This is a genomic window from ANME-2 cluster archaeon (genome assembly GCA_019429385.1).
Lineage (GTDB): Archaea > Halobacteriota > Methanosarcinia > Methanosarcinales > Methanocomedenaceae > Methanocomedens_B.
Genome location: JAHYIS010000001.1, coordinates 1 through 56,689, shown reverse-complemented (window position 1 = coordinate 56,689; position 56,689 = coordinate 1). Strand labels below are relative to the sequence as shown.

65 protein-coding genes and 1 tRNA gene are annotated in these 56,689 nt (G+C 46.2%); 39 read left to right on the top strand and 27 right to left on the bottom strand.

Annotated features, from left to right (window positions below):
- Positions 1-145 precede the first annotated feature (145 nt).
- Positions 146-556 carry an IS200/IS605 family transposase gene (gene tnpA, locus K0A89_00330; protein ID MBW6516939.1) on the top strand — a complete coding sequence of 137 codons (411 nt, stop codon included), beginning with the start codon at positions 146-148 and terminating at the stop codon, positions 554-556.
- Positions 557-711: 155 nt separating this feature from the next.
- On the opposite strand, the gene K0A89_00325 is transcribed toward tnpA, so the two are convergent.
- Positions 712-870: a hypothetical protein gene (locus K0A89_00325; GenBank protein ID MBW6516938.1), complete on the bottom strand. Its 159-nt coding sequence runs from the start codon at positions 868-870 to the stop codon at positions 712-714.
- 386 nt (positions 871-1,256) lie between these two features.
- On the opposite strand from K0A89_00325, the gene K0A89_00320 reads away from it, so the two are divergent.
- Both K0A89_00320 and K0A89_00315 read left to right on the top strand, forming a co-directional pair.
- Positions 1,257-1,475 (top strand): type II toxin-antitoxin system HicB family antitoxin, encoded by a 219-nt coding sequence (locus K0A89_00320; protein ID MBW6516937.1) that lies wholly within the window; start codon positions 1,257-1,259, stop codon positions 1,473-1,475.
- 2 nt (positions 1,476-1,477) lie between these two features.
- The gene (locus K0A89_00315; GenBank protein MBW6516936.1) at positions 1,478-1,702 is read left to right on the top strand and encodes a type II toxin-antitoxin system HicA family toxin; all 225 of its coding nucleotides are present in this window, start codon (positions 1,478-1,480) and stop codon (positions 1,700-1,702) included.
- A gap of 175 nt (positions 1,703-1,877) precedes the next feature.
- Here the strand turns inward: K0A89_00315 and K0A89_00310 are convergent, their stop codons facing one another.
- The 3 genes from K0A89_00310 to K0A89_00300 all read right to left on the bottom strand — a co-directional run bounded on the left by K0A89_00310 (position 1,878) and on the right by K0A89_00300 (position 3,030).
- Positions 1,878-2,024, bottom strand: a complete 147-nt coding sequence (locus tag K0A89_00310; GenBank protein ID MBW6516935.1) for a hypothetical protein — start codon at positions 2,022-2,024, stop codon at positions 1,878-1,880.
- 274 nt (positions 2,025-2,298) lie between these two features.
- Positions 2,299-2,565 (bottom strand): hypothetical protein, encoded by a 267-nt coding sequence (locus tag K0A89_00305; GenBank protein ID MBW6516934.1) that lies wholly within the window; start codon positions 2,563-2,565, stop codon positions 2,299-2,301.
- A 15-nt stretch (positions 2,566-2,580) separates the two neighbouring features.
- Positions 2,581-3,030 (bottom strand): hypothetical protein, encoded by a 450-nt coding sequence (locus K0A89_00300; GenBank protein ID MBW6516933.1) that lies wholly within the window; start codon positions 3,028-3,030, stop codon positions 2,581-2,583.
- Between the two features lie 385 nt (positions 3,031-3,415).
- Between K0A89_00300 and pgk the strand changes: the two genes are divergently transcribed.
- On the top strand, positions 3,416-4,654 hold the full coding sequence (gene pgk / locus K0A89_00295; GenBank protein ID MBW6516932.1) for a phosphoglycerate kinase: 1,239 nt from the start codon (positions 3,416-3,418) through the stop codon (positions 4,652-4,654).
- Between the two features lie 26 nt (positions 4,655-4,680).
- Here pgk and K0A89_00290 read toward each other — a convergent pair whose 3' ends face one another.
- The gene (locus K0A89_00290; GenBank protein ID MBW6516931.1) at positions 4,681-6,297 is read right to left on the bottom strand and encodes an ATP-binding protein; all 1,617 of its coding nucleotides are present in this window, start codon (positions 6,295-6,297) and stop codon (positions 4,681-4,683) included.
- Positions 6,298-6,573: 276 nt separating this feature from the next.
- Here K0A89_00290 and K0A89_00285 point away from each other — a divergent pair, with 276 nt between their 5' ends.
- The 5 genes from K0A89_00285 to K0A89_00265 all read left to right on the top strand — a co-directional run bounded on the left by K0A89_00285 (position 6,574) and on the right by K0A89_00265 (position 10,310).
- A complete protein-coding gene (locus K0A89_00285) occupies positions 6,574-6,897 on the top strand; it encodes a roadblock/LC7 domain-containing protein (GenBank protein ID MBW6516930.1) in 324 nt (107 codons plus the stop codon).
- Between the two features lie 69 nt (positions 6,898-6,966).
- Positions 6,967-7,335, top strand: a complete 369-nt coding sequence (locus tag K0A89_00280; GenBank protein MBW6516929.1) for a metalloregulator ArsR/SmtB family transcription factor — start codon at positions 6,967-6,969, stop codon at positions 7,333-7,335.
- Between the two features lie 488 nt (positions 7,336-7,823).
- Positions 7,824-8,087: a hypothetical protein gene (locus K0A89_00275; protein ID MBW6516928.1), complete on the top strand. Its 264-nt coding sequence runs from the start codon at positions 7,824-7,826 to the stop codon at positions 8,085-8,087.
- A gap of 1 nt (position 8,088) precedes the next feature.
- Positions 8,089-8,436, top strand: coding sequence for a hypothetical protein (locus K0A89_00270; protein MBW6516927.1), 348 nt, complete (start codon positions 8,089-8,091; stop codon positions 8,434-8,436).
- 233 nt (positions 8,437-8,669) lie between these two features.
- Positions 8,670-10,310 carry a phosphoenolpyruvate carboxykinase gene (locus K0A89_00265; protein MBW6516926.1) on the top strand — a complete coding sequence of 547 codons (1,641 nt, stop codon included), beginning with the start codon at positions 8,670-8,672 and terminating at the stop codon, positions 10,308-10,310.
- 17 nt (positions 10,311-10,327) lie between these two features.
- Here K0A89_00265 and K0A89_00260 read toward each other — a convergent pair whose 3' ends face one another.
- On the bottom strand, positions 10,328-11,335 hold the full coding sequence (locus tag K0A89_00260; GenBank protein ID MBW6516925.1) for an ROK family protein: 1,008 nt from the start codon (positions 11,333-11,335) through the stop codon (positions 10,328-10,330).
- A gap of 32 nt (positions 11,336-11,367) precedes the next feature.
- Complete coding sequence (locus K0A89_00255) at positions 11,368-11,778, bottom strand: universal stress protein (GenBank protein ID MBW6516924.1); 411 nt, start codon at positions 11,776-11,778, stop codon at positions 11,368-11,370.
- A 91-nt stretch (positions 11,779-11,869) separates the two neighbouring features.
- Here K0A89_00255 and K0A89_00250 point away from each other — a divergent pair, with 91 nt between their 5' ends.
- Entirely contained in the window at positions 11,870-12,328 is a 459-nt protein-coding gene (locus K0A89_00250; protein MBW6516923.1) for a hypothetical protein, read from the top strand.
- Here K0A89_00250 and K0A89_00245 read toward each other — a convergent pair.
- Positions 12,306-12,731: an NUDIX hydrolase gene (locus K0A89_00245; GenBank protein MBW6516922.1), complete on the bottom strand. Its 426-nt coding sequence runs from the start codon at positions 12,729-12,731 to the stop codon at positions 12,306-12,308. The two genes, K0A89_00250 and K0A89_00245, sit on opposite strands and share 23 nt — an antisense overlap.
- Positions 12,724-13,368 carry an HD domain-containing protein gene (locus K0A89_00240; protein MBW6516921.1) on the bottom strand — a complete coding sequence of 215 codons (645 nt, stop codon included), beginning with the start codon at positions 13,366-13,368 and terminating at the stop codon, positions 12,724-12,726. Before K0A89_00240 ends, K0A89_00245 begins: the two co-directional genes overlap by 8 nt.
- Before the next feature lie 473 nt (positions 13,369-13,841).
- Between K0A89_00240 and K0A89_00235 the strand changes: the two genes are divergently transcribed.
- Together K0A89_00235 and K0A89_00230 are read left to right on the top strand one after the other, a co-directional pair.
- A complete protein-coding gene (locus K0A89_00235) occupies positions 13,842-14,336 on the top strand; it encodes a hypothetical protein (GenBank protein MBW6516920.1) in 495 nt (164 codons plus the stop codon).
- A gap of 9 nt (positions 14,337-14,345) precedes the next feature.
- A complete protein-coding gene (locus K0A89_00230) occupies positions 14,346-14,942 on the top strand; it encodes a hypothetical protein (GenBank protein ID MBW6516919.1) in 597 nt (198 codons plus the stop codon).
- A gap of 245 nt (positions 14,943-15,187) precedes the next feature.
- Here K0A89_00230 and K0A89_00225 read toward each other — a convergent pair whose 3' ends face one another.
- The 6 genes from K0A89_00225 to K0A89_00200 form a co-directional block, all read right to left on the bottom strand.
- A complete protein-coding gene (locus K0A89_00225) occupies positions 15,188-15,610 on the bottom strand; it encodes a PIN domain-containing protein (protein MBW6516918.1) in 423 nt (140 codons plus the stop codon).
- Positions 15,607-15,828, bottom strand: coding sequence for a hypothetical protein (locus K0A89_00220; protein ID MBW6516917.1), 222 nt, complete (start codon positions 15,826-15,828; stop codon positions 15,607-15,609). The genes K0A89_00225 and K0A89_00220 overlap by 4 nt, the downstream gene beginning before the upstream one ends.
- 61 nt (positions 15,829-15,889) lie before the next feature.
- Positions 15,890-17,398: a serine--tRNA ligase gene (locus K0A89_00215; GenBank protein ID MBW6516916.1), complete on the bottom strand. Its 1,509-nt coding sequence runs from the start codon at positions 17,396-17,398 to the stop codon at positions 15,890-15,892.
- Positions 17,398-17,661 (bottom strand): hypothetical protein, encoded by a 264-nt coding sequence (locus tag K0A89_00210; GenBank protein ID MBW6516915.1) that lies wholly within the window; start codon positions 17,659-17,661, stop codon positions 17,398-17,400. Before K0A89_00210 ends, K0A89_00215 begins: the two co-directional genes overlap by 1 nt.
- Positions 17,658-18,965, bottom strand: coding sequence for a DHH family phosphoesterase (locus tag K0A89_00205; GenBank protein MBW6516914.1), 1,308 nt, complete (start codon positions 18,963-18,965; stop codon positions 17,658-17,660). The genes K0A89_00210 and K0A89_00205 overlap by 4 nt, the downstream gene beginning before the upstream one ends.
- Before the next feature lie 56 nt (positions 18,966-19,021).
- Complete coding sequence (locus K0A89_00200) at positions 19,022-19,480, bottom strand: 30S ribosomal protein S15 (GenBank protein MBW6516913.1); 459 nt, start codon at positions 19,478-19,480, stop codon at positions 19,022-19,024.
- A 254-nt stretch (positions 19,481-19,734) separates the two neighbouring features.
- Here K0A89_00200 and K0A89_00195 point away from each other — a divergent pair, with 254 nt between their 5' ends.
- The 3 genes from K0A89_00195 to K0A89_00185 are packed head-to-tail and all read left to right on the top strand — an operon-like array spanning position 19,735 to position 23,109.
- On the top strand, positions 19,735-20,652 hold the full coding sequence (locus K0A89_00195; GenBank protein MBW6516912.1) for a hypothetical protein: 918 nt from the start codon (positions 19,735-19,737) through the stop codon (positions 20,650-20,652).
- A gap of 55 nt (positions 20,653-20,707) precedes the next feature.
- A complete protein-coding gene (gene glyS, locus K0A89_00190; protein MBW6516911.1) occupies positions 20,708-22,447 on the top strand; it encodes a glycine--tRNA ligase in 1,740 nt (579 codons plus the stop codon).
- Positions 22,448-22,497: 50 nt separating this feature from the next.
- Positions 22,498-23,109, top strand: a complete 612-nt coding sequence (locus K0A89_00185; GenBank protein ID MBW6516910.1) for a hypothetical protein — start codon at positions 22,498-22,500, stop codon at positions 23,107-23,109.
- Here K0A89_00185 and K0A89_00180 read toward each other — a convergent pair.
- Both K0A89_00180 and K0A89_00175 read right to left on the bottom strand, forming a co-directional pair.
- Positions 23,106-24,353, bottom strand: coding sequence for an NAD(P)/FAD-dependent oxidoreductase (locus K0A89_00180; protein MBW6516909.1), 1,248 nt, complete (start codon positions 24,351-24,353; stop codon positions 23,106-23,108). The genes K0A89_00185 and K0A89_00180 overlap by 4 nt on opposite strands.
- A complete protein-coding gene (locus K0A89_00175; GenBank protein MBW6516908.1) occupies positions 24,350-24,514 on the bottom strand; it encodes a 4Fe-4S binding protein in 165 nt (54 codons plus the stop codon). The genes K0A89_00180 and K0A89_00175 overlap by 4 nt, the downstream gene beginning before the upstream one ends.
- A gap of 153 nt (positions 24,515-24,667) precedes the next feature.
- On the opposite strand from K0A89_00175, the gene K0A89_00170 reads away from it, so the two are divergent.
- A tRNA-Cys gene (locus K0A89_00170) sits at positions 24,668-24,767 on the top strand.
- 144 nt (positions 24,768-24,911) lie between these two features.
- On the opposite strand, the gene K0A89_00165 is transcribed toward K0A89_00170, so the two are convergent.
- Positions 24,912-25,235, bottom strand: a complete 324-nt coding sequence (locus K0A89_00165) for a hypothetical protein (protein ID MBW6516907.1) — start codon at positions 25,233-25,235, stop codon at positions 24,912-24,914.
- Positions 25,236-25,467: 232 nt separating this feature from the next.
- Between K0A89_00165 and K0A89_00160 the strand changes: the two genes are divergently transcribed.
- From K0A89_00160 to K0A89_00140, 5 genes are all read left to right on the top strand, one after another.
- A complete protein-coding gene (locus K0A89_00160; protein ID MBW6516906.1) occupies positions 25,468-27,735 on the top strand; it encodes a type II/IV secretion system ATPase subunit in 2,268 nt (755 codons plus the stop codon).
- Between the two features lie 312 nt (positions 27,736-28,047).
- Complete coding sequence (locus K0A89_00155) at positions 28,048-28,299, top strand: type II toxin-antitoxin system HicB family antitoxin (GenBank protein MBW6516905.1); 252 nt, start codon at positions 28,048-28,050, stop codon at positions 28,297-28,299.
- A gap of 4 nt (positions 28,300-28,303) precedes the next feature.
- On the top strand, positions 28,304-28,510 hold the full coding sequence (locus tag K0A89_00150; GenBank protein ID MBW6516904.1) for a type II toxin-antitoxin system HicA family toxin: 207 nt from the start codon (positions 28,304-28,306) through the stop codon (positions 28,508-28,510).
- Between the two features lie 138 nt (positions 28,511-28,648).
- Positions 28,649-28,915 carry a hypothetical protein gene (locus K0A89_00145; GenBank protein MBW6516903.1) on the top strand — a complete coding sequence of 89 codons (267 nt, stop codon included), beginning with the start codon at positions 28,649-28,651 and terminating at the stop codon, positions 28,913-28,915.
- 272 nt (positions 28,916-29,187) lie between these two features.
- Positions 29,188-29,355: a hypothetical protein gene (locus K0A89_00140; GenBank protein MBW6516902.1), complete on the top strand. Its 168-nt coding sequence runs from the start codon at positions 29,188-29,190 to the stop codon at positions 29,353-29,355.
- Between the two features lie 489 nt (positions 29,356-29,844).
- On the opposite strand, the gene K0A89_00135 is transcribed toward K0A89_00140, so the two are convergent.
- Together K0A89_00135 and K0A89_00130 are read right to left on the bottom strand one after the other, a co-directional pair.
- Positions 29,845-30,225: an ArsR family transcriptional regulator gene (locus K0A89_00135; GenBank protein ID MBW6516901.1), complete on the bottom strand. Its 381-nt coding sequence runs from the start codon at positions 30,223-30,225 to the stop codon at positions 29,845-29,847.
- Positions 30,206-30,535: a hypothetical protein gene (locus tag K0A89_00130; protein MBW6516900.1), complete on the bottom strand. Its 330-nt coding sequence runs from the start codon at positions 30,533-30,535 to the stop codon at positions 30,206-30,208. Before K0A89_00130 ends, K0A89_00135 begins: the two co-directional genes overlap by 20 nt.
- 371 nt (positions 30,536-30,906) lie before the next feature.
- Between K0A89_00130 and K0A89_00125 the strand changes: the two genes are divergently transcribed.
- The 4 genes from K0A89_00125 (at position 30,907) to K0A89_00110 (ending at position 33,354) form a co-directional block, all read left to right on the top strand.
- Complete coding sequence (locus tag K0A89_00125) at positions 30,907-31,131, top strand: hypothetical protein (GenBank protein MBW6516899.1); 225 nt, start codon at positions 30,907-30,909, stop codon at positions 31,129-31,131.
- Between the two features lie 9 nt (positions 31,132-31,140).
- Entirely contained in the window at positions 31,141-31,551 is a 411-nt protein-coding gene (locus K0A89_00120; protein MBW6516898.1) for a putative toxin-antitoxin system toxin component, PIN family, read from the top strand.
- 303 nt (positions 31,552-31,854) lie between these two features.
- Positions 31,855-32,154, top strand: coding sequence for a hypothetical protein (locus K0A89_00115; protein MBW6516897.1), 300 nt, complete (start codon positions 31,855-31,857; stop codon positions 32,152-32,154).
- A 300-nt stretch (positions 32,155-32,454) separates the two neighbouring features.
- Positions 32,455-33,354 (top strand): medium chain dehydrogenase/reductase family protein, encoded by a 900-nt coding sequence (locus K0A89_00110; GenBank protein ID MBW6516896.1) that lies wholly within the window; start codon positions 32,455-32,457, stop codon positions 33,352-33,354.
- Between the two features lie 234 nt (positions 33,355-33,588).
- Here K0A89_00110 and K0A89_00105 read toward each other — a convergent pair whose 3' ends face one another.
- Positions 33,589-34,128, bottom strand: coding sequence for a YfcE family phosphodiesterase (locus K0A89_00105; GenBank protein ID MBW6516895.1), 540 nt, complete (start codon positions 34,126-34,128; stop codon positions 33,589-33,591).
- 226 nt (positions 34,129-34,354) lie between these two features.
- On the opposite strand from K0A89_00105, the gene K0A89_00100 reads away from it, so the two are divergent.
- Entirely contained in the window at positions 34,355-35,437 is a 1,083-nt protein-coding gene (locus tag K0A89_00100; protein MBW6516894.1) for an MBL fold metallo-hydrolase, read from the top strand.
- Positions 35,438-35,462: 25 nt separating this feature from the next.
- On the opposite strand, the gene K0A89_00095 is transcribed toward K0A89_00100, so the two are convergent.
- From K0A89_00095 to K0A89_00085, 3 genes are read right to left on the bottom strand one after another with little or no spacing between them, the layout of a single operon-like run.
- The gene (locus K0A89_00095) at positions 35,463-35,873 is read right to left on the bottom strand and encodes a GNAT family N-acetyltransferase (GenBank protein ID MBW6516893.1); all 411 of its coding nucleotides are present in this window, start codon (positions 35,871-35,873) and stop codon (positions 35,463-35,465) included.
- Between the two features lie 28 nt (positions 35,874-35,901).
- Complete coding sequence (gene msrA / locus K0A89_00090) at positions 35,902-36,444, bottom strand: peptide-methionine (S)-S-oxide reductase MsrA (protein ID MBW6516892.1); 543 nt, start codon at positions 36,442-36,444, stop codon at positions 35,902-35,904.
- A 28-nt stretch (positions 36,445-36,472) separates the two neighbouring features.
- A complete protein-coding gene (locus tag K0A89_00085; protein MBW6516891.1) occupies positions 36,473-37,258 on the bottom strand; it encodes a methyltransferase domain-containing protein in 786 nt (261 codons plus the stop codon).
- Positions 37,259-37,373: 115 nt separating this feature from the next.
- On the opposite strand from K0A89_00085, the gene K0A89_00080 reads away from it, so the two are divergent.
- The 3 genes from K0A89_00080 to K0A89_00070 all read left to right on the top strand — a co-directional run bounded on the left by K0A89_00080 (position 37,374) and on the right by K0A89_00070 (position 39,923).
- Positions 37,374-37,706 carry a hypothetical protein gene (locus tag K0A89_00080; protein ID MBW6516890.1) on the top strand — a complete coding sequence of 111 codons (333 nt, stop codon included), beginning with the start codon at positions 37,374-37,376 and terminating at the stop codon, positions 37,704-37,706.
- 1 nt (position 37,707) lies between these two features.
- The gene (locus K0A89_00075; protein MBW6516889.1) at positions 37,708-38,559 is read left to right on the top strand and encodes a DUF2099 family protein; all 852 of its coding nucleotides are present in this window, start codon (positions 37,708-37,710) and stop codon (positions 38,557-38,559) included.
- A 311-nt stretch (positions 38,560-38,870) separates the two neighbouring features.
- Positions 38,871-39,923, top strand: a complete 1,053-nt coding sequence (locus K0A89_00070) for a hypothetical protein (GenBank protein MBW6516888.1) — start codon at positions 38,871-38,873, stop codon at positions 39,921-39,923.
- On the opposite strand, the gene K0A89_00065 is transcribed toward K0A89_00070, so the two are convergent.
- Together K0A89_00065 and K0A89_00060 are read right to left on the bottom strand one after the other, a co-directional pair.
- Positions 39,920-40,732, bottom strand: coding sequence for a matrixin family metalloprotease (locus tag K0A89_00065; GenBank protein MBW6516887.1), 813 nt, complete (start codon positions 40,730-40,732; stop codon positions 39,920-39,922). The two genes, K0A89_00070 and K0A89_00065, sit on opposite strands and share 4 nt — an antisense overlap.
- Positions 40,729-41,178 (bottom strand): hypothetical protein, encoded by a 450-nt coding sequence (locus K0A89_00060; GenBank protein ID MBW6516886.1) that lies wholly within the window; start codon positions 41,176-41,178, stop codon positions 40,729-40,731. The genes K0A89_00065 and K0A89_00060 overlap by 4 nt, the downstream gene beginning before the upstream one ends.
- Positions 41,179-41,366: 188 nt before the next feature.
- Here K0A89_00060 and K0A89_00055 point away from each other — a divergent pair, with 188 nt between their 5' ends.
- The 5 genes from K0A89_00055 to purL all read left to right on the top strand — a co-directional run bounded on the left by K0A89_00055 (position 41,367) and on the right by purL (position 47,417).
- Positions 41,367-43,013 (top strand): TCP-1/cpn60 chaperonin family protein, encoded by a 1,647-nt coding sequence (locus tag K0A89_00055; protein ID MBW6516885.1) that lies wholly within the window; start codon positions 41,367-41,369, stop codon positions 43,011-43,013.
- Between the two features lie 115 nt (positions 43,014-43,128).
- Entirely contained in the window at positions 43,129-44,304 is a 1,176-nt protein-coding gene (locus K0A89_00050; protein MBW6516884.1) for a hypothetical protein, read from the top strand.
- Between the two features lie 17 nt (positions 44,305-44,321).
- A complete protein-coding gene (locus K0A89_00045) occupies positions 44,322-44,576 on the top strand; it encodes a hypothetical protein (protein ID MBW6516883.1) in 255 nt (84 codons plus the stop codon).
- A gap of 105 nt (positions 44,577-44,681) precedes the next feature.
- Positions 44,682-45,248, top strand: a complete 567-nt coding sequence (locus tag K0A89_00040; protein ID MBW6516882.1) for a CBS domain-containing protein — start codon at positions 44,682-44,684, stop codon at positions 45,246-45,248.
- Positions 45,249-45,272: 24 nt separating this feature from the next.
- Positions 45,273-47,417 (top strand): phosphoribosylformylglycinamidine synthase subunit PurL, encoded by a 2,145-nt coding sequence (purL, locus tag K0A89_00035; protein MBW6516881.1) that lies wholly within the window; start codon positions 45,273-45,275, stop codon positions 47,415-47,417.
- An 11-nt stretch (positions 47,418-47,428) separates the two neighbouring features.
- Here purL and K0A89_00030 read toward each other — a convergent pair whose 3' ends face one another.
- Complete coding sequence (locus K0A89_00030; GenBank protein MBW6516880.1) at positions 47,429-48,460, bottom strand: DPP IV N-terminal domain-containing protein; 1,032 nt, start codon at positions 48,458-48,460, stop codon at positions 47,429-47,431.
- Positions 48,461-48,606: 146 nt separating this feature from the next.
- On the opposite strand from K0A89_00030, the gene purB reads away from it, so the two are divergent.
- The 5 genes from purB to K0A89_00005 form a co-directional block, all read left to right on the top strand.
- On the top strand, positions 48,607-49,944 hold the full coding sequence (gene purB, locus K0A89_00025) for an adenylosuccinate lyase (GenBank protein ID MBW6516879.1): 1,338 nt from the start codon (positions 48,607-48,609) through the stop codon (positions 49,942-49,944).
- 516 nt (positions 49,945-50,460) lie between these two features.
- Positions 50,461-50,679: a hypothetical protein gene (locus K0A89_00020; protein ID MBW6516878.1), complete on the top strand. Its 219-nt coding sequence runs from the start codon at positions 50,461-50,463 to the stop codon at positions 50,677-50,679.
- A gap of 3 nt (positions 50,680-50,682) precedes the next feature.
- Positions 50,683-51,819 (top strand): hypothetical protein, encoded by a 1,137-nt coding sequence (locus K0A89_00015; protein MBW6516877.1) that lies wholly within the window; start codon positions 50,683-50,685, stop codon positions 51,817-51,819.
- Between the two features lie 28 nt (positions 51,820-51,847).
- Complete coding sequence (locus K0A89_00010) at positions 51,848-52,060, top strand: hypothetical protein (protein ID MBW6516876.1); 213 nt, start codon at positions 51,848-51,850, stop codon at positions 52,058-52,060.
- Positions 52,057-56,689 (top strand): cadherin-like domain-containing protein (locus K0A89_00005; protein ID MBW6516875.1); only part of this gene is annotated, 4,633 nt, incomplete at its 3' end. The genes K0A89_00010 and K0A89_00005, both read left to right, overlap by 4 nt.

Here is a 56,689-nt window from a genome sequence, read left to right as displayed (position 1 = left end):
CAGGGTGCATGGATGTACCCGGATAGATATTCCGACTTTCAAACGAGTTATTCCGGGTGTATCTGTAATTCATTTAAACATCACATAATACTTTCACTGAGCTCTCGCCGATTATTTACTATTGCTTACTATAAAATGCCAAACCATGAAAAAAGAATTGAGACTTGACAGACATACTGTTTCGTTACTCACCGACCACATGGTAATTACCCCGAAATATCGGGGGAAGATCCTTGTTGGAGAAGTTGGCCTGGTGACAGAAGCTATAATCAGAAAACCGTGTAAAGAAATGGATATCAAGATCATAGATATTTCCGTGAATATTGATCATGTCCATTTATTTATTCAATACCCACCAAAATATTCCGTACGTTTTATTGCAAAGAAGATCAAAGGACGTTCGAGCAGAATATTGAGACAGAACGTTCCACATCTCAAAGAATGGTGTGAAGATCATCTGTGGTCACCAGGGTGTTATCACGGGTCTGTTTGGCAGGGATGGGAGGTAGTTGAGAAATATATTTCAACTCAAGACTGTTCAGTTAAGGATAAATAGAAACGTTCATATGCCAAAAAACGTTAACAAGCCCCGGATCCTTCAAGTACGGGGTATAGTGACTCCTCTCAATCCTCCTGCCACTACCAAAAACCTGCCATCCAATAGTCGAATCCCCAAATTCGGCCACAGCGTTCTTCACTCTCCCGGCCCCCTCAGCCACAGCATAGACCGTCGGCCCGAACGAACTCAATGCCTGCTCCATAGGCACCCTGCTCTCTCATACTATCCATACAGCACCTGATCTCATCAGACTGCAGGCCCACTCCCCGCTCCTTGAATCTCACTTCCTGGATGCGGTTCATCGCAATCAAAAAACAAAACACGAGCATCCAATCTGACGCCTGTCGGATTTACGATTCGGGGTCGTTGACTGGCGTGCCTTGAAGCGTAAAAGAGAATGATGAACAACCAGGACATTGGAGAAAAGAAAGTATGTCCCACTGCGGGTTAAAATCCCGCCGTCTGTGTCTGCCCCTGGACGAAGAGGACGGGAAGTGCAGCATCGTGATGTGCTGTGCGGAGTTCGGTAGCGAAGGGGTTCTAGCTTTGGAAAGAGTCGGAAAGTTTAGCACAATAACACCAATCGGATAAAAAAATGCCAGAAAGGTAATTCATGATTTATTGTTTTTATCGATAGGTTCTTAATGTTGATAACAAACTAATATAATAATAAATCTGGAAAGTGTAAAAAGATATGATCAAACAATTCACAATAGTCATTGAACAGGATGAAGATGGCATATATGTTGCATCCGTTCCAGAGCTTGAAGGGTGCCATACACAGGCAAAAACTCTTGACGAATTAAAAGAAAGAATGAAAGAAGCTATTGAGCTTTATCTCGAAGTTGAATCAGACCTCGTTGATGAAGTGCCATTAGAATTCGTAGGCATCCAGAAGGTCGAAGTAGTTGTATAAAGATGGATAAAATCAAACCTCTTCCTGCCAGTAAAGTCATCAAGGCTCTTGAGAAGATAGGGTTCCAACAGATAAGACAAAAGGGAAGCCATCTGTTTTTACGTCATCCTGATGGACGGACCACCATTGTTACTGTTCATCCAGGTGAAGAAATTAGCAAAGGGATGATTAGAAAGATTATTAAAGATGCTAAGATCACGCGAGATGAATGGCATAGCATAATTTGAAAATTGTCTCATTAATGTGTGCCCTTTCTTTTGATTACAATTTTTGAAAATAACTATTTCAATCCAATCCTATGTAACCACTTTATGCCCCGTTTTTCCAAAAAGAGGTCGTTGACAAAGAGGGACAATCTTTATCTTAGTTAACGGGTGGAATGCGGATGACATTTCACCCTATTTAACAACTATTTCCGCCCCCCCTATTCCTCGCCTCAATATCAAAAACCTGCCCTCCGATAGTTGAACCCAAAAATTCGGCCACAGCTTTCTTCACTCCCCCAGCCCCCTCAGCCACAGCATAGACCGCCCGCCCGAACGAACTCATGCCTGTTCCATAAGCACCCTGCTCCCATTTTGGGATTTCGCTTCTTAAGATTCCTTATTATTATCTAATCTTCCATTCAGATCACCCCAAAATCCTCCTGCTATTAAATGGGAAGATTTTTAGTAAATAGGGTGGGTCAATTTTCAATGGGAAAAGTGGGTCAATTTTAGGTGGGAATTTTCAGAACCGTTATCACAAGAAATTATTGATTTTCTGTAGATACCTGCGGAAAGTGAGATAAATTACCATTTTGTCAGATCGAGACATCGTATTGTCAAAGGTGCTCCATAATTTTATTAAGTTCTCCCTGTTCCAGTATTTTTCTATCCACAAATACCCTCACATCCTCTTCACCCACATTGTTAAACCATTTGACCAATCGGATACAATTACCCTCAATCTCAATTCCGGTTATGCATCGAGGATGAACACAACTTCCGTCATTAAAATAATAAGGCTTTTCTTCTTTTTTATGTATCCTGCCCTCTTTAGATAGAGAGTTGAACATTGGCCGATGTGTATGACCGGCAATAACAAGCAAATGATGTTCTTTAGCCTAATTGAAAATTTTATCCTCTACTTTATTTCGAGTTCCGAAATTCTTAGCAGGACTGGTGGGGTCATTATACCCGAACACATTTTGCAGCAATTTCCAGATATGTTTCAATATGAACCGTGAGACATTTCTTCCCAGCCAATGTTCAAATAAGAACTCTACTTGATGGCCATGGACTACGAATATTTTATCCCCTATTGTAATTCCTTCATATACCTTCGTTATTCCAACAAGTTCTTCGAGCTCTTTTTGAACATTTTCATCGTTATTCCAGTAACTATTATGATTACCCCAGATCAAAGTCAGCCTGTCTTTTTTGGCAAATTGAACCATTAATCCGAACATATCATAATATTCTGTCTTGATGTCACTGAAATAGTTATTCTCCCAGAGTTCATCACCATCCCCAATTTCTACATAGGAGTAATCTCTATGAAAATAATGGTTCAAGGTATGAGAAAAAAGTAACTTATTATTTGCAAAATCATCTGACCAATCCCCTACTCCACGATGAATATCACTGAATAGAATTATTTTTGTAGAATCATTTAATTCTATTCTTTTCTGTGTAGAATTAAATACCCTGGTTAAACCTCAGGTAGTAACCATACGATTTCCCCCTTCATACGTTTAATGAACCAACTTCAACGTATAAATTGTGTAAACACTTATGCATTGATATATTTTTCCCTGAAAATGTTGGGAGGTAAGATGATTTAAATGAGTTCAATCTTTTTACCATAACACAAAACCAACCATTACAAAAAGGTTAAATTACCCCCACACCATAATTCAGAGCAGATATTTTAGGAAAATAGGACCGAGGTACATACACTTGTCAACCAGAGACTATCTTACCATTGACGATTTTAACTTATCAGGTAAAACGATTCTATGCAGGCTTGACCTGAACTCACCCATGACCCCTGACCAGGGTATCCTTGACGACAAGCGGTTCAGGAGTTCACTGACCACGCTGAATGAACTGGAAGATTCGCGCCTGGTCCTCATGAGCCATCAGAGCCGGCCCGGCAAACAGGATTTTACCACCATGGAGCCCCATGCAAAGCAATTATCCAAACTACTCGGCAGGAAAGTGAAGTACATTGACGATATCTTCGGCTCCCGTGCCGTCTCAGAGATAAAGAAACTCAAGGACGGCGACGTCCTTATGCTGGAAAATGTCAGGTTCTTTTCAGAAGAAAGCATGATACGCTCTGCCCAGGAACATGCCAGGTCAGTCATGGTACAGCGTTTGTCCCCATTAATGGACTTCTATATGAACGATGCCTTTGCGGTATCCCACCGCTCGCACCTGTCCATCATGGGATTCACCCCCCTACTCACCAGCATAGCAGGCAGGCTGATGGAAAAAGAAATTACTTCTCTGAGCCGGGGGTGTGAAGACAACACCCGTCCTTGTGTGTATGTGCTGGGCGGGGCCAAAGTAGACGACTCGCTCAAAGTGACCGAGCACGTACTGGCAAATAAAAAAGCTGACAGGGTACTGCTAACAGGTGTGGTGGCGAACATCTTCCTGGCTGCAAAAGGAGTCGACATAGGCAAACCCAACATGGAATTCATCAGGTCACAGGGATATGCAGACCTCATACCAGAGGCAAAACAACTGCTGGACAGGTTCAATAATCATATAGGGCTGCCCATAGATGTTGCCCTGAACAAGGATGGGGGACGGGTGGAAGAATCCATTGAACTTTTGAACACGAACCATAACTCAAACCTGCCTATCCATGATATAGGACTGGAGACCATTGTGTCGTTCTCAAAGGAAATACAAAATGCCCAGACCGTGATCATGAACGGGCCTGCCGGTGTGTTCGAGAATGAGATATTCTCCCTGGGTACCATGGAACTTATTGAAGCTGCTACAAAATCAGGTTTCAGTGTCATTGGCGGAGGTCACATTGCAGCCGCCCTGTACAAGCTGGGTATAGAAGCCAGAATTGACCACGTAAGTACCGGTGGAGGGGCATGTCTGGATTTCCTGGCCGGTGAGAAATTGCCTGGTATCGAGGGGCTCAAAGAGTCAGCCTCACGGTATCGCGCAAAGTAGCGCCCCGAAACCCTGATAATATTAATTCATTTATTTGACCCGAAGACCTTTTTGAACAAACCCCCACCCTGAGGCTTTGGAGGCGATTCCTTGCGTGGCGGTTGCGCAGGTGGTGCCCGACTTTCAGCAGGTAATTTTACTTCTTTTGGTACCGTCTTTCGCTGGCCTGTAGGTTTTGCGATATTTACCGACTCGCCGCCATGCCTGCTCTTGCGCACCCTGATATCCACCAATATCGGCTGCTCAATGTCATTGGATACCAGCATAGCAACACCGGGCGGTAGCCTCTTTAATTCCTCTTCCACCTCGCTGCTCACACCTTCCAGCCCCTTGCTGATAGCCTTCAGGTCATTGGGATTGGTCATCTTCATGATTATCTGGGTATTGCACTGGCTCAGCACGTTCTTGTCAACCCGGGCCGGACGCTGGCTGATAACCATCATACCCAGCCCGAACTTGCGCCCCTCGGAAGCAATGGTACGCAATATCTCAGTACTCTGGGTCTTGTCAAATCCTCGCTCGGGACAGAAATTATGGGCTTCCTCAACCACCAGCATACCGGGCGGCACAATCCCCATCTTCCTTGCTTCGAACAGGTCACCACACAGCTTTGCAACGATCATGGACTGTAACTGGGGAGCTACACCTTTCATGTCTATGATAGCAGCCCTGCCCCGGCTGAACAGTTCATCCAGGGTGGTGGGTTTATCAGACAGTATGTTCACATCCCGGATCGATTCCAGGGATGCAATGACGTTCCATTTCAGTTTACTCTTGCTATTCCCCACTTCGAATATGATATCATCAAGGCTGTAATGCTCCATCTCGGCCCGTATCTTGCTAATAGCCTCGAACAGGATACCCTGCATGTTACTGGATTTTTCATCAGGGAGTATCTGTATCAGGTTCTGGGGAGACAGGTTCATGCCGTCCAGCCGAAAAACATCATCCGCGTCAGGATTCAGCACTTTGTTGGCAGGCGTGTACACCGTTATCTTTGAGGCATACCCTCTGGGCGATACGCCGAATTTAGTGTACAAACCTTCCTGGCTTCCGGCCCCCGGTTCTTTGAGCGAACTGTATTCCCCGTGAGGGTCAATGATAAGAAGCGGTACATCCTGTTCCAGTATCTCTTCAAGGATAACAGCCGCAGTGTATGATTTCCCGCTGCCCGTCTTGGCAAGGATGCTGCAATGCTTCTGGATGAGACTGTTCATATCAAGGGTGACTTTGATGTCGTGTCCTTCAAGCAGGCCCATATATACATCACCATGGGACAGTCCCAGGGTCGAACGTATCAGTTGATGGTCCGCAGCGAATACTTTATCTCCCGGAATAAATGGGGTTCTGGGCGACCTGAGCAATCCATCATCGCCCCTGCTGCCTATTACTGCGGCTTCAGCGACCAGGTTGCTGTTGGGGCTCTCCATCTTTCCACCACCAGCAGCATCAACGGCCTCGTCCAGTTTGAAATCGTCACTGCTGCGGGTCATTGATATGACCTGGGAAAGTGTCCAGCCTTCGTTCTCATGCCAGACTTTTACGTAATCCGTACGTTTTACCTCGCTGCTATTGGGCACAGCGAACCTGAAATCATGTGTCCCTGTTTTTCCATAAATTATGCCTATTGAATCTTTTGCCAATGTAATTCATCCCCTCATGGAATGTGTCCATTCACCTATATTACCTGCATCAATGATATGTAATATGCAAAACTTATAATTATATTGATAGATGTAGTTATTATGTTAATAATTAAAAGGTCAGAATTATATACATTCCCAGTGAGAATGCATTACTAAAAACACTCATAATTACTTGAATGTATCATTGATACCCATAAATGGATACTATTTGGTTGGAGATATGGCAACAGCACTATTACCAAATTGAGGGAACTGCTTATCGGTTTTAATACCATGAAAGGCATAGAAGCAGTCGTTGTTACAAGCCGCAGCGGTATCAATATTGCTTCATCGGTCCCGCAAAAAGCCAATCCTGACACACTGGCAGCCATGAGTTCTGCATTGCAAAATGCTGCCGATATTTTGACAAGTCAGATCAATAAAGATAGTGCATACCGCGTGGTAATTGAATGTGAACGTAACAATATTATCATTGTAAGTGCAGGTCAAAAAGCCCTGCTTATGGTTCTTACCAATGAAAAATCGATTCTGGGTCCGCTATTTATGCAAATAAGTAATCTTTCCGTGAAGGTAAAGGAATTGCTGGAAAATGATTGAAATCCATCTTTTGATTGCAAGGTTATTTACCCTTCAAACTGAATCCCTATACAAGAGATGATTGAGTAAATGGCTGGAACTGTTACGACCAATGGTCCGGAAAAAAAGGGGTGTATTATTCCTTACGAACTTTCATCTGAAATGGACGCCAGCGTAAAAAAAGCAATGCATGAGGATGTCACGAGAGCAGCATCCCTGTTCAAAGTGCTTGCAGACCCTGTCAGGCTCAGAATTCTCAAAGCGCTGGAAATATGCGACCTGTGCGTGTGCGTGCTTGTCGAGATTACCGACTACAAATATCCTGCCCTTTCCTATCACCTCAAGCTGCTCAAAGATGCGGAGCTGGTTGGCTCAAAACGCGAAGGAAATTTCCAGATATATTTCCTGACAGAATTTGGGATTAAAACAACCAGATCATTAAGTAACGTGCCGGGATAAGATATTATCTGTTCTTATGTGGCACTATACGTTATTTTTATTTTATCAGTAGCTCTTCAACTTTTGTCATAGCATGCTGGATGGAATTATTTTTTGAATGTTGCGGGATTGTTGCCGCTATATGTAGCTAGATATAATAATTTTATATTCAATAATATATATATTACTGAGGGGATGTCATGGAGTCGAAATCTTCATTCGTATCTAAATGCAAAAAAAACCTTACCAAATATTTGACAGGTATTAACGCCAAAGCAACTGTCAACGTAATGGAAAAACATCAATTATCCAGTTTTAATGATTCTGATACTCTTCCACAGGACGTAATAGATAATTGCGTCAGTATACTATCAAAAAGGCTCAACATGATGGCGGGCGGGAAATCTTCAAGTTTGTTTCTAAATGATATGAAGGTGTGAAATAAGTCCGAAATAGTTGAAATTTTAATGTCTCCTGGCATTCAGGCGATATCATGGTTTGCTTGTATAATGTTTGCAATATATTTTGCTTCATATGTACAAAAATTAAGTTTCAGTGAAGATACAGGTACCAAAGCATGGGAACTTATAGCGGGGGGATTGTTCCTGATAGGTCTAAGAGTCATTTTCAAGACCTTTTTCCCGGAACTTTCTGACAGTTATGGGTTGCAGGTTGCACGATATTCCCTTGGCATTATAGGAATAATCATCTTATTTTTAGGATTCCTGAACTACCAATCTGTATTGAAAAGAATGTTCGGAGAGAGTGATTAACATGGCACTTGCTACAGAATTCTTAACAACATCCATAAATAATCTCAGGGTGGCTGAAGATTCGATTTCAGCAATTCTATTATTAATTATTATTGGAATATTGATACATACTAATGTAAAAATAGTAAAGAAAGGCCCAACAGCAAAAGGACTGTGGGGCCTGACAATCGGTCTGCTTCCCTTTTTGTTCTGGAAGTTGCTGGGAGCAATAAGAAGGATTTTTATTGAATCATCCAATCCCCTCTATACTCCGCTTAGCAACTTTGGCGAAGTTATGGAAGCGGTGTCTGCACTGACGATATTGGTCTCGTTGTTGTTTATGTATCTCATGATAAGGCCAAGGAAATGATGTTAGCTTAAAGCATCTCTTTTGTGCCAGAAAATTTACCACTCGCGGTTTATTCGTGAGTGGTACTTTTTTGGCACGTTTCTTCTATTGGGTTATTATTTTAATCTATTTTTTGGAATGATATTTTATTCAGTAAGAATATCCTGGTTACCCTTTAATGAGTAATTCAACCGATACAATGGAATGATTGAAAACCGACACAATAAAATAGTACGCGTTCAAGGAATACATGAATGGAAGTACTTGGAGAAGTAACAAGGATCATTACCGGACTTCAAAGCCAGGCGAATGTGGTCTTCCCCACAGACCAGGAATTGCAGAACCTGGCCGAAAAAGTAGGGAACATAACTGAATTTGGCAATTTCAATTTTTCGACATCGGTCAAAGGCAGGAGTGCCGGGGTGACTGTCCATATAGGTAGTCCGGAAGTGCAACTGCGGACAGGAAAGAATGCGCAGCAAAAGATACTGGATAACCTTTCCAACACTCTGGATACATTATCATCGTATCTTCAAAGAGCACCTATTGTGTGCACAAAACGCAAGATGTGCGACAATAATGAATACAGTCCCGAATGTACCATGTATGTCTCGACCTACAGGAAGGATTCTATCAGGCTTGCCTATATGTGGACCAAACTGTTGTTCGATGCCAATACCATCCCAAAGACAGCCATCAGCCCGAAATTGAACCTTGTTTATGTATCTGAATGGCAGGAGAAGGATAGGCAGATACTCGTTTTCCCTGAGGTCGGGGTCACATTCGTACTGGGTTCGGATTACCTGGGTGAGGCAAAGAAGGGATTTTTACGAATGGCCATGTGGTTTGCCAAAGCTCATGATATGCTTGGCATCCATGCAGGCGCCAAGATGGTGCGGGCCAGGACGCCTGAGGGCAGTCTTAAACAGTACAGCATGCTGTTCTTCGGTCTGTCAGGGACTGGCAAGACCACGCATTCATGCCACGACCATGGCCTGCTGGGCGAGGGGGAAGGTGTCGAGATAGTCCAGGATGATATTGTATTGCTTAAAAAGGACGGGTCTGCCCTGGGTACTGAAAAGGGTTTCTACCTCAAGACCGATATTTATCCAGAGCATCAGCCGCTGATATACCGGGCAGTCAAAGGACGTGAAGCAGTGTTCGAGAATGTGATGGTGGATTATACCGGTAAGGTAGGGTTCCTGGATGATACCCTGACCGGTAACGGACGCGGTGTGATACAGCGTACCGACCTGGGTGAGGAGAACATCACTGATTCAATTAACCTCCCGCCACTGAGCAAAATCGATGGCATGATCATTGCTTTCATCACCCGCCGGAATACCATAGTACCAATGGCATCCAGATTGACAACCGAACAGGCGGCTGCATATTTCATGCTTGGCGAATCCATCGAGACCTCTGCAGGAGACCCTACCCGGGCGGGCGAATCCGTGCGCGTCGTCGGGACCAATCCGTTCATTGTCGGTAATGAAGAGGACGAAGGCAACTGGTTCTATGATTTTCTCAGGAACAACAGGAATAGCGTGCAGTGCTACCTTCTCAATACCGGTGGCTCGGGTGAGATTGTAGAAGTGGATGATAACGGCCGCAAGGTCATCAAACAGAGGGTCAACCGGATAGAGATACCCGAGATGGCGTCCATTATCCGCAACATCGTCCGCGGTACTATAGAATGGGCAGATGAACCTCTTTTCGGTACCATGGTAGCACGGGAAATAGAAGGTGTGGACCTGGAGCGTTTCAGTCCGGAAACCTACTATACTGCCGGGGAGATCAAAGCGATGGCTGACACACTGAACAAAGAACGTGTTGAGTACCTGGCACGGTATCCGGGACTCAAAAAAGAGATAGTCGATTCAATTAAAAGATAAGGTAGTGTACCCTGCAGCTACCTGTCCAGCATGATCACCGGAGGTGCATGTTCCCACAGTCTCTTATCCTGCCATTCCCGTATCCAGTCACCAGGCATGACAAGGCTTAACGCAGCCATATCCCCCAGGTAGGAGCCAAGTGCGGATGGCCTTATATCCACCTCTTCTGAGAGCACAGGGAACGACCGGTAGAACTCGTCCCTGATGGCAGGTAGCAGGATATCAATGTTGTTCATGAACACGCTACCCCCGATAACAATAACCTTTGTATCCAGTATGGCATTCAGGGAGGCCAGGCCCCTGGCAAAGTTCCTCACGGCCCTGCTGATGATCTCATTGGCCTTCCGGTCCCCACTCCGGCAAGCATTGAACACGTCCTCTGCGGTCCCACCCCCACCAAGATCCCGGGCAATGGCCACCCCGGACACCAGGGATTCCATGTCCCCGAAATTACCGCAACCACACCGGGGACCGCCCTCTGCCAGGTATATGTGCCCGATATGAGGAGCATTGCCGTTCTTACCATGTATCAACCTGCCGTCACTATAGGCGCCACTACCAATTCCCGTGCTCCAGGTGATATATACCAGGTCATCTTCGCCCCTGCCTGCACCGAACAGCCTTTCGGCCACTACTGCAGCCACAGCATCATTCTCTATCTTCAAAGTGCTCCACCGGCGTGATAATACAGCTTCCAGTGGTATCCGGGTCCAGTTATTGGAAATGATGCCTTTGCCTTTTACAAGCCCGCCACACAGGTTGGGCGCCACCAATTGCACCTGGCCCGTTTCTTTCACAAAAGGACCGCAGGAACTAACACCCACAGCCATGATAGTATCCGGCTGAACTCCTGATTGTTCGCAGGCATATCCTAACAGAAAATCAACTTGCTCAGGTATTACCGTATGGGTGCCTTCGAGCCTGGTATGCTGGTAGACCTTGACTGGGATCCCCCCGGCATTTGCCAGACTTACGGTTATTTTTGTGCCGCCAATATCCACACCAGCCAGATACGGTCCGGTCATAGTAACGAACTCCATTTATCTAACATTGTCCTTCATATCTCATAGTTGGGCGGTACTCCCAGTACCAGCACCTTTGAATTACGAAGCACTTTTTCGGTAACACTGCCTGCCAGCTTCTTCAGTCCGGTCTTGCCATGTGTGCCCATGATTATCCTGTTCACACCCCTTAGATTCGCGGTGTCGATTATCTGGTCTGCAGGGTCTCCATTCTCAATAAGGGTGGTGATACAGGCTTCATCCAGACCCTCGTTAATCATTGATTCCTTGTAGACCTGAAGCAGTTTTTGAGCTCCTTCCTCCATCCACTTTTTCCTTTCCTGGCCAGAGGGAGCTATTACATGTAAAAGAAAAATCTGGCCTGAGTGCAGTTTAGCTATTCTCAAAGCTACCTGTGCAGCCCTTTTAGAATATTCAGACCCGTCTATGGGGAGCAGTATTTTCATCGGACTTTAATTGTTATCCATAATATATTTAAATCATATGAAGTAAGATTAGATGTAATACAATGGTTGTCATACATTGGACGGGAAGACCATGAAGTACGAAAAATTCAAGAAAATGGATAAAAAAGACCATTCACAGGTCACAAGGTTGTTAAAACAGACAACGCATCTCACGGCCAGGGAATGGGTTATTGCCCGGCTCTGTGCAGATTTCAAGAATGCGGGGGGGCGATGCGAGATGACCTGGATCGGAAAGAACCTGCCTGAGCTTGTGCCTTTTTGCAATGAACCGTATTCAAGGCAGGAGGTTTCCAATGCCAGGGCTTCGTTCAAGAATAAACTTGAGCGCTCAGGCACCACATTGTTCTATTCATATTACAGCGGGCTAATTTCAAAGAACGAGATGCTTGACATACTGGAAAAGATCACGACAAACATAAGCGTCCTGCTGGATATGGAAGACGGGAACAAAAGTGAAAACCATGCCGAAGATGTGCAGGGTATGATGTTAGAGGTACTGCGTCGCATCAATGCAGAACTTGATGCATAAGTTCCTGTATTTTCTGCCGCCCCGTATTAATGACCTGAAGATGGTCAAAGGCCAGGGGGGGCAGGTCGTCAAGGTCGAACAGCGCTACATCCTGTGCATCCGAGGATGCTTGCAGGGTACCATGGCCTATTGCAGCAAAGCAGATGCTAACAGTATGTCCTCTGGGATCGCGGCCCGGTTCAGAGAACACGCCCACCAGCCCCTTCAAATCCACACTGAGACCTGTCTCCTCGTGTGCTTCACGCATAGCAGCCTCTTCCACGGTCTCACCGACCTCAACAAACCCTCCGGGCAATGCCCAGTGGCCCTGGAACGGGGGATTCCTGCGGCGAATAAGAACGAGCTTCCCGGTTGACACGATCAATATGTCCACGGTCAGGAGGGGGGTTTGGGGTTTACTCATCCTGCTGCCTCCTGCAACATGTTATTTCGCCTGCCAGTTGCTCCACAAATCCGTTCAGGAACCTGCTGCGCTCCTCAGCCATCTGGCGGGCAGTGACGGTATGCATTGTGCGTGGGAGATGGGTAAGTTTTGAGAGGATATGGTCCAGTGCATATTCATCCCCGTCCAGTTGCCTGTGCTCTCCCAGGGGGTCGCCGGAATGGTACAGTGAACGGTTCATTGCACCCGAATATGCGAAGGTCATGGCTGCCCCCACAGCTCCCGAAATGTCCAGCCTGTCTGCGTCCTGCAATATCCTGGCTTCCAGTGTGTCCGGTACTACTCCTGAACTATGGCGGTGATGCTTTATTGCATAGACCACGGCAGGAATATTCCGGGATGGAAATCCTGCACCGCTGAGTATACCGGGTGCCAGTTGTGCGGATATGACAGCATGGTCAGTATCCGGGTCCTTGAACTCGGCAGGGCGGCCGATGTCATGTAACAGGGCAGCAGCTTCAAGGACCTGACTATCACCACCTTCTTCCTGAGCAAGATACAGGCACAGGTCCCGGACACGCAAGGAGTGGGTGATATCGTGACCTGCACTGGGTGCGTTTTCCAGAATACTTCTGGCCGCGTTTTCGATTTGTTTCATTATACGAGACATTTTCTTACCTATATTTTGATGTTATCCTATTAAAATAACTGCTGATGCGACCGGGAACAGTACTGGCTACTGGTAAAAAATGAAATGTAAAAATGGAACACAATGATAAAAACCAGATTGCAGTTATAAGCCGGATTGAGTTCAATGAGACGAATGAGGATTACGTCAGGAAGGTGTCGTTGGTCTTTCGATGTTTCAGGTTTGTGATGGCACATTGATGCAGGAGATAAGGAGGTCCTCCAGTGATATCCCTGTAATATGCACAATATCATTTAAACACCTGCCAACCCCCATAAAATAGAGTGAGAGCAGTTCGGGATGACCACCTGGATGAAGGGAAGGGAAGAGAAAAGAAAAGAAAAGAAAAGAATGGCAAGAGAGTTTAACTACTGTCTCATTGACAGAGCACCAGGCAACCATACTTAAGAGAATTTATATAGATAACAAATATATTTTTTTATATGGAACCTATAGATGATCTAATTCTGATAAATGGCAGGCTCACCATACTGGTTGCATTTGGGCATGGCGGGGAAGTGGAGAAAACTCATCTTACAGAACTATTGGGCTCTGAAGTTATTGCAGAAAGATGGAATAAGCCCATTGTATTTGATACGTCAGAAGTTGTAGCGTTTATTACTACAGGCAATGATATCATCAAATGTCATGCTAATATATCTACTGATATTTTTATCGCAGGTGTTTCGATAGTACGTATTGAAGTGGAGATAAGGGACCGTATTATCATCAATAGCATAATGGATGCAATTCATTCCATTAAGATCATTCTTGATGGGCTTGATTTTCATTCCTTTACCAATAAAAAGATAAATGAAGTCCGTGAAAAACTCAATCCGGGAAAGAAGATATCGTATCATCCCGTCATAAACCGATATATCACCCTGAAAATACGAGATTATTTGCCCAGACTGGACGAAAAAGGTCTAAAAGAATAATATGGAGAATTGATCACTCGTTTCCTCTCAGGGGAAACGTCCATTCGTGCATTGCATGGTAAAGAGATCGCAGAAAAAATGGGAACTGACCTCTCGTATTATGATGAAGATCTGTATCTTGTTTCATCAGAGGGTGCTTTCATCCTGGGCTGTGAGGATTATCAAGAGGATCTTCGGGAATTGCTTGAACTTTCGATTTCGCTTTTACTTTTATTCCAGATATATGACCGCAAAATTGATTCGGAGATTGCAAATGCTTTTTTAGCAATTAAAAAACTCCAAAGTTCAAGGTTTTACACCTTATCATGGGCACCGAAATTTGAGAAATCATTGCTCAGGGTAAGCGAGATCGAACTTGTTATCCTTGATGATATTGAAGACCTGATGAACCCCCATAAGATCAGTCCTGACTGGTACTATCAGTCTGTGTATATGAGGATGCTCAATACGCTTAAGGTGTGGGATTTTGAAAAAGTTGTGCAGCATAAGATTGATACCCTGCAGGAGCTTTACAATATGGCGAGGCAATTTTCCACCGAACGACTGAACATCTTACTTGAAATTGCCATTGTTGCGCTTATATTATGGGAAGTGGTTACCTGGTGATTCTATTTGGATAGCTGTCACCAGGTTAATCTTCAGGTATTGGATTAAGTGTTTGGTTTAGGAATTAAGTTCCCGCATCCTAAAGGAACCGTATCCCCTCGGGCAACTCACCCACAATCTCCCTGAAAGCATCCGGCCACTTATCCGGGTCCAGCCCCTTCCGGGCATAAAAAGCACTCGCCCAGCGCTCAAGCCCGATACCGCTGCATCCCGACCATAATTCCTACTTCTTCTGGCATTTCAAATTAAAACTCTTTTGGGTGACATACTTCTATCCCAACCCGTCCTTTTATTCTTTGTAAAAAATCTTTATCGTCCAGTGTTACAAGGACTGCTTGGTGCTTCAGGGCGGTTTCAAAATAAATAGAGTCCAATGCATAAGTCCCGTATAGCGCCCCCGTATAACCTGCATTAGTACAGAAATGAACGTCACACAATTCCCATATAGAGACCATGCGCAGGAGGTTGTTCTCCAAAGTCTTTCCTGCTTCCATTCCTAAGTACTTTGAAATGTTTCGTATAACCTCAGTTAAGCAGATCGCAGGCTCAATAAGATAGAATTTACCATCAGCTACTGCCTGTATTACTCGTCTACAATCAGAAGAATAAGTCTCTTCCCCTTTTATTGAGGCAATAAAAACATTTGCATCAATGCAAATCGGTTTCATTCATTATGTCTCCTGTCCTTTTTTGTCATCTCAAGGACAGGCGGGGCTGTTTTGGGCCATTTCGTTTCGAGCCTTTTTGCTTCAGTAAGCCATGCTCTTGCTGCGGATTTAGTTTCCTCTTCATTTATGCCACTACCGCTTTCGAGAACCATCTTTCTTAAGTCATGTACCTGTTCGTCTATAGATGCTATTTTCTCGATAATCTCACCATCTGCCATGAATCTTATTTTTATTCTTGTTGTTTAAATAGTTGTGTGAGGTTATCGACATAATCCCATCCTAAAGGAACCGTATCCCCTCAGGCAATTCCCCCACAATCTCCCTGAAAGCATCCGGCCACTTATCCGGGTCCAGCCCCTTCTGGGCATAAAAAGCACTCGCCCAGCGCTCAAGCCCGATACCGCTGCATCCCGACCACAACTCCTGGTTGCTCTGGCACTTCACATTGAACCCTTTCGGATACTTATCCCCGTTCACGCTCATGTTCTGGAATTCCAGCCACTCGCTGTCCTCGCCCCGGTACGGCATTACAGCCTCGTAATCTATAGTACCCACCCTCGTCTCGGTTGCTAGCCCGGCCAGCCCTTCCTGCGCCATGAACCATGGTGTCACCCAGGCAGTCCTCCACTCCAGGTCCAATATATCATTGAAAATATGCTTGTACCGCTCCTGCATAGCCTCGGAATGAGCAACCACCTGGTCAGGGGTACCCAGGAACACCAGTTCGATACGGTGGAACTCATCCACCCGCTCCATACCATGGATGCCCCCGCTCTCATACCTGTGTGACGTGCCGCTGCGGTCGAACACATACAGAGGCAGCCCGTCATCAGGCATGGTCTCACCCTGCAGGAACGGCCAGAACGGCGGGCACTGGGCATAACATAGTCCGCCAATAGGCTTGTCGATCTTCTCTGCTATCTTGTCAAGAGGTACTTCCAGGGTCACCTTATAATGGTCAGCCACCTCTTCCCAGAACTCGGGGTCACGGGTCTTGGGCGGACATACATAGTATATCTCAGGATACACACCCTTGGCATGACCTGAACGCTGCCACACATCCCAGGTCACCAGTTTGGGGAATATCATCTCCCTGTACCCCAGCGGTTTCACGATCTCCTCGATAACGATACGCTCAAATGCCCGAAACACAGCAACGCTCTGCGGCCCGTGTATCCACTGGCCCCTGCTGGCTCCCCGCTTTATCCAGCCCCGTTTCATCATCTCCTGGGTAGGGTCATCGGTGAACACATGCTCCTTTTTGCCGCTCTCCCACAGCAGGTTCCAGTGCTCGCCCTTACCACCGTAGGACTGGGCAGCCACCTTATCCTCGATAAGAGTGATGATACGGTCGGGGATGCGTTTTTCTATCTCAGACTCCCCCACATCCAGTGAAAGCACAATGGCGCCGTCAATGTATTCCATGCTGCTCACATACGGTATCTTCAATGCCTTCAGCGGTTTCTCTGATGGAATAGTAACCGTGTATTCTGCAATGTCAATACCCCTGATTCCGATACGATGTCCCTTGCCCAGCAGTTCAGCCAGAGGTTTTCGAAGCCGCAGCATGGCATCGTGTACTCTTACGAACCTGCCGGATGTTATCTCCAGTTCAATACCGTTATCATTCACTTCCACCGATGTTATCTCGGCACCCTTACCCTCGGGTGCTCCTTTAGACAAAATGGTAGTCCTGGCATTTTCCAGCAGCTCCAAAATCTCATCCTTTGCCGGACCGGGGTCGGCACTGGTCCTAAACGTTCCTTTAATCCTGAACCGAAGTTCCATTAATCATCATCCTCGCTATCCTTTTTTGTATCTTTTTTGACTGCTCTTATAATATCGTCCGCTATCCTTGCATTCATAATATAATCGTCCACAGTGGCAATTAACGTTCCTATTTTTTCTGCCTCAAAATATGTGGTCACCGATTTTTCTCCATACTCGGTAGTGGTGTTTTTCAGGTTGTCGGGCTCAATTGAGCGGATTATCATTTCAGCCACTTCAGGTGCATTCTCGCTCTTTATCACGATCTTCCCCCTTATCCTCATGCCAGCTGACCTCCCACGATACTGTTCACAACACCCAGGAACTCTTCACTTTTTCCGGGAGGTATACTTCCCCCAGAGGCTATATCGTGACCGCCCCCCTGTCCCCCCACGCTTATGGCAGCCTCGCGCATGGCTACAGCCAGGTTCAACCCGCCATCCACCAGATCCCGGGTGCCCCGTGCCGATACCTTGACCATGTCCTCCACCTTGTTCAATGTAATGAAAGGCTTGTCCGGGTACACATACCGTATCAATGTACCGCTGATGATACCGGTACCCGTTACATTTTCCAGGACCACGTACCGTATATGTTCCATTTCCTTTACCAGGGACTGCGCCGCACGTACCTGTTCCACTATTGTTTTCTGGTATCTGGACGATAATACCCGCGCCTCAGCCACCACATTTGCATCCCTCATGCACAGGGAAATACCCAGAGCAGGCTGGTCCATTTTCCCGCAACAGTTAAGCATCCATTCAAGGCTGTATATGTTCGAAACCACTTCCCGGTTCAGTATGAACACATCCCCGACCAGCGATTGCACTGCTCCCGGTTCTGCACGGGGAGCGATTTTCAGCGCCAGGGCCGAGGCCAGTCTGGTCTGTTCTTCCAATCCCATATCCTGCAGGGTACCGCTTATCCCCAGTTCATCCATGAACTGCCTGGTAGCATCCTCGTCGCCTGCCGTGTCCAGGTAGGGCTCGGTCATTGTCTGTAACACCTCCCTCACATCACCATCCATGATCCGAAGACCCGGTTTAACGGAGACAACTCCTGCATCCACAGCCTCCCGTACTATCTCTGCGTTGGCCCCTTCCATTGTCTGCTTATCCCCGATGGCACCGGTAAGTGCCAGCCCTGCCAGGTCAACATTGTCGTTCATGGCGCGAGCCACACAGTAGGCTGTACCTGATGCTGATAAAAATCGTGAACCGTCTATATCCACCATCATCGGGTTGATCTGGACGCGCCCGCTATGATCCCCCACTATCTGGTGATGGTCGATAATTATTACATCGTCCTGTACCTGTTCCAGTAATTCGGGCTGGCCGCTGCCCATATCACAGAACAGGACAGCACCGCCCTTTTCATACACATGCGAATTGACCCTGTCTATGACCTGCTGGTTGAGAGCACTGACAATACTTGTCTGGAATATAATATTGGACCGCAGGCATGCTATGGACATGATACCTGCAGCCGTTATACCATCCGCATCGTTGTGGGAAATGATCCGTATAAAACGGTAATCTTCAATGGCCTTTGCTACCTTATGTCCAAGAGAAAGCAACGCTGAAGTCATTAAGGGATAATAGTAAAAATAGATGAAATAGTTGATGGATATACCATCAACTAAAACTACTGGATGATTAAACGCTCTGCAGTCTTGGGATCGTATTTCCAATCTACAGGCAAAACACCGGACCGGCGGTAGTATTTACCCAGGCGCCTTACCTTTGCTTCGGTAGTGTTGAGGGTTCTCTTGTTGTGCTGGTCCTTGTGGTTAGCGATCAAATGTTTCCTGAGTCTCAAGGCTTTGGTCACCAGGTTAGTGAAGTCTTCAGGCAATTCATGTGCAGCATCATTTTCTTTTAGTATCTTGCTAACCTTTTTACCTGTTGACAAGGTGATGTCAGGAACACCATACATGTCCCTCAGGATAATGCCTACTTTACTGGTGGAATTATCCAGTTTGGAAAGTTCCACTACTTTTTTCTCGATCTCATCTGCTGATAACGTGATCCACTCTGGTGCTTCTTTTCTCAGTGGTTTTGTTGATCTTGACTGTCCCCTTCTCCGGGTATGCATTCTTGCCAATTATTGTTCCTCCGATTATAATAATGTTGAAATATTCTCTATTGGTTATTTGTTGTGGCGTGGCAAAGTGGACTTATTACCACACGATATAATATATATGTTGTGTATACCTGAACGTCTCATTATTATTGGGACCCCCCTGATATTCAAAGGGATAGATGGGCTTGAAATGCGTGTCCGCTGTCTCTATCCTGACATTCTCAGCCCGTACTTCATCCGTATAATTCTTATAGTGAGATTGTAGATTAGTATACATGAGCGAGAGTCTGGAAAATATCATCAGCAAAGGATTTCATGTATGGAGCCGCAACCTGAACATCTGTATCCCTCTTATTGTTAATTACCTACTACAGGTGGTTGTCATGTTTATAGCTGCCGTGGTCGGGATATTGATATTGTTTGGAACCAGTTCTCTCGATAGTATTGCTACTATGGATGACAACGAACTGTTACAACTCATGTCGGCCTCTATCGGTGGGAACATCGCGACATTCGTTGTCCTGGTCATCCTGGTCTTTGTTGTTCTGCAACTCTTCCAATCCTACTTTTTTGCAGGAGCGGTGGGTATGAGCCAGAGTGCCATTGCCGGAGGTGATACCTCGATTGCAGATATGTTCAACGCGGCCGGCAGTAACTTCATGAATGTCTTCATGGCCAACGTGATCATTGTTCTGGTAGAACTTGCCGGCATCGTGTTCGTGGTACCGGGCGCAATTCTGGTCAGGAACAATTGGGAGCTTATTGATTCCAGCCAGTTTGCAGGCGGAATACTGCTATTGTTCATCGGTATGCTAATATGGTTACTCTACCTGTTGATACTGGGTTTACTGTTCTCAGTGATTATTTATGTGATCGTAATAGAGCACGTAAGCGCGCTGGACGGTATCACTGAAGGGGTCAGGTTCTTTTTAGACAATAAGGTAAGTGTTTTCATTATGTGGTTTATTGTTTTTGTAGTATCTGCTGTTGTTGGTTTTGTATTTTACATCACCGGCAATCTCATTGCATTGACAGGCAGTGACAGCCTGAATATTGCATGGTCCTTTGGCAGCCAGTTCATTCTTCTGGTAACCCTGCACCCGTTGATAATCGTGTGGTGGACCCGGCTGTATATGGTGAAAACAGGAAAAAACATATACATCAATGAACTGCTTATCGAGCCGTGGGGGTAAATACTATTTATCCGGCCGACATCAATGAGCCGTATAAACAGGACATGTGATGGATATGGATAAATACGACAGTGTTATCGAACTGGCAAAGAGGCGGGGCTACCTCTGGAATTCATTTGAGATCTATGGTGGCACGGCCGGGTTCTACGATTACGGGCCCCTGGGTGCCATGCTGAAACGCAGGGTGGAGAACATCTGGCGTGATATATTTGTCATCAACGAAGGATACTACGAGATAGAGGTACCGACCATAGGTATAGAAGATATTTTTGTGGCTTCGGGACATGTTGGCGGCTTTTCAGACCCCCTGACCGAATGCCAGAAATGTCATGAATCTTTCAGGGCCGACCACCTGGTCGTGGATGTTACCAGCAACCCTGATACGCTGTCCTCTGATGAACTTACTGGAATCATACAAAACAATACCATCAAATGTCCCGAATGTGAAGGCGAACTGGGCGCCGTGTACGAGTTCAACCTGATGTTCAGTACCAAGATCGGTCCCGGTTCCAAGCGTATCGGTTACCTGCGCCCTGAGACCGCGCAGGGTATGTTTGTGGATTTCCCCAGATTATTGCGGTTCTACAGGGACAAACTGCCCTTTGGCGTCACCCAGATAGGAAAAGCGTACCGTAACGAAATTTCCCCGCGCCAGGGTGTTATTAGACTACGGGAATTCACCCAGGCAGAGGCCGAGATCTTCGTGGACCCCAGGGACAAGAGCCATCCCGGCTTTGACAGCATCAGGGACCATACAGTAACATTATATTCAGACCCGGCCCAGTCGTCAGGCCAGGACAGCAGGGAAATGACCCTGGGCGAAGCCGTGGAGCAGGGTACCATTGCCCACCAGTTCCTGGCATATGCCCTTTCCCTGACCCAGCAGTTCCTGCTGAGAGTGGGCGTATCCCCTGACAGGTTACGGTTCAGGCAGCACATGAAAGATGAGATGGCACATTATGCAGTGGACTGCTGGGATGCCGAGATTCTATCAGACAGGTTCGGCTGGGTGGAGATAGTGGGTATCGCCGACCGTACCGACTATGACCTCAAGGCCCACAGCCGGGTCAGCAAGACCGACCTTTCAGTGTACGTGGAGTACGCAAAGCCCGGGGTCATTGAGAGAACGGCGGTCAAACCGAATATGGGCAAGATAGGGCCTGTGTTCAAAGGCCAGGCAAAAGCCGTGATAGATGCATTGAATTCAATGGATGCCGAAAACCTGTCCGGTGATGCGATAACAATCAATGTCGACGGGGAAGAGGTGACCATATCACCTGATATGTTCGAAGTCCGGCAGTTGACCGAGACCATCAACGGAGAAAACATCGTGCCCCATGTCATTGAACCTTCCTTCGGGATCGACAGGATCATCTATGCAATCCTGGAACACGCCTTCAGGGAAGAAGAAGTGGAAGGCGAGGAAGAGGGCAGGATCGTCATGGGACTGAAGGGCGAAGTTGCACCGGTGCAGGCCGCTGTACTGCCGCTCCTGACCCGTGATGAACTCAAAGGACCGGCAAGGGAAATAGAATCAGCACTCAAGCACAGAGGCGTGATGGCAGAATATGACGATTCCGGTACGATTGGCAGGCGTTACCGCAGGAACGATGAGATAGGCACACCGTATTCCATTACCGTGGATTACGAAACCCTTGAGGACGGTACCGTCACTATCCGCGACCGCGATTCCATGAAACAGGTCCGCTCTCCCGTTGATACTATCGCAGATACCGTACACGACCTTATACACGGCACTATCAGGCTGGAAGATGCCGGCACCCTGATCGCATAATGGCGCCGGGAACGAATTAAGGTACTCCGGTTGAATAATAGTGTATAGTTATGTCGGTCATCCTCTCAAAAGAGTTATTGCGTAAATCCATTCACCTGACAGGGATGCTGTTCCCTGCAATATACTATTTCACAGACCGCTTTACCCTGCTGTTCTGGCTCAGCCTGATAGTGATCGTGATATTGCAGTTCGAATGGATGAGACTGCGCGGATATATCAGTTATCCTGCGGTCCTTCTGCGCCCGTCTGAAGAGCACAGGGTGGCAGGTTATGTTTATTCAACAACTGCAGCCTTTATTGTCATTGCACTGTTCCCGAAGACCATTGCCATCGCTGCAATAACGATGGCAGTCCTGGGTGACTTTTCTTCGGGTATTGCCGGTGCGGTTTGGGGTAAAAAAGCCGATGTGAGACAGATGAGCCTGCCGATAAAACCGAAACCCATACTGCTGGTAATGCTGGTGGTAAGTTTTTCAACCGGATATCTTGCAGCCAATGCGCCCGGACTGGCACCCCTGCCAGTCTATTCTTTGGCATTGGGCGCCCTTGGTGCCACGCTGGCTGACGGGGTACCCTGGCAGATACGCGGACACGTGTTCGATGATAATCTGACGATTCCTCTGGTTTCAGCGATGTTGATGCTGGTATCCTCGGGAATTTAGATATTGAGCAGTGTCAGGGTGTTCTTGACTCCCAGAGCGATACCCTCAACCTCGATACCGCCTTTGCCCTTAGCGCCATCCCCCACAATGTACAGTCCTCTTATAGGTGTGGAGTTGCCAGTGCATGAACCTGATTCCGCCCGGTTCACGGGCCATCCGTCCCGGTAGCTCTGGATCATCAATACCTCGTATTCCTTGCCCTTGAATATCTCCTCAAGGTCCTTGAGCCCCAATTCGATCTCATACTGGACATCATCGGATTGCAGCGCCTGGTGTGACATGATGAGATGTTTTCCCTCCGGAGCCAGGGCCGGGTCAACATTGGTGACCTCGTTGATGCCATTTATCCTTTGAGCATAGGGTGTGAACAATACACCGCTATGCCCTATCAGCGGCCTGGGTGCCCCGAGGCAGATCTTGATACCTGCAGATGGCATGGTTGATTCCACTGCTCGCATGTATTCCCTGAACTCATTGGTGCCGGGGTGGTCATATAACCGGGCTGTTTCCTTATGCCCGATATCACTGATGACCACATCCCCGAGAATGGTCTCGCCGCCCGTTTCCATGCCCACAGCCCTGCCGTCCACTATCAATATCCTGTCCACCTGCCGGTTGGTATGGATAGTACCAGCGCCAGAAAGTATGACCTGCTCCAGGGCGTCAATGATGGCACTGCATCCCCCTATTGGTATCCCGGGACCGCCATACCGGCGCATGTTCTCGACAATTGCCAGTGTCTCACTTGCAGACACCTCCTCACTGCGCATACTTAATGCCCAGCCGCAAAACGCATCCGCCAGTTTAACGAGCCAGGGGTCGTTTATGAATGGAGAGAACCAGTCTTTAAATGAACCTTTCGTGGGTTTTACGATCCTGGATTTGAAGGTGAGGTAGGTCAATTTCAGCTTGTTGGTCCAGGAAAGGGGGCTGGAGAAGTCATAGAATGATATGTCCTTAGTACCGCCATTATCAGGTATCCTGAGCACACCCATTGGTGACGAAGGAACAATATTCACGTCAGTATCCAGCTGCCTGAGCATGGTTGCCAGCGGACCCTTGTTGCCATGGGGTATCATGTGCAGGGCGCCCGTTGTCAGCTGGTAACCTTTGTAGTCCAGGTTGATGAACCGTCCGCCGATTACGGGCAGGCGCTCAAATATTTCTACCGTGTGCCCTTCCCTGACCAGCCGTGCTCCGATGAGCAGTCCGCCTAAACCGCCGCCTACTATCAGGGCTTTCATAGCTCATCCTCCTTAATGGCACCCAACGGGCAATATGGCATACAGATACCGCACCTGGTACATTTGTCACTGATACTTGCCCTGCCATAAACAGAGATGGCTTCGCTGGGACAGAATACTACACACTGGCCGCATCCTACACATTCTGTACTGATTATCATGTTACCCCGGTAAGATTTATGATGAAAATAGCGATTAATCGTATATAAAATATAAGTCTGAGCAGCTCAAATAATATGAGTCATGTTGATTCTATTCCCTTGCCAGTATCAAAACAATTATTTACTATAATGCATATTTACAGCCATCAACGTGCCAAGGTGGCGGAGCGGCTACGCAATCGCCTGCAGATAAGCACATGATCATGTGCTGGCAGTAAGCGGTTACACTCCGGTTCGAATCCGGACCTTGGCTTTTATTTTTATTGTTCAACGGGAGATCGAATACCTGAATTACGTTCTTTTTTATAGTGAAAAACAAATCAATATTTACTCATTAACTGCACATTACAAAAAGGTATGAGCAATAAACCACAGAGGGTATAGTGTCTGATCCAATTTAATTAAGGAAATTCCGGGCCAGATCATGAGCCTTACTGGTCGCTTCACCATTGCCGTTGCCTTCGTATATCTTGACTACTTTTTTGGCCTTGCGCTGGTCTTCAGGACAGCCTGAACAGGTGTATATGAAGTGAATAAATCCTGTCTCGTAATCTTCAAAGGTACGCATATGCGTATAGTCTGTCCCGCATGTGGAACATGCACCCACAACAGGGATCTTCTCTGTGCAATGGGAACAATCTTCGAAGTATATGTCTTCTACGGTATTTTTGTTATTCACTACTGTAATCAAAGTCCTGTTTTTAGGTTTTTCCGTCAACAAGATATTCTCTCCTTTTTAGTGATAACGATGTTTGGACATGCTGATCTGTATGCATGTTCCGAACATTTGGATGTCAAATAGTGCTGGTAGTAACTTGTGCCTCCTATTTAAATGTAACGATTATATACTATAGATTTCCCTGGAATATTCCACGATACTGAAATTCGTAACATTAATATAGTGCGTAAGATTTTACAATTGCCATATTTCCCTGGAGTTTTGGCAATTGAATATGATGAGACCAAATAAATTGAATCCTGACACCATATTCAGATTCTTCTCAAAGAAAAAAGCAGAAAACAGACTTTGCATGTACAAGATCCGTCTCACAGATAGCCAGAAATCCTTAATTATAGATTGCAAGGGATGCACTACCGGTAATTCAGGGCTGGATGACCAGGTCTGCCGAAAAAACATCTTCCAGATAATGATCAGGGAGCCCATGGTGGACAGGCTGGTACTGTCCCACCTGTACGACAGGGATTATGAAGGAGCGAGTCTTGGGCTACTCTATCTCCTGGCAGGATTCATTGACAACCTGGGGGTGTTTTCTGGTGTCGAAGTACCTGCTGCATGTGGAAATTGTCTTTCGGAGCGGCAGGAGTTCATTTCAGGTGTACTGGGGACGGGGTTGCATGACCCGATCGAGGCATATTCCAGACTAGCAGCGAAGGTGGACTCAGGTGCATCCTGCCAAAAGAGCGACCCTGAACAGGGACAGGTATGTACGGATGATTATATCCGGATGCTTACCAGTATGAGGGAATGTACCCGCGGCTTGGGAGAGCGTATGGATGCTACCCTGTCGCCGGAGGAATATTACACCAGGGTCATCAAACCCTATACCAGGCCAAAGTTCTCCACATCCCGCATCTATACCGAGCCTCCTGATAACGCTGTGTTCCTTGAGGGATATGATGTGCAAAGGAGCGGCGGACGGGCTATGGAGGTTTCCCTGTACAGCCTGTCTGACCGGCCCGAGAGCCTGTACTTCCTGATCCCTCCCGAATATAACCTGCGTCCGGAGGAACTGGGATTGCTCGAATCGGTACGCTCGCGCCTGATGCGGCACCGCCCCGATGACCTCAATTTTGCCGACCCCGTGAACAGCAGGGAGTATTTCAGGCGGCGCAGCCAGCAAATCCTGTCAGAGGAAGCTGCCCTCAAGGATATGAAACTCAGACCGGACCAGATAACGGTGTTCGCTGATATCCTGGCGAAATATACGACGGGCCTGGGTATCCTGGAAGATGTGTTATCCGATTCGCGGATCACTGACGTATACGTAAACGCGCCTGTGGATACCAATCCGGTCCATGTGGTCATCGAGGGGGAGGAGTGTTCCAGTAATATCTACCTGTCCCAGGATGATGTGGATACCATGATATCACGGTTCAGGGCATTGAGCGGCCGTCCCTTCGGAGAGGCGAATCCTATCCTTGATATGGACCTGGCCGAGTACAGAACAAGGGTTTCGTGTATCGGCAATCCCTTGAGCTCAGGCGGGCTGGCGTATGCGTTTCGCAAACATGCCCAAACACCCTGGACCCTGCCCAGGCTCATAAACGAGGGGTCCATGACGCCGCTGGCAGCCGGACTGCTGAGTTTCCTTGTGGACGGGCATTCATCCATCCTGATAGCGGGCGGCGTGGGTGCTGGCAAGACCTCGCTGCTGTCGGCCCTGTTGCTGGAGGTGCCGCAGAAGTATCGCATCCTTACCATTGAGGATACGCCCGAGCTGCCGCTGAGGGACCTGCAGCGTCTTGGCTGGAAGGTGCAGGGTATGAACACCCGCTCTGCCATTGCGGGCTCTGAATCTGAGATAGCGCCCGATACTGCACTGAGGGCGGCGCTGCGCCTGGGTAATTCCACGCTGGCCATCGGCGAGGTAAGGGGTCCCGAGACCAGGATGCTGTACGAGGCCATGCAGGTGGGCACTGCCGGGAATTCGGTGCTGGGTACGATCCACGGTTCGTCCACCCAGACCGTGTACGAGCGCATTGTAGGGGCGCTTGGCGTGCCCGAGCAGTCGTTCAGGGCCACGGATGCGGTGGTGGTATGCTCCAATATCAGGATAAGCGGGAGTATGCGGAAGAAGAAGCGGCTGGTGCAGGTTTCAGAGGTTACTTCGGGCAACTGGGATGGTACGAGCACGTTCTTCAATGACCTGATGATGTTCGATGCGGGTAATGACAGGATCGAGCCTACTGACCTGCTGGATATGGGGCAGTCTGAACTGATCGGCAGGATCGCGGACAGGTGGGGTGTGAGTATTGATGAGGTGCTCCTGAATATCAAGATGCGGGCACAGATAAAAGGGATGATCGCCGAAGCTGGCAGGACCAGGCCCGAACTGGTAGAGGCTGACAGGGTGGGGCAGGCGAATAATATGTTCTGGCTGCTGATGAATGAACTGCAGGATGGGGATGGGGGCGTTGATCTGGGTGAGGTGTACAGGCGGTGGTGTGGGTGGTATGAGGGGATTTTGCAGCAAGGGTGATTATTGGGGTAAGGGAAATATCCGATAATGGGAGAATGACTGGATTTGCGAGACAAAAATTACAGGGTTTGAAGGAACGAAAATAATTTCATGTTTACATACTCTCGATAAATAACTAATAACCAGGATGCAAAGGAACAAATCGTTTTATCTGAGTATTAAGTATAGGAAAAACTTGTACTATCAGTACGAAGATAGTTATTCATGCTCGGAAAGGCCAATAAATCCCATACTTTTTTTCCAATATTTAGGAAATCGGGTGCCAAAAAGATAATATAATAGACCACAATAAAACTAAAAGAGGTATTCGACATGTTGATTCAATATATTCAGGCAGCTCTTGAACATGCCAATTATGAAATAATAGATGATGAAGAACCATATTATGGTGAAGTGTCTGAACTTCAAGGTGTATGGGCAAGCGGAAATACTCTTGAAGAATGCAGAAAGAATCTAGAAGAAGTAATAGATGAATGGATAATAATAAGATTGAAAAAAGGATTAACCATACCTCCTATTGGAAATTTTAATTTTGAGACAATTGGAGAAATTGCAGTTGCCTAAACTTATTCCGGTAACATGGAATTTTCTAGTCAAACGTCTTCGAAAATTGGGTTTTGAGGGACCCTATTCTGGTGGTAAACATCCATTCATGGTAAAAAATGACCTGGTATTGACTATTCCCAATCCTCATAAATCTACTATTGGAGTGGAATTATTATCCCGAATTTTAAAACATGCAAAAATATCACGAGAAGAATGGTTGAAAGAATGATTCAACCTTTGGTGTTCCTATTAACCGCATAAATCAACTCCCCCTTTTCCTCCAACGCCGCTTCAGTTCCCCCACAGCCAACAGCACAGGAACATCCCGCCCCACCCCTCGCACATCATTACACGCCCGGGCCAGCAGATGCGGCTCAATGGACGCCTCCTCAAAAATATTAAGCTTGGTGACGAGGTGCTCCTGAAAATCAAGGTGATGGCACAGATAAAAGGGATGATCGCCGATGCTGGCAGGACCAGGGGCGAACTGGTGGAAGCTGACAGGGTGGGGCAGGCGAATAATATGTTCTGGTTGCCGATGAATGAACTGCAGGATGGGGATGGGGGCGTTGATCTGGGTGAGGTGTACGGTCGGTGGTGTGGGTGGTATGAGAGGATTTTGCAGCAAGGGTGATGATTCTGGTTAATACAAAATTGGACAATGTGTTCGTTGTATTTAACACAAATCTTGTTTTTATAAATATATTGGCAGAATTTTTTCACATTTAATTGCCGCTGATAAAACGTAAAACAAGAAAATCCTCGCTACGTTCGGATTACCTTGATTCCATAAAGATATATTTTATGTACTACAAAAAATCTATTCATAAAGCGCGTACTCAAGGCAATTATGAATTATAGCAATAAAAGATCACGAACAATACACGATTTGGGGAGGTAATGATAATGGCAGCAAATAACAATACCCAAACTACAAAATTCCAGGTAGAAGAAAGATTACAAGCTCTTGAAAATGCAGATTTTTATGATCTGTATCATACCTTGATGGACAAGAAACCCGAATTATACCAGTTGGTCCTGGAATGGTTCAAAGAAAATCAGGAAATCATATAGGATCGCGGCCAAAAATCTGGACGAAGTGAAAAATATCTACATAGATATCCTAAAGGATGAAACGACGTGGCATAAACGTTTTTCTGACCTGAAATCTGAATTTAGAAGCCGGCCCGCTTTTCTTGATGAAGTGAGGCATTTATAGCATAATCCGAAAGTTTTATATCATTTATAATAAAACAGAGAAGTAGTAGATAATCCAGAACCATATTTCCCGCCTTGAAGGGATGATATGGAGTTCATCCGGGAGAATTAAGTTAGTATCCTGGTTCTGTGAAGGATGGATGGGATGTTGTCGAGGTGTATATTACAGCACATAATTCGCATGAACATTATCGATAATAATCCCAAAATCACTATATACAGGCCCGGTACATTTGTACGGGGTATACTGTGACTTGCGAAAAGCTATTCTGTGCATCCTAAGATTTCGAAATAAAAATTTAGTTGATTAGATACTGGCATGATTTGGATATTTAATAAAATAAGTTATGCAGTCAAAGGCACAGTAATATGTAGTGCATCGTAATCAACAACGGGGACTTTCTTAACATGATCTTTCCCCTTCTTTATTTCAAGTAGGCCAATCCCTTCGAGGAACGTAAGGTCATTGTGCACATTTGACTCTTTCCGTTCCAATATCCTTGCAAGTTCGCTTATGGATTCTGGTTTCTTTTCCCTTATTATATAAAGTAAGCGGATCCTTTCACGGGTTAATATTTTTCCAATATCCTCTGTTGTGCGAGAGACAATTTTGTGAGGTTCAGATTCACTTATCTTGCCTTCCTTGACTCTTTCAAATAAGTTATTCAAATGATCCCCATATTCTTCATCATTCATGACTATAATTTCAACGTCTTTTAATTTCATTCATAATCCTCCGATTATCTTCTATTAATTTCATTAAATCATCAATCAGCTCTTTTGGATTGTTAAATTCGATTTCCTGCACTTCATTATTAATCAAATGTTTATGGTCTCTTTTATTATGCCCCTTTATTGTATGAGCGTTATCGAAACGGAATACAGTACTCCATCCCTCCTTTGTCATAACTCGATAATTGAAACTGTATCTTACTCCATGAGGGATTTCTGATGATATTGGAACTTGGGTCAATGATATATCGATGATCTCATCTTCAGCAAGTATTCGAGTTTCTTTAATGAATTTAATTGGCACAGGATAAATTAGGATTTAATCTTATTAATAATTATATGGTTCTATCATATAAATATTATAGTTGCTTTTCATACTATTTTCATGATTTTTGCTTGAAAAAAGGAAATATTTTTAAAATTTTGCCTATGCACCCATGAGATGCCCCGGATTTTGCGAAACAACCCGGGGTCGGTGACTGTCCGCGATAGAATCCTCATTCTCCCGAAAGGCGATAGAATCCAAAAAACTGTTAATATGCTCAAATTCAGGCGCCTTATTAATTTCAAGTACGCTGATTTTGTCAAAGAATTCAAATTAAAAACAGTTTTAAGAAAAATGAGTATTGAATAGATAAATAAACATAAATATGTGTTCGCACATATATTATATCCATGCCAACCATGACGTTATCTGTCCCAGAGGACCTCTACACAGTTATAAAACAACACAATGAAATAAAATGGAGCGTCATTGCCAGAAATGCTATGTGGGAGTATGCCCGAAAAATACAGTTAGTCGATAGCATACTGGAAAAAAGTGAATTAACAGAGAAAGATGCTGTTGATATTGGAAAACTCATAAAAAAGTCAATACGAGTAAAGCATGAGATCGAGTGAGTTGGGAAAATGAGACTGGTAATAGATACCAATATTATTATATCCTCCCTCATATCTAACTCCACCCGGCGATATATTTTAATAAATTCAAATATCGAATTTATAACACCTGAATACAGTCTTACTGAAATCTCAAATCATTCCGATATTATAAAAAAGAAGTCAAAACTCACATCTAAGGATATCCAGTATGTTATGGATACATTATTTTCACGAATCACAATCTATCCAAAAGACGAATATTCTGATTACTATGGACAAGCTAAGGATATCATGAAAGATATCGATCCAGATGATACACCCTTCCTGGCACTTGCGTTGAAAACTAAGGTTGACGGGATATGGAGCGAAGATAAAGGATTTCAGCTACAGAACATTGTAAAAATATACACGACAAAAGAACTTATAGAGTTTATTTAAGAAACATTTTTGCAGTAAACCTGCGCCTCGATGTGCATGCTAAAATCCAACAAACCATAAGAAAAGCAAACCATCGAGCATTGTCGTTGATGCCCTCCGAATTCTATTCGGGGTCATTGACTGCGGGATGAAGATTATATGCATCCTTTGAAAAGCTCAATTTAGAATACCACTTGTGGTTCTAAAATCGGGGCACGAAGAAATATAAAATATGGGGAAACAGAGTTTATTTATACTCCAATTTTTAGATGGTATAATAGACCAGAATTTCGGATATCAACAAGGAGAGGGAGGTATAATCCCATGCTGGGATTGATATTTGGCGTATTTATCGTAGTGCATGGCCGGGTTCATTTGTTTTACGTCGGACAGAGCCGGAGACTCTTTGAGCTTCAACCAGGGATGGTCTGGCCTGATGGCTCGCGGGCTTTCTCAAAACATCTCGGAGATGAAACAACAAGAATGCTGGCGAGCACTTCCTGCGTATTGACTGCCATCGGTTTCGTGGCTGGAGGTATCGGACTGCTCACAGGCCAGACCTGGGGGAGCCCGGTCGTCGTGGGTTCGGCTGTTTTATCTACCATTATCTTTATTTTTTTCTAGGATGGAAATTGGCAAAAGTGGGATGATAAAGGAGGGGTTGGCATTCTGATCAACTTCGCGATACTGGTTGCAGTGCTTTTACTGCAGTGGCCCTCACGTTTATAGTCACATGCACCCAGAATCCAGATTGACTGACCAGACAGAGGTGAAATAGGAGAGGATACAATAACTTCAGAAACGGTAACTTTAGACATTGTAAAAAGATGTGATGTATATAAAAGCGTTATCGCAACCGGCAGAGGCTCACCAGATGTCCTCAGGATCATCGAAAATGACCTGCGTGCACCATCAGCCAACGAAGTGCGTATCAAAATCCTGGCCACTCCTGTATGTCAGGACGACATCGCGGCCCGTGTTGGCAACCGGCCCTTCCTGCCTCGTATACCGTTTGTACCGGGTTACAGCATCCTTGGTGTGGTGGATGCCACCGGCAAAGGAGTCACGAATTTCAACGTGGGTGACCGCATAGCAGCCCTGACGAACCTCGGGGGCTATGCCGAATTCATTTTTTTGGATGCAGAAAAACCTGTTCTCGTTCCTGCAGACCTTGATCCCGCAGAAGCTGTACTGCTCATCCTGAACTATGTGGTCGCTTACCAGGTGCTCCATCGTTTGGCAAAAGTTAAGTCAGGCGATAAGGTACTTATTATAGGCGCGAGCGGTGGTGTTGGAACTGCTTTCCTGCAACTTGGCAAGCTAGCCTCTCTCAAAATGTATGGACTGGCCTCCCCAGACAAACACAATGTACTGGCTGAATACGGGGCGACACTGATCGATTACCATACACGGGATTTTGTAGAAGTAATCCGGCAATCGGAACCCAATGGCCTTGATTTCGTCTTCAATGGGATGGGTGAGGAATACATCGAGCGCGGATTAAATGTGTTGCAGCGTGGCGGCGCGTTCGTGCATTATGGTGGACCGCAGAGTTTGTCGCGCTTTTTTCTTCTTATCGCCAAGCTTATTGTGTTCTATTTGCTGCCGAATAGAAAGGCAATAAAGGGATATGGAACTCATAGAGTTGATAGTAACCTGCTCAAGGAAGATTGGCAGGAACTCTTCAAGCTGCTGGAAGAAGGTAAAATCAAACCCATCATTGCGAAGAAGTTTCCCATTCTGGGAGCCGCAAAAGCCAATGAACTGTTTGAAAGCGGAAAGGTAATCGGCAATATCGTCTTGCTGGCACCGGAACTGTTGTAAGGTCATACCTACTTTAACCGAAAAACAGGATATCCATAGCTCATAGTATTTCATTATACCAGTTCCTTGCTCTGTCTTACCATTGGAAGCAACAACAACACATAAGCGATCTTGAAAACTCATGCACTATCCTGATACCTTCGGACATCGGGTCCTGGGTCGATGACGTAAACCGCCAGTATCACAGATAATATTACCACTACGATTTATGGCAATGACCGGGGGAAAAATGCGTCAATGTTTCGAGTATTCAAAATAACTGCATACATCCCCGGTACATCTAATTACCCTGCCTTTGACCTGTTTTCCAAATATTTCAAGTTGTATAGCACTTGGTTCAGAAATTCCCGGGACGATCGCACTACCTGGTGAGAGCAGCAACACATCGGTCTGTTCAATGATCGGGTGGTGGAAATGTCCGAATACCAGGACATCCACATCCATCTCCTTTGCCAGATAACTTAGCCCGTCCACATGGTCTGAAGTCAATTGTCCTTTGTGGACAATCCCTATGTTGACACCTTCCACCTCTATTGTCACTCTCTCGGGAAGGAGTTCCATCAATTCCGGTACATCGGTATCTCCATGGACTGCCACAAGACTTCCCAGACCTGAGAGTTCATGATAACATTCCAGCGACTCAAAATCCCCTGCATGGATAATGATATCACTGTTTTTGATAATGATGACCAGTTCGTCCGGAAGGAGCTCGATCAGCGACTGCCCGGATTTAATATGGGTATCTGATAGAATAATGAGTTTCATAGATCGCATGTATTCGTTATTTTTACCAGCACATAATAATATCTCTCCACCAGGATGGCAGGTGGAAAAACAACATCCTGAAACCTTAAAATTCACAAAGATACCTACTTCAATGCAATAGCTTTATTAAAAATAGAATAAAATAGAATGTGGGAATACGAAAACCGGAAATACCCAGGTTTGAAGAAATCTAATTATATGTCAGGACGTTCCTGACCATAAAGGGGAGGAGAATATGATTTTTCGTCAGTTGAACCCGCATTCATGCAAAACATATCTTATAGGCCCGAAAGACTCGGACAACGTGGTCCTTATCGACCCCGTACTGGAACATCTGGAAGAATACCTCGAGCTGCTCAGGAAAGAGAAATTCAGGCTCACCTATGTTATTGATACACATACCCACGCCGACCATATTTCGGGTTGTTCTGCCCTGAAAGACCTCACCGACTGTGAATATGTGATGCATCCCCGTGCACCGGCCCATTGCGTCGGTCTGCGTGTCACCGATAGCTTTGAATGGCATATTGATGGTCTTCCTGTTAAAGTAATGCATACCCCTGGCCATACGGTAGATTCCCTATGCCTGATACTACCGGACCGTATCATGACAGGTGACACCCTTTTCCTGGATGATGGCGGGGCGGGACGCGATGACCTTCCCGGCGGGGACCCCGGGGCGCACTGGGAAAGCCTGAAGCGTATTATGGAACTTCCTGACCATCTCATCGTCTATCCTGCACATGATTACAGAGATCGCCCGCCTTCGAGTCTGGGAAACCAGAAGATCACGAATCCTCATCTCCAACCCAGGTCGAAGCAGGAATTCGTAAAATATCTTGAAGACCTGAAACTCGGTTCGGCTGAATGGATGAAAGATGTCCTGAGTGCGAATTATGCATGTGCTCGCGACCCAAAAGCTGCCTGGGTCCCCGTAGATGTACCTGCCTGTGAAGTAAAAGGTACCCTTGAGCATGGGGTCAATGACATCCAGGTTGCCGGGCTCCCGGCCGCAGAGCTCAAATGGAGATTGGACGCAGGGAATGCTCCCCTCCTCCTTGATGTAAGGGAAGAGAAAGAACTTTCTGCCGAACTGGGCCATTTACCAGGAATAACACATATTCCTATTGGAAGCCTTGCAAAACGTCTTTCTGAACTGGAAGAGGATAAAGATAAAGAGATCGTGACCGTGTGCCGTTCAGGTGGACGTTCCCATACTGCAGCCCAGATACTGATGCAGGCAGGGTTCAAACACATATATAATCTGGATGGCGGAATGGCAGGCTGGAATAAGCTTGGATATTCTACTGAAAAGTAAATGCCGGTTCGACTCTCCCCTTCGGCTATTCCCCTATCTTTAACATCCCCGGACTATCGTCAGGTCGTTTTTTGAATTCAAATTGTTCATAGAATTCTGAAACTCCCTTTGCTGCCATCAGACCGATAAAGGCATTGTGACGGGCGTTTGTTTTCAAATAGTCCATGATAGCATTCATGATCCGCTTTCCTATCCCTTTTCCCTGGAACTCAGGCAGAACGATAACATCCTGGATAGAGAAGTAAATACCTCCATCACCTACTACTCTTCCATGCCCAATGACTTTGTCCCTGTACGTAACACAAACAGAAAAAAGAGAGTTGTGCAAGCCAATCTCCGTTGATCTGGAGTCCTGGCAGATCCACCCTGCTGATTCGCGTAACCTTTGATATTCCTCGACAGTTGCCAGACGTTCAACAAGAATATATTCATCCATATCTTCCACCTTATTATAGTAGGGAACCTCATGTCTTAAGTCTGGATAGAGAGTACTTCCTGAACTTAGCCACCTTTGGCGCAATCACCAAACTGCAATACTGGTTCCCAGGGTTACGCATAAAGTATTTTTGATGTTCCTCCTCTGCCGGGTAGAATGCTTCAAAGGGGGTGATCTCGGTTACTATGGGTCTGTCCCAGATTTTTTTTGCCTCGAATTCAGCTATTGCCTCTCTGGCAACCTCATGTTGTTCCGACGTGTGATAGAATATCACCGAACGATACTGTGTACCTGCATCAGGACCCTGGCGATTGAATGTTGTGGGGTCATGGACGGTGAAGAAGACCTCGAGGAGTTCCTTGAAGGAGATGGTCCGGGGGTCAAATGTTATCTGGATGACCTCTGCGTGGCCGGTGTTCCCGGTGCATACTTCGCGATAGGAAGGAGCGGGCACACTGCCTCCGGAGTAACCTGATATAACCTTCTCGACCCCTCGCAGGTTATCGAAGATGGCCTCCAGGCACCAGAAACATCCTCCACCCAGTGTTGCGGTTTGGTTTACCTGATTCATACGTGAAGCCTCAATTATCCTTGACAGTTCAAACTGATTGGTATTTCATCCCCACCACTATCCCCGTAGCATAGGTAAACACCACCCGTCCCTCCTCAATCCTCACATTCAACCCTGACAGGTCCCCCTGCATCGAATCCCTCATCATTTCCCGTATCCTCTCCACATTTCCGGCTGGTGGGTCAGCCATCCCGAGCCAGTGGTCAAGGTCAAAAACCGAACCCTCTCCGGCCCTGCCCACAACCTCCAGCCCCGCATCCTGCATCATCTGCTCAAGTTCAGATGCACGGTAATGCCTGATATGTGAAGGGTCCCTCAGGTTCTCCATGGTATTCTGGTACTCACTTTTCATGGCATCCTCAGACGAGACCATATCCTCAATAACCAGCCTGCCACCCGTTCGCAATACCCTGGTCATTTCTAACAATGATTCCCGTGGCTCCGGGAAATGATGGAATGAGAACCTGGCCGACACAACATCGAACCGGGGCCCACAAAAAGGCAGGTGCTCTACATCCCCCACCATATTATCGATATTCTCCAACCCTCTCTCCCTGGTGGCCTGCACAGCCAGCTCCAGCATCCTGGGTGTGATATCAATACCTATGACCTTATTCACGTGGGGCGACAGGGCCATTGCCAGGTAACCCGTGCCTGTAGCCACGTCCAGCACAGTCTCAGTTCCCTTAAGGTCCAGCAGTTCCACCACTGTGTCAAGGTCAGCCTGGTCCATCAGGGTACCGCAGGCTGCATAGGCATTCGACCGCCTGCCGAACTGTTCCACAGCAACCTTCTTTGAGTATGTATCGGTCATATCAGGGATTCCTTTGTGGTATGTTACTACTGCATTAGTGGTGAATAAGAGGTAAGTATTTTACCCACCCCCAACCAAATCAATTATATCAGCTCTGCTCCAAAAGAGTACTACTATGGCACGAATCCTGTCCTCCAGGGACCTGGAGCTCCTGGTAAAGATGGTACCGGAACTGGATACGGATATTTCCAAACCCGGGTATCGCTCATTATTATCCCCCATCAGCAAGCACTTCAGCAGCTCTGCCAGCGAGTTTTGTCAAAGACTTGACAGATTGTCAGGTCCTGAACTTTCATACCTCACAGACCTTATCTTCCTGGGAGAAGAGTGCCTGACCTGTCTTGCAGATGAATATCTGGAAATACTGCTGGATAAGATACGCAGGGACATCTCACCTCAAAAAGCCGACGACCTGGTGGAATTCTTAGGTTACATCAAGGAGGAATAACATGCCGCACATCATGGAGATACTGGGTAAGACAAGAGTAGTGGTCAAGGACGGCAAAGTAGTGGAAGTGGGCGAGCCCCAGGTCAAGTGGTGTCCCCTCTGGAACAAAGTCTCGGGGATTGAAGATATTACAACCGAAACGGCCAGGCATAATATGGAGCAGCGCATCCGGGAATTCGGCATGTTCACCCCGCAGCGCAGGCTTGACCTGGGCGTGTTCGCCAGTTTTGGCATCTCAGAGATACTGATGACCGCGCTGCGCAGAGGTTGTATCGATTCCACGGTAACGGTATGTGACGGGGCAGGTACCGTGGTCACGTCCGCTCCCGACCTGGTGCAAGGTATGAGCGCCCAGATATCCGGGCTGGTCGAGACCGAACCAATTCCGGAAGTGATAGCTGCTATACACCGGATGGGGGGGCAGGTACTGGACCCCGAAACCGCCAGGATCGACCAGGTTGCCGGATTCCTGTTAGCTGCCGGGCAGGGCCACAGGAAGATTGCCGTTTCTGTGGTGGATGTGGTATCTGCATCCCGGTTGCGGGCCATGGAAGATGAGGTGGGGGCAGACGCGATATTGATGGCAGCCCACCTGACTGGAATAGGGCGGGAGGAGACCAAAAAACTGGTATCATTGGTGGATGTGGTCACGGGTTGCGCTTCAGGGAACGTGAGAGAACTGGTAAGACCGCTCATACAGGTAGGTACTGCCATTCCCCTGTTCGGGTTAACTGAAAAGGGTAAGTCTATTCTCATCGAGCGGGCAAAAGAGATAGAATCACCAATACTGGTAAATACTATGGCTCTGGCGGTCCTACCTGAAGACAAACAACCCAGACCATTAAAAGATTGATCATTTCCGTTTTGGTTTTTCGTGAGATGGCTTTTCCAGATGTTCAAATTCATATTTTGCACGCTGTATTTCATTAAGCCTTTCTAATTTTTCAGGTGCAATAAAGGTCATGGTTACTTTCATCTAGCTGAACCCCCTGGATACTAAATCTCCTTCTTAAGAGGAATGAGATACTAACCCTGGAATAAGATTCAGCAGGTATGAGCATAAACATTTTGATACCATATCTGGTAAATCACTTATTATCGTTACATTAACCAGATTTCAACGTAAAAAGTAAACAATTAATAGATATATATGTATTATTTATTATGAGCTGGTTTAGTATAGACGCAGTGGACGGTGCACTGCAAAGGACCAAAATCACCCTGTTCGAACCTTTAAGTTTCTGGAAATGGATAAAACTTGGAATTATCATCCTCCTGCTGGGTGGCAGTGGAGGAGGCGGCCCAAACTTTAGCAATCCGTCTCGGCAATACGGTGGTGAAGAACCGGGCTGGTTACAGGAACTCCAGGGCTTTGACGAAACGGCCAGCCAGTTCCTGCAAGAGTATTTATTGTTCATCCTGCTGGGTGTATTCTTTTTCGTGGGATTGATCCTGCTTTTTTCATACATCTCCAATGTCATGGAATTCGTATTTGTGAATTCACTTGTGACAGGCACGGTAGCATTCTGGGAATATTCCCGAAAATACCTGCGCCAGGGTTTTCATTTGTTCATCATCAGGTTCGTGCTTGGACTCATATTTTTACTGCTCGTCATAGCTGCTATGCTGCCGGTACTATTACCGGTACTGAACTCGCTCGATACTATTGAAAATTTAGATGTTGGAATGTTTTTCGGGGGCATTCTCATGTTCCTGGGTGTCCTGTTCATACTTTTCATTATAAGCGGGATAATCCAGTCATTCATTAACCTGTCAATACCCCTGGCAATGTACCAGAACATGGGTATCATTGCGGCGTTCAGGGCCGTGTTTGGCAGGTTCAAGTCCGACTGGGGACAGATACTAGTCTACTGGTTTGTGAGGTTCTTCATCAGATTAGTAGCTGGCATCATTTTGTTCATCATTGCATTGATACTGTTATTAGTTCTATTAGGGATATTTGCCGTGCTTGGCCTTGGCTTGTACCTGCTTTTAACGTCGGGAGCAGGATTGGGTGCAGACGATGCCATGTTCTGGGTAGTGATGGTCCCGTTCGGAATAGTGGCATTTATAGTAATGATCATATTTGCCCTGCTGGTATCAGTACCCGTACCCGTGTTCATGAAATACCACATGCTAACCTTCCTGGAGTCATGGTATCCTGAATCCGGGATTCCTTTCAATAACATGGACATCCCTGACCATTTGCAGGTTTAAAAGAAAGGAAGGATATGGAGACTTTCATGCAGGCGGGTAAGTCTCAATGTATCCCCTGAAGAGTAATTTGTAGGGAACTGGTTAATGCCAGATTCATGGTTTAGCGGTACACTATTATAAACATTGAACTCTGAGTTCATTACATCACCTGACACGTTGGAATGGTCAAGTCCCCATATATGCCCCAGTTCATGCAGCAGTATGGTGGTTTCCGTATCTTCCTGGGTAAGAGCATCCCTGAATATGATCATAGAATCAGCAGCATATGTCACACCTGCCGAGTACACCCTGGTGTTGGTCATGTACTGGTATGCCGGCATGTTACTGGAATATTCTGAATTATCGGGCTGCCACACGGTATCCAGATACATGATATAGAGGGTGATATTTCCTCCCAGCCATCCTGTCCGGTAATCACGGTGTGCCTGCTTCAGGTTATTGGTCAAATCAAAAAGGTCATTCCCTGAGATGAGGATAGGGACTTCATCGTATCCGATCTCCTGGTTCAGGTATATCACTACCTGCTTTTGGGAATACAGTTCCAATTTTTCCTGCAATGCAGCCATGGCTTTTGGGTCTGGTTCCATACCCGGCTGGTAGTCTACTTCCACCACAATGGTGCTGTAAGGTGAATATTTTGAAAGGTACAGGCTGTCAAACCCGCCTGGTACATGGCTTTCAACATGGTGGACATAGGCAGGTATGAAAATGAACGCGGTGGCAATAGCCAGGGCTGTTACCAGAACGAATGTATAAATAACAACTGTTTTTAACACCGATTCGGCCATCTTTACTCCAATATTATTCAATTGGTAATATTTAAATCCATCGTATTAAATTTTATCCCCCTCTCTCCCAGTTCACAGACTACCTCTTCAAAAAAAATACCGCTGCCCTGAATATGTGTATGCTCTGCTTCATGCACTCGCCCGCCTTCCATTCCTGTACTTGTGGTCTGGGCTCCGCACGATGGACTGCCAGGCACTCCTACCAGGGTAAAAGAATGCCCCAATCGATAGAGCATCTCGATGGTATCAGCCACAGGCTTGATTATCTGACGGCAGAACCGCCGGTAGTGAGGGATATCAAGTTGTTCTTTCGTTATTTCCCAGCGTTTGGGTCCCATAAAGATAAACTCCGGACAGGGAAGCTGGATGATATTATCTGTAGGGTGGGGGTACTTTAGTGGTTTTAAGCCTTTCAACCGGACAGACGGGTTTAACAGGCAATGTGCCAATACATGAATCTCCTGCATGGTTTACGTGTTTGTCATCAAGTTAGTTAACATTTTTTACTGGAGAGAACGAGTAATTTGAGTATTTATTTCAACCGGCCTAAAGAATTATTTATTGTCTGTTTGCCCGCAAAATTCATATAGAAGTACAAACATGTAAAACCGAATCGATTTAATAATAATCATTAGCAATAGGAGGAACAATAGGTATGGCAGGACAGTTAGGAGGACAGCCAATATACATTCTGCGGGAAGGGGCGCAGCGCTCTCGGGGCAAGGAAGCACAGAACAGTAATATCATGGCAGCAAGGGCAGTGGCCAATGCGGTTCGCACAACCCTGGGTCCCAAGGGAATGGATAAGATGCTGGTAGACTCGATGGGCGATATCGTCATTACAAACGACGGTGCCCAGATATTGAAAGAAATGGATATCGAGCATCCGGCAGCCAAGATGCTGGTAGAGGTTGCAAAGACCCAGGATGATGAGGTCGGCGACGGTACCACCACAGCTACAATTCTGACAGGTGAACTGCTCAAAAAAGCAGAGGAAATGCTCAACCAGAATATCCACCCGACCATTATCGCATCAGGGTACAGGATGGCTTCAGAGAGGGCCAAAGAGATACTTGCCGGAATGGTCCATAAGGTATCAGAGGACGATGAGGACATGTTGTTGAAAATAGCAGGTACAGCCATCACAGGCAAGGGTGCAGAAAGCGCAAAAGATAAACTTGCAGCACTAGCAGTAGCAGCAGTGCGCTCCGTGGTCGAGACCACAAACGGCAAGAAGACCGTTGACCGTGATGATATCAAACTGCAAACCAAGGTTGGAGCCAGTGTTGAGGATTCGGAACTCATCGAAGGGATGATAGTGGATAAAGGCAGGGTTCATGATAATATGCCCAGGCAGGTTGAGAATGCAAAGATACTGCTGCTCAACAGTGCGGTCGAACTCTCGAAGACCGAAGTCGACGCCGAGATCAATATCACTTCTCCTGACCAGTTACAGCTGTTCCTGGACCAGGAAGAAAAAATGCTCAGGGACAAGGTGAACCTCATAGTTGCCAGCGGTGCAAATGTGCTGTTCTGCCAGAAAGGTATCGATGATATGGCACAGCATTACCTGGCCAAAGCCGGTATTTTCTCCATACGCCGCTTTTTGAAGAGCGATATGGAGAAGATGGCACGGGCTACAGGCGGGACCGTTGTCAATAACATGAAAGAAATATCTGAATCAGACCTTGGCTTTGCCGGTCTGGTGGAAGAGCGAAAAGTAGGCGGAGAACCCACCACTTTTATCACAAAGTGCAATAATCCAAAAGCCGTATCTGTGATACTGCGCGGTGGTACCGAGCACGTGGTGAAAAGTGTTGAGACCGCATTTGAAGATGCAACGCGTGTAGTAGGTGTGGTCATCGAGGACGGGGAACTGTTAGCCGGTGGAGGCTCTCCGGAAGTGGAACTTGCCCTGCGCCTCAAAGAATATGCAGCCACTCTCAAGGGCAGGGAACAGCTCGCTGTCAATGCCTTTGCCGAAGCACTGGAAATCGTACCCCGCACCCTGGCAGAGAATGCCGGTCTGGACCCCATCGACAAACTGGTGGAAATGCGCAGCCAGCACGAGCGTGGTATTAAAGCAGCAGGTCTGAACGTATTTACCGGTGAAGTAATTGATATGTGGAACGAAGGTGTCGTCGAACCCCTGCGGGTCAAGACCCAGGCACTGAACTCTGCAACCGAAGCAGCCACCATGATATTGAGGATAGATGATGTAATTGCATCCACGAGGTCTGCGGGTATGCCGCCAGGCGGAATGCCACCCGGTGGTATGCCAGATATGGATATGGATTATTAAATACCATACATTATGCTGTGCCATCCGGCACAGCCTTTCTTTTTATATACACACGCGTAACTGTTAAGAACTGGAATATTCTACTGCTAAGATATAATTCCGGGAGGTCATTCCCGTGGAAATACTCGACACATCAAAACATACAAAGGAAGAATCAATCGAGATATTGAAAAAGGAACTTTCAGAGCATCCTTTCCTGTATCTCACAGGCCCCCAGGGTGGTGGAAAGACCAGCCTGAGCATTATGATGGCAGATGAGAACGTGGGTGCCATCTATGAAGGAAGGGCACGGGCAGCGCAGCCGGTCATAATGATCCGGCGCGATTTGCTGGACAGGATGGAGCAGGAGATCGTGGAACACCGCAAACTTCCTATCTTTGACGGGGACGAGCCGGTATATGTTGACGTGACAATGCTGGACAAGCTCACGTACATTATCGAATCGGTATTTGACCTGATGGAACTCGGTGAGGAAAAGTTAAACACTGATATGGAGCAGTTATTAGCCCCGATTGGCGTAGTGCCCAGGAACCTTGAGGTGATCGCTGATGAGGATATCCTGGTGAGGCGGCGGCTGGAGCGCCATATGGACGCTTCCGAGCGGCTCGAGGAATTGCTGCGAAAGGAGAAACAATACGGCATCAAATCCAACCTGTTCGGTATCCAGGGTGCAAAGGTACTGGATATTATCGGCCGAGAAGGCGTGGGTAAATACGATGACGGGCAGTTCTCAAGGACGGTAGAGGATTTCGACCGTTTAATACCAACCAGGGATATGACATTGGGACAGTGCCTGCTCAAGATGGTGGAAATATCCAACGAAGAAGGTAAAGAATCCGGATTCCTGGTGCTGCATGCAAAGGATGGGACACAGAAGATCATCAGTGACCTTGTGGTAGGGAAAAAAGAAAATTCCATGATAGGTGTCACGTTACTTGAGGTTTATGTAGGGTACAGGCAGAACCGTTCTATGTACCAGGCCTATAAGGGATGCCTTGATGGGCGTGTTGAAGTCATACACTCTTTCACACCCAAGTTGCAGGAAGCAGTAGGGTTGAAGCAGCTGATGGGCCTGAACCTGGACTACTTTACCGAAGAAGATAAGGCTATCGCAGCCGGATTGTTGTCCCAGGCCGATACCTCAGCTGCCGAGAGGTTCGGCATCACTGTTACCGTGGTTGATACTGACGGTAAGATTGAATCATCTGACCCTGAACGGGTGGAAAAACTGGACCGATATATGTATGAAGCATTCCAGGAGTTCAAAGCGAACGATGGTCAGAATACGTAGAACCATTATGCATCACCATGTTCAATTATGTTGAAAATATTGTAGGCTTTTCAAGAGAGGCTTTTTTTGAGGCCTACGACCAGGGAGTGGCATCTGGCGATGAATCGGCAGAGATGGACCTGACCCGTAAGACCTTTGACCGGGTGGCTGAACTGGAATCTGGAGAAAACAGCATCCAGATGATACTTATTGGTATTGAGAAGGCTATCATACTGTATGGCGGAGATAAGTATGAGGTTATTGGAATGTCCCGGGATGAGGACAATCACTGAAGTAAAATAATCCTGCACCTGGAATACTTAGAAAAATTTAATATCAAATGGATGATATTACTCTGAGTAATCAAGTCACAGTATAATTAAAAAGGTACATCGACCATGCTCCTCCCTACACCAGAAGATCTTAAGAAACAGAGGATAAGCCTCAATCTTACCCAGAATGAACTGGCCAGACTTGCTGGTGTGAGCCAGCCCCTTATTGCACGTATAGAAGCCGGTGATGTAGACCCCAGGTTATCCACGTTGAATAAAATATATAATGCATTTGAAGGCACACAAAAAGAGAGAGTCCTGGCTGTAGACCTCATGCACACACCAGTGATACATACTCATCCTGACTCTTCAGTTGAAGAGGCTGTGGATATTATGGAGAAGGAAGGTTTTTCCCAGGTGCCTGTTATTGAGAACGGTGTGCCTGTGGGCAGTATTTCTTCTGACCGGGTTGTGCATTCCATGACAGAGAGGAATACTGAAAAATTGTCCAATATGCAGGTAAAGGAGATTATGTCCGGCTCATTTCCCACAGTCTCAAAAGATGCGGTGGTAATCACCATCTCCCACCTGCTTGAACAGAGCCATGCCGTGCTGGTGGTGGAACATGGTAAAGTGGTGGGTGTGGTCACCCGGCACGATGTGATGAAGCTGGTCCATCAGAAAAAAGGATGATGTAAACGAAAAGGAAATCCCGATATGCTGCCTGAAAAAGATCTGAAGATAATAACAGAAACGCTTGGAAGAGAACCCACATACGTCGAACAGGGATGTTTTTTAAACCTGTGGAGCGAACACTGTTCATACCGCTCCAGTGCAGCTGTGCTGAAGACCTTTCCCACTACAGGTGAGCGGGTCATCATCGGTCCCGGGGACGATGCTGCTATCGTGCGCCTTGAGGACGGCTGGGTGCTGGCCATAGGTATGGAGAGCCATAACCATCCTTCCTATGTGGACCCGTACAACGGCGCAGCCACAGGTGTCGGCGGTATCGTGCGTGATGTCATCTCAATGGGCGCCCGGCCCATAGCCCTTATGGACCCCCTCTATTTCGGGCCGCTGGATAATGAAAAGAACCGCTACCTCTTCGAACACGTGATCATGGGCATTGCCGGTTACGGGAACTGTATCGGTGTACCGGTGGTCAGGGGAGAAGCGTATTTCCATGAGAGTTTCAGCGGCAATCCCCTGGTCAATGTGGTGTGTGTGGGACTGGCCCGCGAGGATAAGGTGGTAACTGCCACAGCACAGAAAGCCGGTAATAAGGTAGTACTTCTGGGTTCGTCCACGGGACGGGATGGTCTGGGCGGTGCATCGTTCGCGTCAAGGGACCTGAGCGAGGAATCTGAATCCCAGGAGCGGCACAGCGTACAGATAGGCGACCCGTTCACAGAGAAACTGGTCATGGAGGCCACTCTTGAAGCCGTGGATAAGGGACTGGTACTGGCATGCCGTGACCTTGGTGCAGCCGGACTGGCAGGCGCCAGCAGTGAGATGGCGGCCAAAGGTGAACTGGGCATCCATATCATCGCTGATAACGTGCATCTCAGGGACGATACCCTTACACCATTTGAAATACTGATCTCAGAGTCACAGGAACGCATGGTTCTGGAAGTGGAACCCGGTAATGTGGATGCTGTACTGGCAATAGCAGAGAAGTATGACCTGAAAGCTAACCTTATCGGCGAGTTCACCCGGGAGACCCGGTACCTTGTAGAGTATAAGGGTGAAGTGGTGGCAGATATCCCCATTCTGTTCCTGTGCGGGGGTGCTCCCTCATCTCATGTTGAATCCCGGTCCGTGCGGAGGCAGCCGGATACCCGCAAACCACCAGTACCCAAAGACCTGAAAGGTATCATCCTCAGGTTACTTGCAAGACCTAATATTGCATCCAAGGAATGGGTATACCGCCAGTATGACCATGAAGTACAGGTACGCACCCTGGTCAAGCCGGGTCATGATGCGGGTGTGCTTCGGATCATCGATGACAAAAAAGGACTTGCCCTCTCATGCGGCTGCAACCCGGCCCATGTTGAGGTCGACCCGTATAGCGGCGGTGCAGGTGCAGTCATCGAGAATGTCATGAACCTTGCCACTGTTGGCGCCCGCCCGCTGGCACTGGTGGATTGCCTGAACTTCGGCAATCCCGAGCGCCCTGAAATTTTCGAACAGTTCCGGCAGGCGGCCCTGGGTATTGGCGATGCGGCCAGGACGCTGGGAATACCGGTGGTGGGCGGAAATGTGTCTTTCTACAATGAAAGTGACGAGTTTGATACTGCCATAGCACCGACACCCAGTATTGGTATGGTGGGTTGGGTGGAAGACCTGGGGCAGATTCCCGGAAGTACGTTCCGGCAGTCCGGTGATGCAGTGATACTGGTCGGCGACACAAAGGACGAACTGGGCGCCAGTGAATACTATGCGATGCTGGGTGAAAAGGAGAAAGGTATGCCTCCTTCGGTTCCTGAAGAACTGGAAAGAACGGTCAATACTTTGATACGTGTCATCGAGTCAGGTCTTGTGACATCGGCTCATGACATATCCCATGGCGGACTGGCAATTGCCCTGTGTGAAATGGTGGGTCAGGCGGGTGCACAGGTGGATGTATCGGGGATATTGCCCCAGGCTGACGATATCCTCTTTTCCGAGTCACTTGCCAGAATTCTTATTACTACTTCACAGCCGCACAGGGTGATAGACATGCTCTCGGGTATTCCGTGTAAACAGCTTGGAACAACAGGCGGGGAAGACCTGGTCATTCAGGTAAATGACCATGAGATCCACCTTAGCAGATCAGAAATTCAAGAGGCAGGTAAGAGCATTTCACACATGATGATGGATTGAATTCCTTTTTTTTAGTTCCTGCCTTTGATAATCTTACGAATAAAGATCAGCACTACAAGGATCCCAATCACTGCAGCAACGATGGTCATCGTGGACAGATTTTTCTTTGTATCCACATCCACTATTATCTGGGTTGGCAACAGTGTAGGTGTCGGTGTGGGTTTAGGTTCAATGTATATGGCTGCAGCCCAGATGTCCTTATTCAGGTCCTGGTAGGATGTGTATAACAGCTTGTTACCATCATGGCTCCAGTCAGGATCGGTCTGGTCCCTTGATTCATTGATGAGAATAGATTTATCAGTCCCGTCAGGTCTCATCACCCAGATATCAAAGTCGCCCTGCTCATCAGTTGCATATGCTATCCAGTTCCCTTCAGGGCTCCAGGTGGGGTCCTTTTGTTCAAACTCGTCATTGGTCAGCTGAATTATATTTGTGGCATCCGAATCCATGATCCAGATATCACCATCGGATGAGTAGGCTATTCTTTTATTATCAGGGCTCCATGCCGGTGTCTTCACGATAGTCTGGAAAAAGGTCAGCCGGGAATTATTTGATGTATCCGGGTTCATGGTCCATATCTCGTAATCATAGTTCACTCGACCCAGATAGAGTATTTTCGTGCCGTCATTATTCCAGCTGGGATTCTTCTGGTCGGTCTTGTTGGTGCTCAGCTGGCGGGACCAATTTTCATTCATATCATATATCCAGATGTCAAGATGCCTGTCCCGCTTGAATGAATACTGCGAAGTGTATAGTATACCGTTTTCACCCCAGTCCGGCTCGCCCACCCAGTCAGTGCTCTGCAATAAAAGTCTCTTATCTAATGTGTCGGTATTCAGTATCCATAGCTCACTGCCGTACATACCATCCATTCCGTAAATAATGGAGGAATCATCAGGACTCCATGCTGCATCGTATTCATATGCAATATTGTCCGTAAGCTTTAACTGGGCAGGTGATGTCGGTGGATTTTCACAGGTCGCTGATTGTGCAAACACTATCAGGATTAAAAATAAGACAATTGTTTTTTCGATTGACCTCATAGTTTCCCAACTTTATTGTAATGAACAGTAAATCCGTAATATTTTTCAAAGCCTACAGTAACATTGGATATAGTACCTTATAAACCTAATCATACTGGTGGCATTTAAGTTTATTAACTCCATTATCCAGTCACAGGTGAAGTGATATGGCAATACATCCGATTGAATTCCGCTACGGTACTGCTGAGATGAAGCAGGTATGGAGTGAAGAGTCTAAACTGAGGAAATTGCTCCAGGCAGAGGCAGCCCTCGCAAAGGCCGAAGCCGATGTGGGTATGATCCCCAAAGACGCGGCCCTGGAGATTTTGGCAGCGAAGGAAAATGTAAAGCTGGAAAGGGTGAACGAGATCGAGGATGAGATCCACCATGATATGATGGCTGTGGTGCTGGCATTGTCAGAGCAATGCAATGATGAGGGAAAATGGGTGCATTTCGGTGCCACGTCAAATGATATGCTTGATACCCAGCTTGCCCTTCAGATACGGGACAGTATACAACTGCTACGCAGCAAAACAATAGCGGTCAGGGATGCTCTGGTCAACCGGGCCGATGAGCACAAACATACGGTCTGCGTGGGCCGGACCCACGGCCAGATCGGTGTACCCACAACGTACGGCCTGAGGTTTGCGGTATGGGCCAGCGAGATGGACCGGCACCTCACACGGCTGGACGAACTCACACCCCGCGCGACCGTGGGCCAGATGACCGGGGCAGTGGGTACCCAGGCTGCTTTCGGAAAGGATGGTATCGAGATACAGCGCCGTACCATGGAATACCTGGGGCTGGGCAGCGTTGAGGTATCCACCCAGATAATACAGCGGGACCGGCATGCAGAGTTCGTGATGTGGATGGCAAATACTGTTACCACGCTGGATAAGATATGCGTGGAGCTGCGCACATTGCAGCGCAGCGAGATAGCCGAGGTTGAGGAGAGTTTTGGCAAGAAGCAGGTGGGGTCGTCCACCATGCCTCACAAGCGCAATCCCATCAAAAGCGAGCAGGTGTGTGGACTGGCACGGATAGTCCGGGCCATGGTCGAACCTGAGTTGTTGAACAACACCCTGTGGGATGAGCGGGACCTGACCAACAGTTCCAGCGAGCGCATCATTTTCCCGGAAACCTGCGTGCTCACCGACCATATCCTGAAACTGGCAGAGGGGATTATTACCAATCTGCGGTTCTATCCGGAGAACATCAGGCGGAACCTCAACCTTATGAAGGGGCTCAACATGGGTGAGGCAGTGATGATAGAGCTGGCCAAGCGTGGTGTAGGCAGGCAGGAGGCCCACGAGATAGTGAGGAGCAGTGCCATGGAGGCCCATGAATCAGGGAAACATATGAAGGATGTACTGGTGTCAAAGCCTGAGGTTACTGAATATATCAGTGCTGATGAGATCGAGGGGATTATGGACCCGGAGGGGTATATCGGGACCGCAGTGGAGCAGGTTGAGGCTGTGGTGGGGCGGTTGAGGAAAAAGGATTAATGTGAAACAATTTCGAATGCAATATTGTTGATATTGTCTTTTGTGGCGCCTGTGATAATTGGGGGAATAACGTTACGAGTTTTCACAATTCGAACAATGTCTTTTCGAACTCTACTGCTGTGTTCGGGGCAAGCCAGAAACCATCTTCTAGCATTTGCTGAAATATCGCAAGTGACTCATTTTGTCGATCCTGTTAATCCGGTCTAATAATTTTCAAATTATCCTTAGATTTGAAGTGGATACAGATTTTCCTTGAATCAAGTGCTTTTTTTTCCAACATGAGAACCTTTGGGCATATTTTTGTGATTGTGCCTTCCTTTGTTATTGGTCGCTTATCGCGGGTATATAAAATTATGAATATATTTGTATAAAAATATTAAAGAAACATCAAAAGATTAATAAGTCATGATTTTTGATGAATAACCAAATATCCAGAAAATATCTTGAACAAAATCATCAGGGTGATTTCGGTATTTACTCAATTTCATAATTGGAATTCCATGGGTGGATTGCAAGATGAAAAATAAGCAGGGTGGTAATGTCAAGTATATTCCTGCAAAAAATGTAAAAAGAAGCGAGAATAGCATAATTCACCGCTGGATGTCGATGCTGAAGGCTGGCGTTTGTACGGCAGCGGCGGGCGCAGCGGCGCTGTGGGTGGATGGCAGTGCGGTCCAACAGAAGGCAATCACTAACAGAATGTGTTTACTGAATAAAATAACAGATGAGGTGTAGGTTATGCGGACAAGATCAATAATTATTACAATCGTTGCTGCATTGCTGCTGTTCTCAGCGGCTTCGAATGCAGTTTATGCAAAGGGACAGGGCAGCTTGATCAATGAACTGACAGAGATCGATTCCTTCCACCCGCCGGCGGCCGATGATCCGGGAATCATGATGTATAACGAATGGCACTACTTCAATGTGATCGATGAAGAACAGGACCTTTCATTCATGACTACATTGAGATTATGCGGGAATATATATGATCTATACAATCCTTTAAACGGAACAGCTGTTGTTGTATTAAGCTATTCCACACCGGGTGGTTCAAATATGACCGTAGATCCCTACCCAATGTTGCTGGCGGAATATTCAAATGAAATGCCCGATCTTCGAATCAACAGCAGTACGGTCACGCTGACAGATGAAGGATACCATGTACATGTCGAATCTGCTGATCGCCAGACGGTTTTTGATGCCCTGTTCAAACCATTTACCGAGCCGGCCCCGCTTTTTGTTGCACCTTATGAACAGTATGGACAGGACCGGGTGATCAACTGGCTGGTTGCCTCACCTAAGATGAAGGTAGATGGTACACTTACCATCAGGAAAGGAACGGAGCTGGAACAGACATACACTCTGGAAAACACAAGAGGTTACCATGATCATAATTGGGGCTACTGGCTGTGGCAGGACGATATCGGATGGGACTGGGGACAGGCGAGCGAGAGCAGGAACCACCTGGATGGAAATGATGTGGGTAAATATGCATTTTGCTTTGGGAACGTTACCAACAATGGACATAACAAATCAAGAGGGGCGGTCCTGAATATATGGAAGAATAAAAAGATAATTGCGGGATTCGAGGATGGGGAGATACAGATCCAGCACGAATATATGACCATACTACCTCAAATACCTATACTCCAGAACAATTCATTCCCATGGGTAACAGTCCTCACTGCCAGTGATGGTGAGAACAGCATGGTTATTAGCTTTAGTACCGAAGACGTCACCCCGCTTCCAATATGGATTGGAGTTAACAAATATCTGGTAATATGGGAAATGACCGGGACCTACGTGGTCAATGGATGCATAGATGGGAAACCTGTTTCGTACACATCGAAAGGATTTATGGAATATGTGGCATGAGAAATAGAACCAATAGGAGGAAACATAAATGAAAAGCAAACAGAATTATAACGTAAACGTTATTCCCGCAAGGCGTAAATGCATTATGGATATTTTTACAAAAAACACAGGGGGTAGTATAACTCGCCCTCTGCCGCTGATGTTGCAGGAATGTGGTTGTACAAGAACAGCGGGCGCGGCGGTACTGAGTGTGGATGGCGGCGCGGTTTTTATGAGTGAGCAGATGGAGGTGAGTTTATGAAATGTGGGATGAGACAATGGATGCTGGCAATGATTGCAGTCATATTCATAATTACAGCTGTAGATATAGGAATGGCTGAACAAATAAAAATAACTGGAGATGTAACTGGCGATATTTGGCTTAAAAGTCCAACTGATACTCCTGAATCGCGCCCTATCAGTGATATGTATGTATCTATAATGGATTGGGATCTAGAGAGTAAAAATGATTTAATGAAACGTGTACAAACGAATAGTCAAGGTCATTATGATACAGGTTGGGTTGAAACAAGTGGATATGATTCATTTTTAGATCCTGAAGCTGAAGTGTATTTATTCGCTAACTTGATGGGTGAGCATATTAACGTAGTTGCTGGCCCTGAAATTGACCATAATTATGGGGATCAACGTGGCGAATTTACATATGATATAGATTGGGACGCAGGAGATGCAATAAATGTATTTTATCATGCAACTGTAGCACATAAATATTTCAATTCTTTCGGATATGAGATGATACCTGTAGAAATAAGTATTTTAGATAATTTAGGTAGTGGATATCAAGGTGGAGTAACATTTGGTAGCCAAACAATTCATCTTCAAGCTGGTGAATATGCTAGGATGAGTGATATAATATTTCACGAATATACCCATGCTGTAATTAATAATATCTATCATGATACCCTACGCATTAGTGATCCTAATGAAGCGGCATTAGGAGAGGCGATTGCAGATTATTTTGCCGTAAGCATGAATGAAGGGATTAATGACGATGGCGATTCTCGAATGGGAGGTACATCAAGAGATTTATCAGAACACTTTGATATGGAACTTTGGAATGATACTGGTGATAAATATGAGAATTCAAAAATACTTTCCAGTACCCTCTGGGACATTCGCCAAGAATTGAGTCATGACATAACTGATCGATTAATATTTGAAACTTTGATTTTTTCACAACCAGTTTCATTTGAACAGATGCATTACTACATGCTTTTAGTGGATGATGATAACGAGAACATACATGACGGAACCCTTAATGGCGAAATAATATCTAATGTATTCAAAGGACATGGAATGGACTTTATTAGCTATTCTCCTGAAGAACCATGGTTCTTTGAACAATTCAATTCTGATGGTATAACGGAAATTCCATTTGGCGGAATAACAAACGAAAGAAATGTTGTTTTGAAGGCATCGGTTGACAGTTTGGGTATTGGTTCTCGTTCAACCGTTGGTGTAATTGAACCTGATCTTCAGTTGGAAGTTGAAATAAAAGCTGTTGGAACAGCTTTCGAAAATAATCCCAGTTGCATCTCAGGTCCAGCAGTAGTTCCTGTAAACACGGCCTATGTGACATGTTCGGACTTACCTACAGGACAATACCACTGGCAGGCAAGAGTAAAAGATGTTTATGGTGCCACAGGACCCTGGGTCAGTGCAGGTGAAAATCTGGAAAGTGATCCAGACTTCATAGTCACTAATAATCCTCCTAATCAGCCTACTTCTCTTATTCAGTGGGACTCCGTGGGCGCAACTGAAATACCTCTTGGTGGAATCACAGATGAAAACACGGTTTTATTTGATGGTGTGGTTTCTGATCCTGATAATGACGATGTCCAACTAGAGGTAGAAGTTAGACCTCTTGGAACAGCTTTCACTGACACTCCTACATGCATATCAGATCCTGCAGTAGCTTCTGGAAGCCGAGCCTCTGCAACCTGTACAGGTCTGGCTGACGGGCAGTACCACTGGCAAGCGAGAGCAAGGGATTCAAACGATGCGACAGGACCCTGGATCAGTGCCGGAGGAAATGCTGAAACCAGTCCAGACTTTGAAGTTCGAATCGGTGGTCGCACAGGTGGTCCCGATCACTTCGGCTACATCTACAAAGACAGTAACTCAGTTGGCGGTCCCAATTACGATTGGATAGATATAGCATCAACAGGTACAAAGATAATTACAAATTGTGATGACTGCTATGTTAATAACATCCCGGTAGGTTTCTTCTTTAATTATTATGGCACTGACTACAGTCAGCTCAGCATAACCAATAACGGTTTAACCCTTGCAAGTGGCGGGACAAGTCAATGGACGAATCAACCTATCGGAAGCAGTAGTCCTCATAACTTCATAGCACCATTCTGGGATGATATTGTTACCTGGGATTGGATAGGAGCAGATGCAATTTATTATCAGACTATTGGTGAAGCTCCAAATAGAAAATTTGTTGTTCAGTGGAATGATAATTATCATTACTCTAGTTCGCCATCTGGAATAACTTTTGAAGCAATCCTCTATGAAGGTACCAATAATATAATATTCCAGTACCAAGATGTTAATTTCGAAGTTAATAGTTGGGATAACGGTGCCTCCGCTACTGTTGGTATTGAAAGCGCTAATGGACAGGGACTACAATATTCATACAACGAACGTGTAATTAATCCTGGTCTTGCAATCCAGTTTAAGTACCCGCAATTTGCAGGTACCAACATGTATCTCTCCAAACAGGCTCCGGCAAGTAAGGATCATGGTAGTTCAATGACGTATAATTTGTACTATCATAACTTCGGTGATACACAAGCTCAAAACGTTGTGCTTGAAGACACATTACCAGAAGAGTTAGAGTTTATTTCAGCATCAAATGGAGGCACCTATGATCCAATCACTAGGAAAGTTATTTGGAATATTGGAACTGTTGCCCCACTTGGTCACGATTATAGGACAGTGACAGTTAGAATTGATGATAATACAGCTGTTGAAACTGTTATTCAAAACAATGCAAGAATAGATACTTCGACTCTTGAAGTCAGGTACGACGATAATGATGCAAATGCTCAGACAAGAGTAACAGGTTCAACTCTTCCACCTGATGTAAGTGTTGAACCTAACAACGGTGGAACTACACCTTCAGTTTACTGGCAAAATCCAATAACGTATTCATATAACAGTTGTGATACTGCAACTGGTGTAGATATAAGGATTCACATAAATGACGGTGGTTCTGACATTACAGGAAGCATGACAGGAGGTCCAACCGAGTGGACATACACTGCAGCACCATTTTATCCAAGACATGGCACAGCTACAATAACTTATACAATTTATGGCTGTAGTCAATCAACTGTTAGCTTTAATATCTACATCGATCCAGCAGGATATATCTATGACATCATTACAGGAGATCGTATAGCTGGTGCAACGGTTTGGTTGCAATGGTCTGATGGTGCGGGTGACTGGGTAAATGTGCCGACAAATGTTCTCCCGAATGCAATAATGCAGCCTGATACAAATCCACAAATTACAGGTGTGGATGGAATGTATCAATGGGACGTTTTGGAAGGATCTTATCGTGTGCATGTTGAATCGGATGGATATTATCCTGCAGATAGTATAGTTGTCAGCATACCTCCGCCAGTATTTGATCTGCATGTTGGATTAACCAGGATACCATCAGCAAATCAACCACCAGTTGCAGAAGATGACACTTCTAATACTGATGAGGATACAGGGATCACAATCGACGTGGCAGATAATGACAATGATGTGGATGGTAATCTCGATCCTTCCACCACTACAGTTATTTCCGATCCTTCACAGGGTACTTTAGTGAATAATGGTGATGGCACTATTGCCTATAATCCAAACGAGAATTATTTCGGTATTGACAGCTTCACCTATGAGATCTGCGATATAGATGGAGAATGCGATTCTGCTTTGGTAACCATCGATATTAATCCGGTAAATGATCCGCCAGTTATCTCCGTTGATATAGATTCGCAAACCGTGCAGTATAGCGATGGAATAACTCCCATCACGGTTTCAGTAACTGACATTGACTCATCGTCCCTTTCACTTTCAACGAGTTGGACAAAGGATGGAGGATCTTCACAACCAAACCTTCCTGCTGATCTGAGTCAAAACCCAGAGAGTTGTGAAATTGATGGTGCTTCTGTGACATGTACCTGGATACTGGAGGGACAGGCACAGGTCGATGCTGGCAACTATGAACTCACGTTCATAGTAACAGATGAAGTGGACAATAGTGAAGAATATACTACTATCATTGTTGAGCCTGAAGACGCTGCATGTGCCTTGAATAGTGAAAATTCAGTTGCAATTCAAGTTGCTTCTCCGGGAGGGATTTCCGGGGCTTTCTCTCTAAAAGTAGATGTAACCGAAGCCCTGCCAGATAACATTTTAGATGTTCTTCAGACTCCACTCCCAGGTGATATCAGCTTCTCAGAAGTCTCAATGAGTCTTGTGCCAGTTGGCCCTGGCCCAAGTGTAAGTCCAATATCAACATGCACAGGGAATGTGGACGGAACAGAATACGATGCTACCAAAATAATTACCTGTGAATTCGATGAAGTAGAGGTCAATACATACTCCGTGCAGGTCACTGTAGACGGAGGCTACTACACTGGTTCGGGCGAAGACGTGCTAGTGATCTACGATCCAAGCTTAGGTTTCACAACTGGTGGAGGTCATTTCCTGTGGCCTGAGACTGGTGAGAAAACGAACTTTGGATACACCATGAAGTACAATAAGAAAGGTACTAACATTCAAGGAAATCTGCTTCTGGTGCGGCATCTTCCGGATGGAACAATTTATCGGGTGAAGAGCAATGCTCTCTATGGCCTAGCTCTTG

What these genes read in the sequence shown, in the direction of transcription:
- tnpA (MBW6516939.1), top strand. Translation starts at nt 146, where the DNA reads ATGAAAAAAGAATTGAGACTTGACAGACATACTGTTTCGTTACTCACC.
- K0A89_00315 (MBW6516936.1), top strand. Translation starts at nt 1,478, where the DNA reads ATGGATAAAATCAAACCTCTTCCTGCCAGTAAAGTCATCAAGGCTCTT.
- K0A89_00310 (MBW6516935.1), bottom strand. Translation starts at nt 2,024, where the DNA reads ATGAGTTCGTTCGGGCGGGCGGTCTATGCTGTGGCTGAGGGGGCTGGG.
- K0A89_00285 (MBW6516930.1), top strand. Translation starts at nt 6,574, where the DNA reads ATGAAAGGCATAGAAGCAGTCGTTGTTACAAGCCGCAGCGGTATCAAT.
- K0A89_00280 (MBW6516929.1), top strand. Translation starts at nt 6,967, where the DNA reads ATGGCTGGAACTGTTACGACCAATGGTCCGGAAAAAAAGGGGTGTATT.
- K0A89_00275 (MBW6516928.1), top strand. Translation starts at nt 7,824, where the DNA reads ATGTTTGCAATATATTTTGCTTCATATGTACAAAAATTAAGTTTCAGT.
- K0A89_00270 (MBW6516927.1), top strand. Translation starts at nt 8,089, where the DNA reads ATGGCACTTGCTACAGAATTCTTAACAACATCCATAAATAATCTCAGG.
- K0A89_00265 (MBW6516926.1), top strand. Translation starts at nt 8,670, where the DNA reads ATGGAAGTACTTGGAGAAGTAACAAGGATCATTACCGGACTTCAAAGC.
- K0A89_00260 (MBW6516925.1), bottom strand. Translation starts at nt 11,335, where the DNA reads ATGACCGGACCGTATCTGGCTGGTGTGGATATTGGCGGCACAAAAATA.
- K0A89_00255 (MBW6516924.1), bottom strand. Translation starts at nt 11,778, where the DNA reads ATGAAAATACTGCTCCCCATAGACGGGTCTGAATATTCTAAAAGGGCT.
- K0A89_00250 (MBW6516923.1), top strand. Translation starts at nt 11,870, where the DNA reads ATGAAGTACGAAAAATTCAAGAAAATGGATAAAAAAGACCATTCACAG.
- K0A89_00245 (MBW6516922.1), bottom strand. Translation starts at nt 12,731, where the DNA reads ATGAGTAAACCCCAAACCCCCCTCCTGACCGTGGACATATTGATCGTG.
- K0A89_00240 (MBW6516921.1), bottom strand. Translation starts at nt 13,368, where the DNA reads ATGAAACAAATCGAAAACGCGGCCAGAAGTATTCTGGAAAACGCACCC.
- K0A89_00235 (MBW6516920.1), top strand. Translation starts at nt 13,842, where the DNA reads ATGGAACCTATAGATGATCTAATTCTGATAAATGGCAGGCTCACCATA.
- K0A89_00225 (MBW6516918.1), bottom strand. Translation starts at nt 15,610, where the DNA reads ATGAAACCGATTTGCATTGATGCAAATGTTTTTATTGCCTCAATAAAA.
- K0A89_00220 (MBW6516917.1), bottom strand. Translation starts at nt 15,828, where the DNA reads ATGGCAGATGGTGAGATTATCGAGAAAATAGCATCTATAGACGAACAG.
- K0A89_00215 (MBW6516916.1), bottom strand. Translation starts at nt 17,398, where the DNA reads ATGGAACTTCGGTTCAGGATTAAAGGAACGTTTAGGACCAGTGCCGAC.
- K0A89_00210 (MBW6516915.1), bottom strand. Translation starts at nt 17,661, where the DNA reads ATGAGGATAAGGGGGAAGATCGTGATAAAGAGCGAGAATGCACCTGAA.
- K0A89_00205 (MBW6516914.1), bottom strand. Translation starts at nt 18,965, where the DNA reads ATGACTTCAGCGTTGCTTTCTCTTGGACATAAGGTAGCAAAGGCCATT.
- K0A89_00195 (MBW6516912.1), top strand. Translation starts at nt 19,735, where the DNA reads ATGAGCGAGAGTCTGGAAAATATCATCAGCAAAGGATTTCATGTATGG.
- glyS (MBW6516911.1), top strand. Translation starts at nt 20,708, where the DNA reads ATGGATAAATACGACAGTGTTATCGAACTGGCAAAGAGGCGGGGCTAC.
- K0A89_00185 (MBW6516910.1), top strand. Translation starts at nt 22,498, where the DNA reads ATGTCGGTCATCCTCTCAAAAGAGTTATTGCGTAAATCCATTCACCTG.
- K0A89_00180 (MBW6516909.1), bottom strand. Translation starts at nt 24,353, where the DNA reads ATGAAAGCCCTGATAGTAGGCGGCGGTTTAGGCGGACTGCTCATCGGA.
- K0A89_00175 (MBW6516908.1), bottom strand. Translation starts at nt 24,514, where the DNA reads ATGATAATCAGTACAGAATGTGTAGGATGCGGCCAGTGTGTAGTATTC.
- K0A89_00160 (MBW6516906.1), top strand. Translation starts at nt 25,468, where the DNA reads ATGATGAGACCAAATAAATTGAATCCTGACACCATATTCAGATTCTTC.
- K0A89_00155 (MBW6516905.1), top strand. Translation starts at nt 28,048, where the DNA reads ATGTTGATTCAATATATTCAGGCAGCTCTTGAACATGCCAATTATGAA.
- K0A89_00145 (MBW6516903.1), top strand. Translation starts at nt 28,649, where the DNA reads ATGCGGCTCAATGGACGCCTCCTCAAAAATATTAAGCTTGGTGACGAG.
- K0A89_00140 (MBW6516902.1), top strand. Translation starts at nt 29,188, where the DNA reads ATGGCAGCAAATAACAATACCCAAACTACAAAATTCCAGGTAGAAGAA.
- K0A89_00135 (MBW6516901.1), bottom strand. Translation starts at nt 30,225, where the DNA reads ATGAAATTAAAAGACGTTGAAATTATAGTCATGAATGATGAAGAATAT.
- K0A89_00125 (MBW6516899.1), top strand. Translation starts at nt 30,907, where the DNA reads ATGCCAACCATGACGTTATCTGTCCCAGAGGACCTCTACACAGTTATA.
- K0A89_00120 (MBW6516898.1), top strand. Translation starts at nt 31,141, where the DNA reads ATGAGACTGGTAATAGATACCAATATTATTATATCCTCCCTCATATCT.
- K0A89_00115 (MBW6516897.1), top strand. Translation starts at nt 31,855, where the DNA reads ATGCTGGGATTGATATTTGGCGTATTTATCGTAGTGCATGGCCGGGTT.
- K0A89_00105 (MBW6516895.1), bottom strand. Translation starts at nt 34,128, where the DNA reads ATGCGATCTATGAAACTCATTATTCTATCAGATACCCATATTAAATCC.
- K0A89_00100 (MBW6516894.1), top strand. Translation starts at nt 34,355, where the DNA reads ATGATTTTTCGTCAGTTGAACCCGCATTCATGCAAAACATATCTTATA.
- K0A89_00095 (MBW6516893.1), bottom strand. Translation starts at nt 35,873, where the DNA reads ATGGATGAATATATTCTTGTTGAACGTCTGGCAACTGTCGAGGAATAT.
- msrA (MBW6516892.1), bottom strand. Translation starts at nt 36,444, where the DNA reads ATGAATCAGGTAAACCAAACCGCAACACTGGGTGGAGGATGTTTCTGG.
- K0A89_00085 (MBW6516891.1), bottom strand. Translation starts at nt 37,258, where the DNA reads ATGACCGATACATACTCAAAGAAGGTTGCTGTGGAACAGTTCGGCAGG.
- K0A89_00080 (MBW6516890.1), top strand. Translation starts at nt 37,374, where the DNA reads ATGGCACGAATCCTGTCCTCCAGGGACCTGGAGCTCCTGGTAAAGATG.
- K0A89_00075 (MBW6516889.1), top strand. Translation starts at nt 37,708, where the DNA reads ATGCCGCACATCATGGAGATACTGGGTAAGACAAGAGTAGTGGTCAAG.
- K0A89_00070 (MBW6516888.1), top strand. Translation starts at nt 38,871, where the DNA reads ATGAGCTGGTTTAGTATAGACGCAGTGGACGGTGCACTGCAAAGGACC.
- K0A89_00060 (MBW6516886.1), bottom strand. Translation starts at nt 41,178, where the DNA reads ATGCAGGAGATTCATGTATTGGCACATTGCCTGTTAAACCCGTCTGTC.
- K0A89_00055 (MBW6516885.1), top strand. Translation starts at nt 41,367, where the DNA reads ATGGCAGGACAGTTAGGAGGACAGCCAATATACATTCTGCGGGAAGGG.
- K0A89_00045 (MBW6516883.1), top strand. Translation starts at nt 44,322, where the DNA reads ATGTTCAATTATGTTGAAAATATTGTAGGCTTTTCAAGAGAGGCTTTT.
- K0A89_00040 (MBW6516882.1), top strand. Translation starts at nt 44,682, where the DNA reads ATGCTCCTCCCTACACCAGAAGATCTTAAGAAACAGAGGATAAGCCTC.
- purL (MBW6516881.1), top strand. Translation starts at nt 45,273, where the DNA reads ATGCTGCCTGAAAAAGATCTGAAGATAATAACAGAAACGCTTGGAAGA.
- K0A89_00030 (MBW6516880.1), bottom strand. Translation starts at nt 48,460, where the DNA reads ATGAGGTCAATCGAAAAAACAATTGTCTTATTTTTAATCCTGATAGTG.
- purB (MBW6516879.1), top strand. Translation starts at nt 48,607, where the DNA reads ATGGCAATACATCCGATTGAATTCCGCTACGGTACTGCTGAGATGAAG.
- K0A89_00020 (MBW6516878.1), top strand. Translation starts at nt 50,461, where the DNA reads ATGAAAAATAAGCAGGGTGGTAATGTCAAGTATATTCCTGCAAAAAAT.
- K0A89_00015 (MBW6516877.1), top strand. Translation starts at nt 50,683, where the DNA reads ATGCGGACAAGATCAATAATTATTACAATCGTTGCTGCATTGCTGCTG.
- K0A89_00010 (MBW6516876.1), top strand. Translation starts at nt 51,848, where the DNA reads ATGAAAAGCAAACAGAATTATAACGTAAACGTTATTCCCGCAAGGCGT.